This window comes from Aeromonas sp. MdU4, from assembly GCF_041929505.1.
Classification (GTDB): domain Bacteria; phylum Pseudomonadota; class Gammaproteobacteria; order Enterobacterales; family Aeromonadaceae; genus Aeromonas.
In genome coordinates, this window is sequence record NZ_JBHFMW010000014.1 from 1 (window position 1) to 56,876 (window position 56,876).

At 58.8% G+C, this 56,876-nt stretch carries 54 protein-coding genes (1 of these 54 running past the window's edge); 17 read left to right on the forward strand and 37 right to left on the reverse strand.

Annotation, left to right across the window (positions count from 1 at the left end; all coding sequences use genetic code 11):
• Positions 1–251: 251 nt before the first annotated feature.
• The 6 genes from ACE1BR_RS07700 to ACE1BR_RS07725 are packed head-to-tail and all read right to left on the reverse strand — an operon-like array spanning position 252 to position 5,079.
• Complete coding sequence (locus tag ACE1BR_RS07700) at positions 252–1,430, reverse strand: hypothetical protein (RefSeq protein ID WP_374869086.1); 1,179 nt, start codon at positions 1,428–1,430, stop codon at positions 252–254.
• Positions 1,431–1,432: 2 nt separating this feature from the next.
• Entirely contained in the window at positions 1,433–2,095 is a 663-nt protein-coding gene (locus tag ACE1BR_RS07705) for a TonB family protein (protein WP_374869088.1), read from the reverse strand.
• A complete protein-coding gene (locus tag ACE1BR_RS07710; RefSeq protein ID WP_374869090.1) occupies positions 2,092–2,493 on the reverse strand; it encodes an ExbD/TolR family protein in 402 nt (133 codons plus the stop codon). The genes ACE1BR_RS07705 and ACE1BR_RS07710 overlap by 4 nt, the downstream gene beginning before the upstream one ends.
• A complete protein-coding gene (locus ACE1BR_RS07715) occupies positions 2,490–3,020 on the reverse strand; it encodes a MotA/TolQ/ExbB proton channel family protein (protein WP_005339367.1) in 531 nt (176 codons plus the stop codon). The genes ACE1BR_RS07710 and ACE1BR_RS07715 overlap by 4 nt, the downstream gene beginning before the upstream one ends.
• The gene (locus tag ACE1BR_RS07720; protein WP_362810120.1) at positions 3,017–4,321 is read right to left on the reverse strand and encodes a MotA/TolQ/ExbB proton channel family protein; all 1,305 of its coding nucleotides are present in this window, start codon (positions 4,319–4,321) and stop codon (positions 3,017–3,019) included. Before ACE1BR_RS07720 ends, ACE1BR_RS07715 begins: the two co-directional genes overlap by 4 nt.
• A complete protein-coding gene (locus tag ACE1BR_RS07725) occupies positions 4,318–5,079 on the reverse strand; it encodes a DUF3450 domain-containing protein (RefSeq protein ID WP_374869093.1) in 762 nt (253 codons plus the stop codon). Before ACE1BR_RS07725 ends, ACE1BR_RS07720 begins: the two co-directional genes overlap by 4 nt.
• Positions 5,080–5,288: 209 nt before the next feature.
• Here ACE1BR_RS07725 and ACE1BR_RS07730 point away from each other — a divergent pair, with 209 nt between their 5' ends.
• A complete protein-coding gene (locus ACE1BR_RS07730) occupies positions 5,289–6,065 on the forward strand; it encodes a LuxR family transcriptional regulator (RefSeq protein WP_005357256.1) in 777 nt (258 codons plus the stop codon).
• Positions 6,066–6,124: 59 nt separating this feature from the next.
• Here ACE1BR_RS07730 and glmS read toward each other — a convergent pair whose 3' ends face one another.
• Together glmS and ACE1BR_RS07740 are read right to left on the reverse strand one after the other, a co-directional pair.
• Complete coding sequence (gene glmS, locus ACE1BR_RS07735) at positions 6,125–7,957, reverse strand: glutamine--fructose-6-phosphate transaminase (isomerizing) (RefSeq protein ID WP_374869095.1); 1,833 nt, start codon at positions 7,955–7,957, stop codon at positions 6,125–6,127.
• 71 nt (positions 7,958–8,028) lie between these two features.
• The gene (locus tag ACE1BR_RS07740) at positions 8,029–8,802 is read right to left on the reverse strand and encodes a DeoR/GlpR family DNA-binding transcription regulator (protein WP_374869097.1); all 774 of its coding nucleotides are present in this window, start codon (positions 8,800–8,802) and stop codon (positions 8,029–8,031) included.
• 122 nt (positions 8,803–8,924) lie between these two features.
• Between ACE1BR_RS07740 and blrA the strand changes: the two genes are divergently transcribed.
• The 4 genes from blrA to creD all read left to right on the forward strand — a co-directional run bounded on the left by blrA (position 8,925) and on the right by creD (position 13,769).
• Positions 8,925–9,599, forward strand: a complete 675-nt coding sequence (blrA, locus tag ACE1BR_RS07745; RefSeq protein WP_374869099.1) for a beta-lactam response regulator transcription factor BlrA — start codon at positions 8,925–8,927, stop codon at positions 9,597–9,599.
• The gene (gene blrB, locus ACE1BR_RS07750; RefSeq protein ID WP_374869101.1) at positions 9,596–11,017 is read left to right on the forward strand and encodes a beta-lactam sensor histidine kinase BlrB; all 1,422 of its coding nucleotides are present in this window, start codon (positions 9,596–9,598) and stop codon (positions 11,015–11,017) included. Before blrA ends, blrB begins: the two co-directional genes overlap by 4 nt.
• 83 nt (positions 11,018–11,100) lie before the next feature.
• Complete coding sequence (gene blaOXA, locus ACE1BR_RS07755) at positions 11,101–11,895, forward strand: OXA-12 family class D beta-lactamase (RefSeq protein WP_374869103.1); 795 nt, start codon at positions 11,101–11,103, stop codon at positions 11,893–11,895.
• 497 nt (positions 11,896–12,392) lie between these two features.
• Positions 12,393–13,769 carry a cell envelope integrity protein CreD gene (gene creD, locus ACE1BR_RS07760; RefSeq protein WP_374869105.1) on the forward strand — a complete coding sequence of 459 codons (1,377 nt, stop codon included), beginning with the start codon at positions 12,393–12,395 and terminating at the stop codon, positions 13,767–13,769.
• Between the two features lie 50 nt (positions 13,770–13,819).
• Here creD and glmU read toward each other — a convergent pair whose 3' ends face one another.
• The 15 genes from glmU to mioC form a co-directional block, all read right to left on the reverse strand.
• Entirely contained in the window at positions 13,820–15,181 is a 1,362-nt protein-coding gene (gene glmU / locus ACE1BR_RS07765; protein ID WP_374869107.1) for a bifunctional UDP-N-acetylglucosamine diphosphorylase/glucosamine-1-phosphate N-acetyltransferase GlmU, read from the reverse strand.
• Between the two features lie 95 nt (positions 15,182–15,276).
• Complete coding sequence (locus tag ACE1BR_RS07770; protein WP_184157286.1) at positions 15,277–15,705, reverse strand: F0F1 ATP synthase subunit epsilon; 429 nt, start codon at positions 15,703–15,705, stop codon at positions 15,277–15,279.
• An 18-nt stretch (positions 15,706–15,723) separates the two neighbouring features.
• Positions 15,724–17,112 carry a F0F1 ATP synthase subunit beta gene (gene atpD, locus ACE1BR_RS07775; RefSeq protein ID WP_005342353.1) on the reverse strand — a complete coding sequence of 463 codons (1,389 nt, stop codon included), beginning with the start codon at positions 17,110–17,112 and terminating at the stop codon, positions 15,724–15,726.
• 33 nt (positions 17,113–17,145) lie between these two features.
• Positions 17,146–18,012, reverse strand: coding sequence for a F0F1 ATP synthase subunit gamma (gene atpG / locus ACE1BR_RS07780; RefSeq protein WP_042656889.1), 867 nt, complete (start codon positions 18,010–18,012; stop codon positions 17,146–17,148).
• Between the two features lie 43 nt (positions 18,013–18,055).
• Positions 18,056–19,597, reverse strand: coding sequence for a F0F1 ATP synthase subunit alpha (atpA, locus tag ACE1BR_RS07785; protein ID WP_374869109.1), 1,542 nt, complete (start codon positions 19,595–19,597; stop codon positions 18,056–18,058).
• Between the two features lie 15 nt (positions 19,598–19,612).
• On the reverse strand, positions 19,613–20,146 hold the full coding sequence (gene atpH / locus ACE1BR_RS07790) for a F0F1 ATP synthase subunit delta (RefSeq protein ID WP_374869111.1): 534 nt from the start codon (positions 20,144–20,146) through the stop codon (positions 19,613–19,615).
• 13 nt (positions 20,147–20,159) lie between these two features.
• A complete protein-coding gene (gene atpF / locus ACE1BR_RS07795; protein WP_005339336.1) occupies positions 20,160–20,630 on the reverse strand; it encodes a F0F1 ATP synthase subunit B in 471 nt (156 codons plus the stop codon).
• Positions 20,631–20,686: 56 nt separating this feature from the next.
• Positions 20,687–20,929, reverse strand: a complete 243-nt coding sequence (gene atpE / locus ACE1BR_RS07800; RefSeq protein ID WP_005307205.1) for a F0F1 ATP synthase subunit C — start codon at positions 20,927–20,929, stop codon at positions 20,687–20,689.
• A gap of 58 nt (positions 20,930–20,987) precedes the next feature.
• Positions 20,988–21,770, reverse strand: a complete 783-nt coding sequence (atpB, locus tag ACE1BR_RS07805; protein WP_042063276.1) for a F0F1 ATP synthase subunit A — start codon at positions 21,768–21,770, stop codon at positions 20,988–20,990.
• Between the two features lie 8 nt (positions 21,771–21,778).
• Complete coding sequence (locus tag ACE1BR_RS07810) at positions 21,779–22,189, reverse strand: ATP synthase subunit I (protein WP_201909234.1); 411 nt, start codon at positions 22,187–22,189, stop codon at positions 21,779–21,781.
• A gap of 190 nt (positions 22,190–22,379) precedes the next feature.
• Positions 22,380–23,288: a ParB/RepB/Spo0J family partition protein gene (locus tag ACE1BR_RS07815; RefSeq protein ID WP_374869113.1), complete on the reverse strand. Its 909-nt coding sequence runs from the start codon at positions 23,286–23,288 to the stop codon at positions 22,380–22,382.
• Positions 23,285–24,088: a ParA family protein gene (locus ACE1BR_RS07820; protein WP_374869115.1), complete on the reverse strand. Its 804-nt coding sequence runs from the start codon at positions 24,086–24,088 to the stop codon at positions 23,285–23,287. Before ACE1BR_RS07820 ends, ACE1BR_RS07815 begins: the two co-directional genes overlap by 4 nt.
• A 26-nt stretch (positions 24,089–24,114) precedes the next feature.
• On the reverse strand, positions 24,115–24,741 hold the full coding sequence (gene rsmG, locus ACE1BR_RS07825) for a 16S rRNA (guanine(527)-N(7))-methyltransferase RsmG (protein WP_374869117.1): 627 nt from the start codon (positions 24,739–24,741) through the stop codon (positions 24,115–24,117).
• Between the two features lie 8 nt (positions 24,742–24,749).
• Complete coding sequence (gene mnmG, locus ACE1BR_RS07830) at positions 24,750–26,639, reverse strand: tRNA uridine-5-carboxymethylaminomethyl(34) synthesis enzyme MnmG (RefSeq protein ID WP_374869119.1); 1,890 nt, start codon at positions 26,637–26,639, stop codon at positions 24,750–24,752.
• Positions 26,640–27,152: 513 nt separating this feature from the next.
• Complete coding sequence (mioC, locus tag ACE1BR_RS07835) at positions 27,153–27,602, reverse strand: FMN-binding protein MioC (protein ID WP_033138545.1); 450 nt, start codon at positions 27,600–27,602, stop codon at positions 27,153–27,155.
• Between the two features lie 394 nt (positions 27,603–27,996).
• Here mioC and ACE1BR_RS07840 point away from each other — a divergent pair, with 394 nt between their 5' ends.
• The 5 genes from ACE1BR_RS07840 to fhuB all read left to right on the forward strand — a co-directional run bounded on the left by ACE1BR_RS07840 (position 27,997) and on the right by fhuB (position 35,554).
• Positions 27,997–30,093, forward strand: coding sequence for a TonB-dependent siderophore receptor (locus tag ACE1BR_RS07840; protein WP_374869121.1), 2,097 nt, complete (start codon positions 27,997–27,999; stop codon positions 30,091–30,093).
• Between the two features lie 79 nt (positions 30,094–30,172).
• On the forward strand, positions 30,173–31,819 hold the full coding sequence (locus ACE1BR_RS07845) for a multidrug ABC transporter permease/ATP-binding protein (RefSeq protein WP_374869123.1): 1,647 nt from the start codon (positions 30,173–30,175) through the stop codon (positions 31,817–31,819).
• A gap of 46 nt (positions 31,820–31,865) precedes the next feature.
• Complete coding sequence (locus ACE1BR_RS07850; RefSeq protein WP_374869125.1) at positions 31,866–32,630, forward strand: ATP-binding cassette domain-containing protein; 765 nt, start codon at positions 31,866–31,868, stop codon at positions 32,628–32,630.
• 18 nt (positions 32,631–32,648) lie between these two features.
• Positions 32,649–33,575: an ABC transporter substrate-binding protein gene (locus ACE1BR_RS07855; RefSeq protein WP_234663818.1), complete on the forward strand. Its 927-nt coding sequence runs from the start codon at positions 32,649–32,651 to the stop codon at positions 33,573–33,575.
• A complete protein-coding gene (gene fhuB / locus ACE1BR_RS07860) occupies positions 33,572–35,554 on the forward strand; it encodes a Fe(3+)-hydroxamate ABC transporter permease FhuB (RefSeq protein ID WP_374869127.1) in 1,983 nt (660 codons plus the stop codon). Before ACE1BR_RS07855 ends, fhuB begins: the two co-directional genes overlap by 4 nt.
• A gap of 70 nt (positions 35,555–35,624) precedes the next feature.
• Here the strand turns inward: fhuB and mnmE are convergent, their stop codons facing one another.
• From mnmE to ACE1BR_RS07900, 8 genes are all read right to left on the reverse strand, one after another.
• The gene (gene mnmE, locus ACE1BR_RS07865; protein ID WP_374869129.1) at positions 35,625–36,986 is read right to left on the reverse strand and encodes a tRNA uridine-5-carboxymethylaminomethyl(34) synthesis GTPase MnmE; all 1,362 of its coding nucleotides are present in this window, start codon (positions 36,984–36,986) and stop codon (positions 35,625–35,627) included.
• 110 nt (positions 36,987–37,096) lie between these two features.
• Positions 37,097–38,743 carry a membrane protein insertase YidC gene (gene yidC, locus ACE1BR_RS07870; protein WP_374869131.1) on the reverse strand — a complete coding sequence of 549 codons (1,647 nt, stop codon included), beginning with the start codon at positions 38,741–38,743 and terminating at the stop codon, positions 37,097–37,099.
• Between the two features lie 5 nt (positions 38,744–38,748).
• Complete coding sequence (yidD, locus tag ACE1BR_RS07875) at positions 38,749–38,997, reverse strand: membrane protein insertion efficiency factor YidD (RefSeq protein WP_010672280.1); 249 nt, start codon at positions 38,995–38,997, stop codon at positions 38,749–38,751.
• Positions 38,964–39,323: a ribonuclease P protein component gene (gene rnpA, locus ACE1BR_RS07880; RefSeq protein WP_026457269.1), complete on the reverse strand. Its 360-nt coding sequence runs from the start codon at positions 39,321–39,323 to the stop codon at positions 38,964–38,966. Before rnpA ends, yidD begins: the two co-directional genes overlap by 34 nt.
• On the reverse strand, positions 39,323–39,457 hold the full coding sequence (rpmH, locus tag ACE1BR_RS07885; protein WP_005307156.1) for a 50S ribosomal protein L34: 135 nt from the start codon (positions 39,455–39,457) through the stop codon (positions 39,323–39,325). The genes rnpA and rpmH overlap by 1 nt, the downstream gene beginning before the upstream one ends.
• Positions 39,458–39,728: 271 nt before the next feature.
• Complete coding sequence (locus ACE1BR_RS07890) at positions 39,729–40,463, reverse strand: amino acid ABC transporter ATP-binding protein (RefSeq protein WP_374869134.1); 735 nt, start codon at positions 40,461–40,463, stop codon at positions 39,729–39,731.
• Between the two features lie 11 nt (positions 40,464–40,474).
• Entirely contained in the window at positions 40,475–41,143 is a 669-nt protein-coding gene (locus ACE1BR_RS07895) for an amino acid ABC transporter permease (RefSeq protein WP_374869136.1), read from the reverse strand.
• The gene (locus tag ACE1BR_RS07900) at positions 41,144–41,902 is read right to left on the reverse strand and encodes an amino acid ABC transporter substrate-binding protein (protein ID WP_374869138.1); all 759 of its coding nucleotides are present in this window, start codon (positions 41,900–41,902) and stop codon (positions 41,144–41,146) included.
• Between the two features lie 311 nt (positions 41,903–42,213).
• Here ACE1BR_RS07900 and dnaA point away from each other — a divergent pair, with 311 nt between their 5' ends.
• The 4 genes from dnaA to gyrB all read left to right on the forward strand — a co-directional run bounded on the left by dnaA (position 42,214) and on the right by gyrB (position 48,291).
• Complete coding sequence (gene dnaA, locus ACE1BR_RS07905; RefSeq protein ID WP_374869140.1) at positions 42,214–43,590, forward strand: chromosomal replication initiator protein DnaA; 1,377 nt, start codon at positions 42,214–42,216, stop codon at positions 43,588–43,590.
• 83 nt (positions 43,591–43,673) lie between these two features.
• Positions 43,674–44,777, forward strand: coding sequence for a DNA polymerase III subunit beta (gene dnaN / locus ACE1BR_RS07910; RefSeq protein ID WP_374869142.1), 1,104 nt, complete (start codon positions 43,674–43,676; stop codon positions 44,775–44,777).
• 2 nt (positions 44,778–44,779) lie between these two features.
• The gene (recF, locus tag ACE1BR_RS07915) at positions 44,780–45,883 is read left to right on the forward strand and encodes a DNA replication/repair protein RecF (RefSeq protein ID WP_374869144.1); all 1,104 of its coding nucleotides are present in this window, start codon (positions 44,780–44,782) and stop codon (positions 45,881–45,883) included.
• Positions 45,880–48,291: a DNA topoisomerase (ATP-hydrolyzing) subunit B gene (gyrB, locus tag ACE1BR_RS07920; RefSeq protein WP_374869146.1), complete on the forward strand. Its 2,412-nt coding sequence runs from the start codon at positions 45,880–45,882 to the stop codon at positions 48,289–48,291. Before recF ends, gyrB begins: the two co-directional genes overlap by 4 nt.
• A 93-nt stretch (positions 48,292–48,384) precedes the next feature.
• Here gyrB and ACE1BR_RS07925 read toward each other — a convergent pair whose 3' ends face one another.
• The gene (locus ACE1BR_RS07925; RefSeq protein WP_374869148.1) at positions 48,385–49,344 is read right to left on the reverse strand and encodes a helix-turn-helix domain-containing protein; all 960 of its coding nucleotides are present in this window, start codon (positions 49,342–49,344) and stop codon (positions 48,385–48,387) included.
• Between the two features lie 95 nt (positions 49,345–49,439).
• Positions 49,440–50,210 (reverse strand): MBL fold metallo-hydrolase, encoded by a 771-nt coding sequence (locus tag ACE1BR_RS07930; RefSeq protein WP_374869150.1) that lies wholly within the window; start codon positions 50,208–50,210, stop codon positions 49,440–49,442.
• A gap of 268 nt (positions 50,211–50,478) precedes the next feature.
• Here ACE1BR_RS07930 and ACE1BR_RS07935 point away from each other — a divergent pair, with 268 nt between their 5' ends.
• Together ACE1BR_RS07935 and ACE1BR_RS07940 are read left to right on the forward strand one after the other, a co-directional pair.
• Positions 50,479–50,892, forward strand: a complete 414-nt coding sequence (locus tag ACE1BR_RS07935) for an Hsp20 family protein (RefSeq protein WP_005339298.1) — start codon at positions 50,479–50,481, stop codon at positions 50,890–50,892.
• A 92-nt stretch (positions 50,893–50,984) separates the two neighbouring features.
• Positions 50,985–51,425 carry an Hsp20 family protein gene (locus tag ACE1BR_RS07940; protein WP_374869152.1) on the forward strand — a complete coding sequence of 147 codons (441 nt, stop codon included), beginning with the start codon at positions 50,985–50,987 and terminating at the stop codon, positions 51,423–51,425.
• Between the two features lie 72 nt (positions 51,426–51,497).
• On the opposite strand, the gene ACE1BR_RS07945 is transcribed toward ACE1BR_RS07940, so the two are convergent.
• A complete protein-coding gene (locus tag ACE1BR_RS07945; protein WP_374869154.1) occupies positions 51,498–52,748 on the reverse strand; it encodes a valine--pyruvate transaminase in 1,251 nt (416 codons plus the stop codon).
• Between the two features lie 206 nt (positions 52,749–52,954).
• Entirely contained in the window at positions 52,955–53,719 is a 765-nt protein-coding gene (locus ACE1BR_RS07950; RefSeq protein ID WP_374869156.1) for a helix-turn-helix transcriptional regulator, read from the reverse strand.
• Between the two features lie 92 nt (positions 53,720–53,811).
• Here ACE1BR_RS07950 and ACE1BR_RS07955 point away from each other — a divergent pair, with 92 nt between their 5' ends.
• Positions 53,812–54,939: a multidrug effflux MFS transporter gene (locus ACE1BR_RS07955; protein WP_374869158.1), complete on the forward strand. Its 1,128-nt coding sequence runs from the start codon at positions 53,812–53,814 to the stop codon at positions 54,937–54,939.
• A 4-nt stretch (positions 54,940–54,943) separates the two neighbouring features.
• Here the strand turns inward: ACE1BR_RS07955 and ACE1BR_RS07960 are convergent, their stop codons facing one another.
• Both ACE1BR_RS07960 and ACE1BR_RS07965 read right to left on the reverse strand, forming a co-directional pair.
• On the reverse strand, positions 54,944–55,627 hold the full coding sequence (locus ACE1BR_RS07960) for a response regulator (protein ID WP_005355774.1): 684 nt from the start codon (positions 55,625–55,627) through the stop codon (positions 54,944–54,946).
• Positions 55,627–56,876, reverse strand: partial view of a DUF4118 domain-containing protein gene (locus tag ACE1BR_RS07965; protein ID WP_374869160.1) — the 3' portion only. The gene runs 1,339 nt beyond the window's last position; only the last 1,250 of its 2,589 coding nucleotides appear in the window; its start codon lies beyond the right edge, outside the window; its stop codon occupies positions 55,627–55,629. The genes ACE1BR_RS07960 and ACE1BR_RS07965 overlap by 1 nt, the downstream gene beginning before the upstream one ends.

Consider the following 56,876-nt stretch of genomic DNA (forward strand, 5'->3'; position numbering starts at 1 on the left):
AGAGCGTCACGCTTGTCGCGCTGAGGAGGCGCATATTACACTCCTCACTTCGAAAGTCAAGCGATTGTTTTCGCTTTTCTTTCGGCGCCTGCTTCACAATGAAGCTGGCTCATCAGTTCGGCGTGTTCCGCCGTGCTGGTAGGGGCGCATTATAGGGAGCCGCGCCGGGATGACAAGGGCTTTTTGCAAAAATGCGTTCGTTTGCTGAAAAAGCGAACTGAACGCCCCAAAACAGCCCCTTGGCATCTCTTTTACGCCGTTTTTTTGCTCAACTCTTCGCTTTGTGCCCGGATATAGTTGACCCAGCTGGTTGCCTTCTGCTGCCAGTTATCCTGTTGCTGCAGCTCGCGGGCCAGTTCCAGCGCCTGGGTATACTGCTCCTTAGTAAGGTGTGCCTGCACCAGCAACGCTTTGGCGCGATTGCCTTGCTCGCCTTTCACCGACTTGATGGCGGCGAGCTGGGTCATGGCGGCATCTGTCTTGCCCTGTTGCAGCAGCAGTTCGGCGGCACGCATGGCGGCTTTGGGCTGACCGTGCTGGTTGGCCAGCAGTTGCCAGCTATCGACCGCTTGTGACCACTCCCGGGCACCTTCCCACAATTGGGCCAGCAGTTGGCGGTTTTCAGCACTTTGCTTCATCTGTCCCCTGGCCATGGCCGCTTCCAGCAGACGGGCTCCACGATACGGGAGTCCTTGCCAGGCATAGAGGCGGATCAGCTGGTTACGAGCAGCCCCATCATCCATCAGTTTTCTGTCGATGGCGGTCTGCAGCAGCGCCAACGCCTGATCGCCACGTTGGGCCGAAAGGTTTAGCGATACCGCCTGTTGCCACCATTTGCTCTCTGTCGGCTCGTGACGGATCAGCTCGGCCGCCTGATCGGCTGCCACACTATAACGTTGCTGGGCGGTGAGGGCAGAGAGACGAATAATGGCGGCCTGCTTCTGCCAACCCTTCTTCAACAACTGTTCGCTCTGGCTGGCGGCATCACCGTACTGCTTGTTGTGGTAATAGAGGCCGGCCAGACGCAGGCGCAGTGCATCGTCTTGCTTCAGTGCCAGCGCCGCCTTGTAGCTGGCGATGGCGCCAGACCAGTTGGATTGCTGAGCCTGAATATCGCCGCGCAGTCGCAGCAGCTGGAGCTGTTGCTGCTCGGGCCACTCTTTATAGGTGAGAGCCTGCTCCACATAACGGCTCGCCTGGGCTGTCTGTTGCAGATTGGCTGCCAGCGAGGCTTGCAGCTGGGCCAGCCAGGCACGCTCGGCATCGCTATTTGGCTTGAGGCCGGATGCCTTGCTCTGGGCTTGTTGCCACTGGCCGGACTGATAGAGCTTCATCACGGGTTCAAGCTGACGGGAGAAGTGAGGACTGACCTCCATCGCCAAACAGGCGTGGCTGACCAGGGCCAACAGACAGATCCAGATCCGCAACATAGTTATGACTCCAGTTTGAATTTGAGCGTGATGACCTGCACCAGCTTGTCGGTGGCGCCCGGTCTCGGCTGATAGCGCCATTGCTTAATCGCCCCCATAGCCGCCCGCTCGAACTGACGCTTCGGCTTGGCCTCGACCACTTCCACATCCTGCACGCTACCTTCAGCATTCACGCTAAAGCGCAGGGTGACGAATCCTTCGATACCTGACTGCTGGGCACGGTAGGGATAGATCGGCTCGATCCGTTGCAGCGGCATCAGCATGTCACCGGCGCCGATACCCGCCCCCTGCGGCTGGCCGTGGTAGTTGCCACTCAATACCGGTGCTGTACTGGTCGCCACTCCGGGGGCATAGACCTGCACAGCGCTGAGGCTGGAAACCAGATCCAGACTCGGCTCAACAGCTGCCAAGGGGGCCGCTGCGGGCATCGGCAGCGGTGTCGAGGCCAATGCGGCGGGAGGCTCTGGCAGAGGTTCGGGTTCCTGCGGCACCGGACGCTCGCGCACCTGCACCTCGGTCACCTCGTTCTGCATATTGATGACGATGGGCTTCTGTTCGCGCGCCACCTTCTCGCCCCGGGGCGGTTCAACCAGGGTGGCCATGAACAGCAGGATGCCCAGACTGAGGGCGATCCCCAGCCCCAGGCTCATCAGCTTGTATTTCATTTCGGCGCCACCGCCACGGCGATATTGGCGATACCCGCCGCCCTGGCCTCATCCATCACCCGCACCACCTTGCCATGGGGCACTCGCTCGTCGGCCTGGATCACCAGGCTGGCATCGGGCTGCTCCGCCAGCAGACGGGCGATGGTGGCCTGTACCCGCTCCACATCGATCTGCTTGCGGTCGAGGAAGATCTGACCCTGAGCCCCGATCGCCAGCATGATGCTGGAAGATTTCTGCGCCTTGGCCTGACTGGCCTGGGGTCTGTGTACCTCGAGCCCGGCTTCGCGCACGAAGGAGGTGGTGACAATAAAGAAGATCAGCATGATGAACACGATATCCAGCATGGGGGTCATGTCGATCTGCACTTCGTCACGCTGGCGTTTGGATTGCCGTCTCATTGCATTACCTTCTCTTCTCGCAGGCCGTCCCGGGTCTTGGCCAGCGCACGCTTGGCCTGACTCTCGAGCCGACTGAGTAACAACACGCCGGATAGCGCCACCACCATGCCTGCCATGGTGGGGATGGTGGCGCGGGAGATCCCGCCCGCCATGCTCTCCGGGTTAAAGCGGTTGGCCGCGGCCAACGCATCGAATACGCCGATCATGCCGGTCACAGTGCCCAGCAACCCCAGCATGGGGCAGAGCACCACCAGGGTGCGGATGAAGATCAGATGACGGTTCAGTTCCAGCTCCGCCTGCGCCAGCCAGCGGCTGCGGATCGCCCGGGCGTGCCAGCTGTGGCGCTCGCTGCGCGCCTGCCAGCGGCCGAGCAGCTGTTGCTGCAACGGGCCGAAACCCAGATTGAGGTAGAGCAGCCGCTCGATCATCAAAATCCACATCAGCACCAGCAGGGCCAGAATGACCCAGAGCACCGGGCCGCCACGGCCCATGAAGCTCTGCAGCTGTTGCCAGATGTCGAGCATCATGCTGCTCGCTCCATCCCGCCGTTATTGCTCTCGGCGCGCTCGGCCAGAATACCGGCCACCTGCTGCTCCAGCACATTGGATAGCTCGGTGAAGCGCGATTGCAGCAGGCTATGGGCCAGGATCAGCGGAATGGCCGCTACCAGACCCTGTACCGTGGTGACCAGCGCCATGGAGATGCCGCCCGCCATGATCTTGGGATCGCCAGTACCAAACTGGGTGATGGCCTGGAAGGTGCCGATCATCCCGGTCACGGTGCCGAGCAGACCCAACATGGGGGCGATGGCTGCGATCACCTTGACCATGCCGATGCCACGCTCCATGCGAGGGGTCTCCTGCAGGATTGCCTCATCAAGACGCAGCTCGAGGGTCTCCATGCTCAGCTCGGGGTGTTTGTCCGCCACCGTCAGCACCCGGCCGAGGGCATTGTCTGCATGGTACTCGCCACTCTTGAGCTGGCGACGAACCCGACCCAGCTCACGAGAGAGGCTCCACAGCCGTACCGCTGCGATCCCCAAGCCGATGGCAGCCAGCAGCACGATAATGGCGCCAACCTGACCACCTTGTTGTACCTGCTGCCAGAAGGTGGGCGCCTGCGCCAGCATCGCCAGCAGAGCGCCATGAGAAGGATCCAGCGGCAGCGCTTCCCCTTCCTGACCCTGATAAGCGGCAACGGCAGAAAGCACGCTACCGGGCAGACCCAAGACTGGACTCAAGCCCTCGGCGGTCGGTTGCAGGAAGCCGTCGCTCTCCAGCAGGGCAAAGCTGCCAACCCGGGTCAGCGACTGATCGCTGGCAGCCCCCTGGGCATCGAGCACCTTGCCGTTGAACTGGGCAATCCGGCCAGATTCGCGGATCTCCTGCAACAGAGTGGCGGGCAGCAGGGCAAGGGCGGCGCGATCCGGCACCTGTTTATCCTGTGCCATGGCCTTTAGCGGGGCGAGACGCTCCGGGTACTGGCCCTCGACTGCGGATTCGCTCAGCAGCTTGACTGCATCGCTGGCGCCCTGACGGGTGACCGCGAAGATCTCGTTCATGTCGCCGGAGGCTTGCTCCCACCGGGCGTTGAGTTCGACCAGCTGCTTCTCGTTGCTGGCGAACTGGCCGGCCAGCTCCTTGCTCAGGCGCTGGGCCTCGGCCAGTCTGGCGCGGGCAGTGCCGAGCTCCTTGGCAACGGTCGCCAGATCTTGCTGAGCCTGCTGTTCGCGAGCCTGTTCCTGCTGCTGCCACTCATCGGCGACAGCGGCGTTGGCACCGCAGGAGAGGGCAATAAGGAGGGGGAACCACTTCATGGTGACTCTCATGATTGGGCCTCCTGACTACGGCTGACAGAGAGGGGGACGTTGAGCAACTGGGGAACCTTCTTGTCAGCGGCCACATCCATCGCCTCGGCGATGGGGGAGAGCCACTGGCTGTCGAGGGCTTGCCACTGCTTCGCCTCGGCAGACCAGCGCCATGCCTGACTGCGATCGGCAGTCATCGCCAGCAGGGAGACACGGCCCAGCGCCAGCACATCGACCCGACGCGGAGCACCATCCAGCTCCAGCTCGGCGGAATAGCTGTCCATCCGGCTGCCGTACTCGGCTTCAATCTGATAGGCCTGCAGCAGCTGACGGAATTTCTCTGCCTCGCTAACGTCTGCACGAGCCAGGGTCGCTTTCAACTGTTCAACCCGCGCCAAACGATCTTCCTTGCGCAGCGGGATGTCATTTTGCACCAGCTGTTCCAGATCTGCCTGCATCTGCAACATCAGCGGAATCAAACCCTGGCGGGTCTCTTGCACAGCTTCCAGCTGCTGGCTCATTTTGCCCAGCTCATTTTGCTGATCGGCCACCAGAGATTGCATGTAGCGGTTGTAGGCTTCGAGGTCGCGCAGTTGCAGCTGGGCATTTTGTAGCTCCAGTCGCGCGGCAACGGCGGCATCGGCGGCTTTTTCCACCCGCAGTTGGGAAGCTTTCCCGGCAGCTATGCTGTTCTTGAGGGCGGGAGCAACCAGCTCATCCCCGATGGCAGCAAAGTGGACTGACAGTGGCAGCAGGGCCACACCCCATAACTTGTTCATTGAAATACATCTTATTAATGATAACTATTATCATTATCTCAAATGCAACGCAGACTGGCAACGAGAGGATTTCCTTGGCCTTTATGCACAAAAACAGGATAATTTTTAGACACGCACGGAATAAATGGCGCCAATAGCCACCACACAAATATAAATAACGAGAAAAATCTTTTCGATCAGTGTGATAGAGATCGAAAAAGGAGAAAGTCATGCTCAACGATGCGATCTGGGAACATATAGACAAGTTCACCAAGGCAACAAAAACCAGCGACATCCAGCAATTGCTTGAGCGCTTCAGTCATCAAATGGGCTTTGATTACTTCCGACTGCTGATTATTTTCCCCATCAGCATGCAAAAATCCCACGTAGCACTGTTCAACAACTGTCCGACCACCTGGTTCGACGCTTATAGCGAAAATCAGTATCTGACCCAGGATCCGGTAGTCTATCTGGGGCTGAAACAGACCCAGCCGATCTTCTGGAACAAGCTAGACTGCGACTCTCCCTGGCTACCCAGCGCCAGCCGCGACGTGATGAATCTGGCAGCCGATTTCGGGGTACGCAATGGCGTCTCCTTTCCGCTCCATACTCCGCAGGGAGAACACGGCATCCTCTCCTTCATCACCAAGGAGAAGTCCAACTCCGACCTGATGTTTGAAAATGTCCCGCTGCTCTCATTTTGTGCCAGCTACATCTTCAATTCAGCGCTGCAACTGATCAAAAGCCGACCGGACATGATGAAATACCTGACCGAGCTGTCGGACCGGGAGAAGGAGTGCCTGTTCTGGGCCAGCGAGGGCAAGACCTCCTGGGAGATCGCCACCATCCTCGGCATCAGTGAACGGACGGTCAACTTTCACCTGACCCAGGTGACCAACAAGACCGATTCGAAGAACCGCAGTCAGGCCATCGCCAAAGGGATCACCAGCGGCATCATAGTGCCCTCCCTCGACGAGGTGACCATCACCAACCTGCGCCTCTCCTGAGCGGAGGCCAGTAACAAAAAGAGCCGCAATTGCGGCTCTTTTTTATCTCTGACAGCGACTTACTCGACAGTCACCGATTTTGCCAGGTTGCGCGGCTGATCCACGTCGGTGCCCTTGATGAGGGCAACGTGGTAGGAGAGCAGCTGCAGCGGCACGGTATAGACGATGGGGGCGATCACCTCTTCCACATGGTTGAGGTTCATGACCCGCATGGTCTCGTCGCTCTTGAAGCCGGTATCGGCATCGGCGAAGACGTAGAGGATACCGCCACGGGCGCGCACCTCTTCCACGTTGGACTTCAGCTTCTCCAGCAGATCGTTGTTCGGCGCCACCACAATGATGGGCATCTCGGCATCGATCAGCGCCAGCGGGCCGTGCTTCAGTTCACCTGCGGCATAGGCTTCGGCGTGGATGTAGGAGATCTCTTTGAGCTTGAGCGCACCTTCCATGGCGATAGGGTACTGGCTGCCACGACCGAGGAACAGGCTGTGCTGCTTGTCGGCAAACTCTTCGGCCAGGGTTTCGATATCCTTGGCCAGCGCCAGGCTCTCCTTGATGCGCTGAGGCAGGGCGTGGAGCGCCTTGACCAACTCGGCCTCGGCAGCCGCACTCAGATTGCCACGGCAGTGACCGACCGAGGCCACCAGCATCAGCAGGCCAGCCAGTTGGGTGGTGAATGCCTTGGTAGAGGCAACACCGATCTCGGCACCGGCACGGGTCATAAAGGCCAACGCCGACTCACGCACCAGCGAGGAACCCGGTACGTTGCAGATGGCCAGCGAGCTCATGTAACCGGACTCCTTGGCCAGACGCAGAGCGGCCAGAGTATCGGCGGTCTCACCGCTCTGGGAGAGGGTGATCAGCAGGCTGTTGGGACGCACCACGGATTTGCGGTAGCGGAATTCAGAGGCGATCTCTACATCGCAGGAGACGCCAGCGATCTCTTCAAACCAGTAGCGGGCGACCATGCCGGAGTGGTAGGAGGTGCCGCAGGCGACGATCTGCACATGCTCCACCTTTTCGAAGATGGCGCGCGCGCCGTTGCCGAACGATTCGACCACCACATGATCGCTGCCCAGACGCCCTTCCAGCGTGTTGGTGATGGCTTTGGGCTGCTCGTGGATCTCTTTGAGCATGTAGTGACGGTATTCGCCCTTGTCACCGGCATCGTGGGAGATATCGGACTCTTTCTCTTCACGCTCAACCGGGTTGCCGGTTACGTCGAAAATGTGCACGTCGCGGCGAGTCACTTCGGCTACATCGCCCTCTTCCAGGAAGAGGAAGCGACGGGTGACCGGCAGCAGGGCCAGCTGGTCGGAAGCGATGAAATTTTCACCGATACCGCGGCCAATCACCAACGGCGAGCCGGAGCGGGCAACCACCACACGGCTGTCATCACGGCTGTCCATCACCACGGTACCGTAGGCGCCGCGCAGCTGCTTCACCGCCTTTTGCATGGCAGCCAGCAGGGAGCCGGCGGATTTCAGCTCGTGGTGCACCAGATGGGCGATCACCTCGGTGTCGGTATCCGAGTTGAACTCGTAACCCAGACCCTTGAGCGTTTCACGCAGCTCTTCGTGGTTCTCGATGATGCCGTTGTGTACTACCACGATATGGTCGGAGACGTGGGGATGGGCGTTGCGCTCGGAGGGCTCGCCATGGGTGGCCCAACGGGTGTGGGCGATGCCGGTACCGCCGTGGACGGACTGCTCGTCGAGCGCCTTGGCCAGCTCGGCCACCTTGCCCAGACGGCGTACCCGCTGCAGCGGCTGGCTGGCACTGAACACCGCCACACCGGCGGAGTCGTAACCGCGGTACTCGAGGCGGCGTAGCCCCTCTACCAGAATTTCAGCCACATCACGTTGGGCGACTGCCCCGACGATGCCACACATACACTTCTCCTTGAGATGCAAATCGTAAATTCAGTTGGATGGTTCAGACCACTCAGCCAGCAAGCGGGCTGTCAGTTACTGACGGGGGCACAGATAAGTGTCACCCCTTGGGCTTGAATCTGTTCTCTGGCCTCACTGGCCAGCCCCTCGTCGGTCACCAGGGTATGGATGCTTGACCAGGGCAGTTCGAGATTGGGGATCTTGCGGCCGATCTTCTCCGACTCGACCATGACGATAACTTCCCGCGACACCTCGGCCATCACCCGTGACAGTCCCACCAGCTCGTTGAAGGTAGTGGTGCCGCGCTCCGGGTCGATGCCGTCGGCACCGATAAAAAGTTGGTCGAAGTCATAGGATCGCAGCACCTGTTCAGCCACCTGACCCTGAAAGGATTCGGAATGGGGATCCCAGGTACCGCCGGTCATCAGCAGGGTGGGCTCGTTCTCCAGCTCGCGCAGGGCGCCCGCCACGTTGAGGGAATTGGTCATCACGATGAGGCCGCGCTTGTTGCCGAGCAGCGGGATCATGGCGCTGGTAGTGCTGCCGCTGTCGATGATGACGCGGTTGTGGTCACGCAACCGCTCCGCCGCCGCACGGGCAATCGCTAACTTTCGATTCGAAACTTGTTCCGGGTTCGACTCCACTACCATCTCGGAGGGGAGGGGGACGGCACCACCGTAGCGGCGCAGCAGCAGACCACCGGTCTCCAGCACCGCCAGATCTTTACGGATGGTCACTTCAGAGGTAGAAAAGTGCTTGGCGAGGGCATCGACACTCACTTCCCCCTGCTCTTGTACCAGGGTGACTATGGTGTGACGGCGCTGCTGAGTATTACGTTTGGTCATTTTTAAGTTTCGATTCGAAAGAACATCGAAATGTTAACGCCTTTTTCGGAAAAATAAAACAGCAAATAGGATCCGATTTGGTTCGATGCCAGAATGAGGAGCCGATTTGCGACGAGGATGCCATGCAAAAGAGAGTTATCTGGCTGGTGGAAGATGAGGCCAGCATCGCCGATACCCTGATTTACGCCCTGCAGACCGATGGGTTCGAGGTAGAGTGGTTCACTCTGGGCCAGCAGCTGCTAAGCCGGTTAGCCCAGAGCCGGCCCGACTTTCTGATCCTTGACGTGGGACTGCCCGACATCAGTGGCTTCGAACTTTGCAAACAGGTGAGGGAGCTGACCGATATTCCCCTGATGTTCCTCACCGCCCGCAGCGAGGAGATAGATCGGCTGATTGGGCTGGAGATCGGTGCCGACGACTATGTGGCCAAACCCTTCTCGCCACGGGAGGTGTGTGCCCGGGTGCGGGTTATTCTGCGCCGTAGCCAACCCGTTGCCCCCCAACCCAGCGCCCTGCTGGTGCTGGATGAGGAGCGGGCCCGCATCCATTTTCACGGCCAGCCGCTGGCACTCACCCGCTACGAATATCTGCTGCTCAAGACCCTGATGCTGGCGCCGGGCCGGGTCTACTCCCGCCAGCAGCTGATGGATCTGGTGTGGCAGGATGCCGAAGAGAGTCTGGATCGCACCGTCGATACCCATATCAAGACAATTCGCGCCAAGCTGCGCGAACATGATCCCGAGGCCAACCTGATCCTCACCCATCGCGGACTGGGCTACAGCCTGGAGCTGGCATGAGACTAGGACTGCAACTGCTGTGCGGGCTGCTGCTGATCTTCGCGCTGGCCGCCTGGTTCGTGCTGGAGATCTTCGTCGAGGAGATCAAACCCGGGGTGCGCAGCGCCACCGAGGATACTCTGGTGGACATGACCCAGCTGCTGGCGCCACTGGCGCTCGATGATCTGCAAGAGGGCAATATGATGAACGGGCGGCTGGCCAGCGCCTTCGCCCGTCTCAACCAGAAACCCATCAATGCGATGATCGACGGCCACCTCAAACAGCAGGCGGAGTACCGCATCTATGTGACTGATCGGCAAGGGATGGTGATTTACGACTCGGACGGTACCGATCTGGGCAAGGACTATTCGCGCTGGAACGATGTCTACCGCACCCTGCGCGGCCAGTATGGCGCCCGCAGCACCCGCACCGATCCCGATGATGCCACCAGCTCGACCATGTATGTGGCGGCACCGCTGCGGGAAGGAGCCCAAATAATCGGCTCCCTCACCGTCGCCAAACCCAACCGCACCCTGATGCCCGCTATCGAGCGGGGGGAACAAGAGCTGCTGCGGGCCGGCGGCCAGATGCTGCTTATCTCGCTGCTGATCGGCAGCCTGCTGGTGTGGTGGCTAAACCGCTCTATCGGCAAGCTGGTGCACTACGCCGACTCGGTCAGCAAGGGGGAGGCGGCAACCCTGCCAAGGCTGCACACCGTTGAACTGGATCGGCTCGGCCGCTCGCTGGAGACCATGCGCCACCAGCTCGATGGCAAGAGCTACATCGAGGACTACGTCCATAGCCTGACCCACGAGCTGAAAAGCCCGCTGGCCGCCATTCGCGGGGCAGGGGAGATCCTGGCCGAAACGCCGCCGCCCGAGGTGGCCAAACGGTTTATCGGCAACATCAATCTGGAAACTGCCCGCATGCAGCAGCTGATCGAGCGAATGCTGCAACTGGCACGGCTGGAGTCGGGGCAGGGGCTGGATCGCCAGTCGGTGGAACCGGCAAAACTGGGCAAGCGCACCCTCGACGCCCGCCAAATCATTGCCCAGCGCCGTCAGATCGAGTTGGTGGCCGATCTGGCCAGCGCACCGAAACAGAAGTGGGACCCGCTGCTGGTAGAGCAGGCCATCGGCAACCTGTTGGACAACGCCATCGACTTTTCACCGGCAGGTGCCAGCGTCACTCTCAGCGGCACCCAGCAGGAGGAGGGGTACTGTTTCCGGGTCACCGACTGCGGCCCCGGTATTCCGGACTACGCCCTGCCACGCATCTTTGAGCGCTTCTACTCCCTGCCACGGCCGGACAAGGGCAAGAGCAGCGGCCTCGGGCTCAGTTTCGCCCATGAGGTGGCCCACCAGCATGGTGGTCGCCTGACCCTGGCCAATCGGCCGGAAGGTGGCGCATTGGCGGAACTCTGGCTGCCATTCGCCTAGTAACCTCCCCACAACTTCACATTTACCACACAGAGCGGCGCTATCCTGTCGCTCTTTCACTTATCAACCCAAGGAATCGCCCCATGTCTCGCCTGCTTCTCTCCAGCCTGCTGGCTACCGGTCTGCTCTGCGCAGTGCCGGCCTCCGCCGCCAGCGGCTGTTTTCTCTATGCCGATGGCAACGGTCAAACCCTCTCCAGCGAAGGGGACTGCTCCAGCCAGCTGCCACCCGCATCCACCTTCAAGATCCCGCTGGCACTGATGGGCTATGACAGCGGCTTTCTGGTGGATGAAGAGCATCCGGCACTGCCCTTCAAACCGGGTTACGACGACTGGCTGCCCGCCTGGCGCGAAACCACTACCCCGCGCCGCTGGGAAACCTACTCGGTGGTCTGGTTCTCCCAGCAGATTACCGAATGGCTGGGGATGGAGCGTTTCCAGCAGTACGTCGACCGCTTCGACTATGGCAACCGGGATCTCTCCGGCAATCCGGGCAAGCATGACGGTCTGACTCAGGCCTGGCTCAGTTCCAGCCTCGCCATCAGTCCACAGGAGCAGGCCCGCTTCCTCGGCAAGATGGTGAGCGGCAAGCTACCGGTCTCGGCGCAAACCCTGCAGTACACCGCCAATATCCTCAAGGTGAGCGAGATCGACGGCTGGCAGATCCACGGCAAGACCGGCATGGGCTACCCGAAAAAGCTGGATGGCAGCCTCAACCGCGATCAGCAGATCGGCTGGTTCGTCGGCTGGGCCAGCAAACCGGGCAAGCAGCTGATCTTCGTCCATACCGTGGTGCAGAAACCGGGCAAGCAGTTCGCCTCCCTTAAGGCGAAAGAAGAGGTGCTGGCCGCCCTGCCCGAGAAGCTCAAAACCCTGTAATACCCAAACCATTAAACATGTGATCGTGCTTATCCCACACCGTCAGAGGAGGGTTGCCGAGATGTCGACATTCACTCCTCGTCGGGGTGACGGAGTCTTTAATGTGATGGGTATGGTCAGGCTGCGCAGATCGGACCGACGGCCCTGCGAGAGGCTGCCGGTTGGCAGCTCGCTGCCCGTGGTGATTTTTGCAAAAAATGACCTAATAGTTTTTTGGCTGTCGCACCAGTGAAACAATCCAACCTGCGGCTGGCCAGCAGGGCGGCCACCCACGGCCGATACCCCCTTTGCATCGACCGCCCGATCACCCTGTCGCGAGCAGACAAACGAGAAAGGACGTAGGGTGCACGAAGCGAAGCGCATTGCACCGGCAACCTCGGGGATCCAATAACGGTGCAATGGCGGTTTTTTTATCCCCTTCACCGCCACTTCACACAAGCTCATCCCCCCTTCACGCCGGGCTGACAGACTCGCTCCATCCAACAAGGAGACGTGTCATGGTCAAACAGATATTCACCCATAAGATCTTTCTGCTGCTGTTGCTCAGCCTGCTATTGATGGTGCCGGTGCAATCCATCATGGAGCTGAACCGGGAGCGGCAGATTTACCGCAATCAGGCGATCCAGAGCATCATGGCCAGCAGCAGTGGCCCGCAACGGCTGATGGGGCCGGTTATCGTGCAGCCCTATACCCGTTCGGTGACGGTCGAACAGGAGGGCAAGCACTTCGTCCGCCAAGAACAACTCTACCGCTACCTGCTGCCGGAGCAGCTGGATATCAAAGCCAACATGGAGGTCACCCCGCGCAAGCTGGGCATCTATCAGGCGCAGGTCTACCAGACCCGACTCACCCTCTCGGGCCGCCTGCCTACCCGACAGAATCTGCTGGATAATGCGAACCCACTGCTTGATGAAGCGGCTGAGCTGGTGGCGGGCAAACCCTACCTGAGCCTGGTGCTCTCCGATGCTCGCGGTATCAACAGCGTCCCCGAATTGCTACTCGGCACCCAGCGGATTCCGTTTGCCCCCGGCGCCCGCCTCGGTGACACGCTGGCGGGTATCCATGCCCCGCTCGACAACCTTCCCCAGCAGGATGGCACCTTTCATCTGGAGCTCAATCTGCAGGGGATGAACGCCCTCGACATAGTGCCGCTGGGCAAGGAGAGCACCCTGTTGCTGGCTGGAAACTGGCCCCATCCCAACTTTATCGGCGACTTTCTGCCGGGCAGTCGCACCCTGAGCCAACAAGGGTTTGAGGCCAACTGGCAAACCAGCTGGTTTGCCAGCGACATGGAGACCCGCTTCAACCGGGCGATAAACGGCGGGGATGGGGTGCTGCCGACTTTCAGCGTCAGTCTGGTGCAACCGGTGGATCACTATCAGCTCAACGAGCGGGCGGCCAAATATGCCCTGCTGTTTATCGGCCTCACCTTTATCAGCTTCTTCATGTTCGAGCTGCTCAAGGGGCTACGGGTCCACCCGATCCAGTACGCGCTGGTGGGCATGGGGCTGGCCATCTTCTATCTGGTACTGCTGGCGCTGACCGAGCACCTCGGCTTTGGCTGGGCCTATCTGGTCGCCGCACTGGCCAGCGTACTGCTCAACGGCTTCTATCTAAGCCATGTGCTGGGCGGCCCGAAGCAGGGGATCGGCTTCGCGGCACTACTCGGGCTGGTCTATGCCATCCTCTACAGCCTGTTACAGGCCGAAGAGATCGCCTTGCTGCTTGGCGCCCTGCTGTTGTTCACCACCCTGGCGCTGATCATGCTGCTGACCCGCAAGCTGGACTGGTATCAGGTGATGGACTACAGAGCCCCCACCACCTCATGGGCAGCACCCCAGCCAGCGACCGGTGACACCGACCATCAGCCATAACCAAAAAAACAGGCGCCATAAGGCGCCGGTTCTATTTTATTGATCGGGCATCACTTCTTTTTGACCGGACGAGCCCAGTTCTGGATGTGACGCTGGGGCACCCGGGTGATCACCAGCTCGTTTTCGGCCACATCCCTGGTGATGGTGGAACCCGCCCCCAGAGTAGCCCCCTTGCCAATGCGCACCGGCGCCACCAGCTGGGTATCGGAACCGACAAACACATCATCCTCGATGATGGTCTGGAACTTGTTCACGCCGTCGTAGTTGCAGGTGATGGTACCGGCACCGATATTCACCTTGGCACCAACCTCTGCATCTCCCAGATAGGTGAGGTGACCACACTTGGAACCAACCCCCAGACGGGCCTTCTTCATCTCGACGAAGTTGCCGACATGGGCATCCTGCTCCAGCACTGCGCCCGGGCGCAGACGGGCAAACGGGCCGACCGAGCACTGATCCGCCACCTGAGCCCCTTCAACGATGGAGTAGGGCTTCACTTCGGTGTGATCGCCAATGACGCAATCCTTCAGCACGGCACCGGCACCGATACGGACGTGGTTGCCGAGGGTTACCTTGCCTTCGATGATGACGTTGACGTCGATCACCACCTCTTCACCGATCTCGAGGGTTCCGCGCAGATCGAAGCGGGCCGGGTCGATCAGGGTAGCACCGGCGATCATCAGCTTCTCGGCCTGCATCTGCTGGTAGCTGCGCTCAAGGGCAGCCAGCTGGACCCGGTTGTTGGCCCCTTCCACCTCGGCGGCACGCTCCGGATGGACCGCCGCAATCGGGCAACCATCGCCGTGCGCCATGGCGATCACGTCGGTCAGATAGAACTCACCCTGAGCATTTTTGTTATCCAGACGGGAGAGCCAGCTGCGCAGCTGACCGCCGTTGGCTACCAGCACGCCGGTGTTCACTTCGCGGATGGTCAGCTGCTCGGCGTTGGCATCTTTCTGCTCGATGATACCGACCACCTGACCATTTTCCCGGACGATGCGGCCATAGCCGGTCGGGTTATCCAGCACCACGGTCAGCAGTGCCATGCCATCGCTGGCCTTGGCAGCCAGCAGTCGTTGCAGGGTCTCAGGCTGGATCAGCGGGGTATCGCCGTACAGCACCAGCACGTCGTCTTCATCCTGCCAGAACGGGATGGCCTGGGCGACGGCGTGACCGGTTCCCAGCTGCTGCGCCTGCAACACCCAGTTCACGTCGGCGGCCACGATCCGCTCTTTCAGCAGCTCGGCACCGTGACCATAGACCAGATGAAGCTGCTCGGCGCCGACCTGACGGGCGGTATCGATCACATGGGAAACCATGGGTTTGTTGGCTACCGGGTGCAGTACCTTGGGCAGAACGGAACGCATGCGGGTACCTTTACCCGCCGCCAGGATCACGACGTTGAGAGACATGACTTCGACCTTGAACTTGTGTGGAAATACTCGGCGGAGTCTATCGAACGGGTAAAAAAAAAGCGACCCGAAGGTCGCTTTTTACATCACCGTTATTAGCGGTAATTCTTTTTGACGATATCGATGACTCGCAGTTGAGCCATCGCCTTGGCCAGCTCGGTGGCGGCCTGGGCGTAGTCGATATCACCATGGGAGCTGTGGATCCGCTCTTCGGCTGCACGCTTGGCTTCCTGGGCTTTCGCCTCATCCAAGTCGTCAGCACGAATCGCGGTGTCCGCCAGCACGGTCACGGATTCAGGTTGTACTTCCAGCATGCCGCCGGAGATGTACAGCACCTCTTCAGTTCCGTTCTGCTTCATCAAGCGGACCAGGCCCGGCTTGATGGCAGTCAGCAACGGAGCATGACCGTGGCGGAGACCCAACTCACCTTCGGAGCCTGATACCTGAGCAGTTTGCACGCGGCCGGAAAACAGTTTTCCTTCGGCGCTCACCACATCCAGGTGAAAGGAGATCATCTCTGCCATGGGCCCTCCTGTCGAGGCTTACAGTTTCTTGGATTTCTCGACGACTTCGTCGATACCGCCAACCATGTAGAACGCCTGCTCGGGCAGATCGTCATACTCGCCTTTCAGGATGCCCTGGAAACCACGGATGGTCTCTTTCAGCGGCACGTATTTACCCGGAGAACCGGTAAACACTTCTGCTACGAAGAACGGCTGGGACAGGAAACGCTCGATCTTACGGGCACGGGCTACGGTCAGTTTGTCTTCTTCTGACAGTTCATCCATACCCAGGATGGCGATGATGTCCTTCAGCTCTTTGTAGCGCTGCAGTACGGTCTGAACGCCACGAGCGGTCTCGTAGTGCTCTTTGCCAACCACCAGCGGATCCAGCTGACGAGAGGTAGAGTCCAGCGGGTCAACGGCCGGGTAGATACCCAGTGCCGCGATCTGACGGGACAGTACAACGGTCGCATCCAGGTGGGCGAAGGTGGTCGCCGGAGACGGGTCAGTCAAGTCATCCGCAGGCACGTAAACGGCCTGTACGGAGGTGATGGAACCGGTCTTGGTGGAGGTGATACGTTCTTGCAGAACACCCATCTCCTCGGCCAGGGTCGGCTGGTAACCTACTGCGGAAGGCATACGGCCCAGCAGTGCGGATACTTCAGTACCGGCCAGGGTGTAACGGTAGATGTTGTCCACGAAGAACAGCACGTCACGACCTTCGTCACGGAACTTCTCCGCCATGGTCAGGCCGGTCAGCGCAACGCGCAGACGGTTTCCGGGCGGCTCGTTCATCTGACCGTAAACCAGAGATACTTTGTCCAGTACGTTGGACTCCATCATCTCGTGGTAGAAGTCGTTACCCTCACGGGTACGCTCACCTACACCGGCGAATACAGAATAACCACTGTGTTCGATCGCGATGTTACGGATCAGCTCCATCATGTTTACGGTTTTGCCTACACCGGCACCACCGAACAGACCAACTTTACCACCCTTGGCGAACGGGCATACCAGGTCGATAACCTTGATGCCGGTCTCCAGCAGATCGTTGCTGTTGGACTGATCTTCGTAGCTGGGGGCAGCGCGGTGGATAGACCAGCACTCTTCTTCACCGATCGGACCTTTTTCGTCGATTGGCTCGCCCAGTACGTTCATGATCCGACCCAGAGTCGCAGTACCGACCGGAACCTGGATGGATTTACCGCTATTCACTACTTCCAACCCACGACGCAGACCGTCGGAGGAGCCCATGGTGATGCAACGAACGACGCCGCCACCGATCTGTTGCTGAACTTCCAGCACCAGACCCTGGCCTTGACCTTCGCTAACGACCTTCAGTGCATCGTACACCTGGGGCACGGCATCCTGCGGGAACTCGATGTCCACCACAGCGCCGATGATTTGGACGATGAAACCGTTACTCATGTCAAATCCTCTAAACCTTTGATAACCCTTGCCTTACACCGCAGCAGCACCGGATACGATCTCTGTCAGCTCCTGGGTAATACTGGCCTGACGGGCCTTGTTGTATACCAGTTGCAGATCGTTAATCAGGTTACCGGCGTTGTCAGTCGCGGCTTGCATGGCAACCATTCGGGCTGCCTGTTCACTTGCCAAGTTTTCCACTACCCCCTGGTACACCTGGGACTCGACATAGCGAATCAGCAGGGTATCCAGCAGTTGCTTGGGATCCGGCTCATAGAGGTAATCCCAGTGGTGTTTCTTGGCGAGCTTGCTGTCTTCAGTTACGGGCAAAGGCAGCAGTTGATCGACCCGTGGTTGCTGCACCATGGTGTTGACGAACTTGTTGTACACCAGATACAGCTTGTCAATCTCACCGTTGTCGTAAGCCTTCAGCATGACCTTGACTGAACCAATCAGGTCATTGACGCTCGGGTTATCGCCCAGTCCTGCGACATGAGCTTTCACCTTGGCGCCGTGCCGTTCAAAGAAGTTGGAGGCTTTGTTACCGATCAATGCCAGGTCAACCTTGGCACCTTTCGCGCTCCATTGCTTCATATCATTGAGGGCAGCCTTGAACAGGTTGATGTTCAAACCGCCACACAGGCCACGGTCGGTGGAGACGACGATGTAACCCACTCGCTTGACCTCACGTTCGATGAGGTAGGGGTGCTTGTATTCCAAGTTCCCCTGAGCGATATGGCCGATCACCTTGCGCATGGTTTCAGCGTACGGACGGCTGGCAGACATGCGTTCCTGCGCACGGCGCATTTTGCTTGCTGCCACCATTTCCATAGCGCCGGTGATCTTCTGAGTGTTTTTCACACTCCCGATCTTGTTACGTATCTCTTTTGCGCCGGCCATCTCTTACTCTCCATCAGGTGGCAGCTCGCGCTGCCACACACGCTTACCAGGTCTGGGTTGCCTTGAAGTCATCCAGCAACGCAGTCAGCTTGCCAACGATCGCGTCGTTGTAGTCGGCCTTGGCATTGATTTCAGCCATCAGCGAACCATGCTGGGTATTGGCGTAAGAGAGCAGAGCGGCTTCGAAGTCGACGATCTTGTTCAGCTCGACATCGGAGAGATAGCCTTTCTCGGCGGCGAACAGCACCAGAGACTGGTGAGCCACGCTCAGCGGAGAGTACTGCTTCTGCTTCATCAGCTCGGTCACTTTCACACCGTGATCCAGCTGCTTGCGAGTTGCATCGTCCAGATCGGAAGAGAACTGGGCGAATGCCGCCAGTTCGCGATACTGGGCCAGTGCGGTACGGATACCACCGGACAGCTTCTTGACGATCTTGGTCTGAGCAGCACCACCTACACGGGATACAGAGATACCCGGGTCAACCGCCGGACGAATACCGGAGTTGAACAGCTGTGAAGTCAGGAAGATCTGACCATCGGTGATGGAGATCACGTTGGTCGGAACGAACGCAGAAACGTCACCAGCCTGGGTTTCGATGATCGGCAGGGCGGTCAGAGAACCGGTCTGGCCTTTCACGGCACCATTGGTGAACTTCTCTACGTACTCGGCGTTAACGCGAGCAGCACGCTCCAGCAGACGGGAGTGCAGATAGAAAACGTCACCCGGGTAAGCTTCACGTCCTGGCGGACGGCGCAGCAGCAGGGAGATCTGGCGATAAGCTACGGCCTGTTTGGACAGGTCATCATAGATGATCAGCGCGTCTTCACCGCGGTCACGGAAGTACTCACCCATGGAGCAACCGGCATACGGAGCCAGATACTGCAGGGCAGCGGCTTCGGAGGCAGAGGCTACCACCACGATGGTGTTGGCCAGAGCGCCGTGCTCTTCCAGCTTACGTACCACGTTGGCGATGGTGGAGGCCTTCTGGCCAATCGCAACGTAGACACACTTAATGCCGGAATCTTTCTGGTTGATGATGGTGTCGATCGCGATGGCGGTCTTACCAACCTGACGGTCACCGATGATCAGCTCACGCTGGCCACGACCGATAGGGATCATGGCATCGATGGCTTTCAGACCGGTCTGGACCGGCTGGTCAACAGACTTACGCTCGATAACGCCCGGTGCGATCACTTCGATCGGCGAGAAGCCGTCGTTGTCGATCGGACCTTTACCGTCGATCGGCTGACCCAGGGTGTTCAGCACCCGGCCCAACAGACCACGACCTACCGGCACTTCCAGAATACGGCCAGTACCTTTTACTTTCATTCCTTCTGACAGACCGTCATAGGAACCCATGATCACCGCACCGACGGAGTCACGCTCCAGGTTCAATGCCAGAGCGTAGCGGTTGCCCGGCAGCTCGATCATCTCACCCTGCATGGCATCGGCCAGGCCGTGAATACGAATGATACCGTCGCTCACAGAGACGATAGTACCTTCGTTACGCGCTTCGCTTTTTACATCAAACTGCGCAATGCGCTGCTTGATCAGCTCGGCGATTTCAGTGGAATTCAGTTGCATGCTCTAATACCCCAATCAAGATTGCAGCGCGTCAGCCATGCGATCCAGCTTACCGCGGACTGTGCCGTCGATTACCAGATCACCGGCCTTGATGAGCACCCCGGCCATCAAGGACGCATCAATGCTGCAATTCAGCTTCACTTTGCGCGCGAGACGTTGTTCCAGAGAAGCCTGAATATTGGCTTTCTGCTGGTCGGTCAGTTCGATCGCCGAAATCACGTCAGCCTGAACTTCTTTATCCAGTTCAGCCTTGAACGCTACAAATTCAGCAACGACCGCCGGCAGCACACCCAAGCGACCATTCTCGGCCATCACCCGGATCAGGTTCTGGCCATGCTCGTCGAGTTGCTCACCGCAGATACCGACAAATAGATTTGCCAGCTCTTCGGCAGCCACAGAGCCGTTTACCAGGTTGTGCATGGTCTCGTTTTCCACTACTTGCGCAGCGAAACCGAGCATACCCAGCCACTGGTCAACCGCCTTGTGCTCAACGGCAAACTCGAAAGCAGCCTTGGCGTAGGGGCGAGCGATTGTAGTCAGTTCAGACATAGCCCCGTTCCCGTTACAGTTCTGCTACCAGTTTGTCGACGATGTCGCTGTTGGCAGCCTGGTCGATTTGACGCGCCAGGATCTTCTCTGCACCAGCAATGGCAAGAGCAGCAACCTGCTTACGCAGTTCTTCTTTGGCACGATGACGTTCAGCTTCGATCTCGGCACGGCCCTGAGCCAGGATTTTTTCCCGCTCAGATTGGGCACCAGCGGCGGCTTCATCAATGATCTGGGCTTTACGTTTGTTAGCCTGTTCAATGATTTCAGCAGCCTGCAGCTTGGCTTCTTTCAGCTGATCGGTGGCGTTGGCCTTGGCCAAATCCAGATCTTTCTTGGCACGTTCGGCAGAAGAGAGACCGTCAGCAATAGCTTTCTGACGGGCTTCGATGGCAGCAATCAGCGGCGGCCATACGTACTTCATGCAAAACACTACGAAGAAGAAAAAAGCAATTGCTTGGCCGAGGAGGGTGGCATTGATATTCACAGCCGATGTCCTCTTATAGTTAGTTAATGGGTTATGCCTGGATGAGTCGTAACGACTTAGCCAGCAACCGCAAACATCACGTACAGACCCAGACCAACGGCGATCATCGGGATCGCATCCACCAGACCCATTACGATGAAGAACTGGGTACGCAGAACAGGGATCAGATCCGGTTGACGAGCAGCACCTTCCAGGAACTTGCCACCCAGGATACCGATACCGATGGAAGCGCCGATAGCCGCCAGACCCATCATCATTGCAGCAGCGATGTACAGCAGGTCCATGTTCAAGTTTTCCATGAGGATCTCCAGTTATTTAGATGTAATTGTTTGTACAAAAAGGATTATTTGAGTTGCATCAATTATGGTCTTCCTGCGCCATCGACAGATAGACGATGGTCAGAACCATGAAAATGAATGCCTGCAAAGTGATGATCAGGATGTGGAAAATTGCCCAAGGCACGGACAGGATCCACTGTGACCACCAGGGTAACAAACCAGCAATCAGGATAAAGATCAGTTCGCCAGCATACATGTTGCCGAACAGTCGAAGACCCAGAGAAACAGGTTTGGAAATCAGCGTAACAGTTTCCAGGATGAGGTTAACCGGGATGGCCGCCGGGTGGTTGAAAGGCTGAAGCGTCAGCTCCTTCACAAACCCGCCGATACCCTTGACCTTGATGCTGTAGTACAGGATCAAGAAGAACACGCCCAAAGCCATGGACATGGTGATGTTAACGTCAGCAGAGGGAACCACACGCAGATAGGGAATACCCATCAATTGTGCAGCGTGAGGGATAAAGTCAACGGGGATCAGATCCATGAAGTTCATCAGGAAGATCCACACAAACACAGTCAGCCCCAAAGGTGCGATGACCTTGTTGCGACCGTGAAAGATGTCTTTGACGTTACCATTCACAAACTCGACCAGCATCTCCACAAAGCACTGCAGCTTACCCGGCACACCGCTGGTAGCGTTAACGGCTACTTTGCGGAACAACAGGATAAACAGGGCGCCTAGCACGACGGAAAATATCATTGAGTCGATATTGACCGTCCAGAACCCGGACCCGACTTGAAGGTGGGTCAGGTGGTGGGAGATATATCCCTGAGGAGTCAGGACTTCTCCGGTTGCAGACATGAGTTTTCCTAATAGTGGTTGTTAAGCGTGAATGAAACCATCCACTGTACAACGAGGGCGAGGATATAAGTGGCGAAAAACGAGACGGTAACGACCTCGACTCCCGCACCAAACATCAGGGCGAATAGACCTGTTGTAGAAATGAGCTTAATCCCTGCCCCACCATAAAAGTCCCGCAAAACCAGGCCCACACTCTCGGTTGTCACCTTGCGGCGCAGCACCCAGACAGTAAACAAGGCTTGAGGAACCCAGTACATCCCCCCTCCGTAGAGGGCGGAATAACCGGCGCTGGCACCAGTCAGATAAAACCAGACGGCACTCATCGCCAGGATCAGGATGAGCTGACAAACGAGCATAACCAAGGCCAGTGTCAAACCTTCCAAGGCTAATTTCTGCTTCACCAACCTACCCCTGAACATTACAGAACTGTAAAAAATCGGGTTCCGAAGACCCCATGTTAACAGCTCTTAAAGCCGGTCAAATTATACCCTTGAGGGCAGCTATTGCAATATGACAAAAATCCTTAATTTTTGCGGCTTTCAGCGGCAAATCAAGGTTATGGTCATATCAAAAGGAATGGATGTTTTATTACTACAAAAAGCGTAAAAATCACGATTCCGACACGCCAAAATAGCCCAATATACGGTCCAAATCGGACAAATTATCGTAACTTATTACTAACTTCCCGCTATCCCGCTTGCCAGGCTGAAGTTGCACCTGATTACCAATTTTTTCTGCCAGTTGGCGTTCCAGGTAGCCGATCTGCGGATCACGGGCCGGTTCAACCCTGGCTTTTGCCGGTTCCAGCGCTTTTTGCACCAACTTCTCGGTATCACGCACGGTCAGCCCTTTCTGGGCAACCAGCTTGGCCAGTTCGGACTGGGCCTGGCCACTCAGGGCCAGCAGGGCACGGGCATGACCCATGTCGAGGTCACCATGCTCGACGAAACGCTTCACGTCGTCGTTGAGCTGGTTGAGACGCAGCAGATTGGTCACCGTGGTGCGGGACTTGCCCACCGCCTCGGCCACCTGCTGGTGGGTGAGTTCAAATTCGGTCAGCAGCCGCTGCAAGGCGACCGCCTCTTCGATGGCATTGAGATCTTCCCGCTGAATGTTCTCAATCAGCGCGATGGCCACCGCAGCTTCGTCAGGCACATCCTTGACGATGCAAGGCACCACCTCGAGACGGGCCAGCTGGGAAGCACGCCAGCGCCGCTCACCGGCGATGATTTCGAAGGATTGCTCGCCGAGAGGGCGAACCACGATGGGCTGGATCACCCCCTGGGCACGGATGGAGTTGGCAAGCTCTTCCAGTGCGTCCTGGGACATGTCCTTGCGAGGCTGGTACTTGCCGGACTGCAACCACTCCACCGGCAGCTTGCGCAGCTCGCCCTGATTGGCGGGGGCCATGGCCTCTTCAGTACGTTGATCGCTCATCACCTGTTTCTGGCGGGCAGCCGTGCTGGTACTGAGCAGGGCATCCAGCCCCTTGCCCAGTCCACGTTTTTTCGGAGTCATATGCTCTCTCGGTCTGCGATGGTCGCCTGACGCTCCTGCTCCTGACGGCGCAGGATCTCGCCAGCCAGTGCCAGGTAGGCCTTGGCGCCCACCGATGCTTTGTCATAGTGCATGGCCGGGGCACCGAAACTCGGGGCCTCCGCCAGTCTAACGTTGCGGGGAATGATGGTGCGGTAGACTTTGTCGCCGAAGTGCTGTTTTAGCTGATCGGACACATCATTGGCCAGCCGGTTGCGGTGATCGAACATGGTGCGCAGCACCCCTTCGATCTTGAGCTCCGGATTGACCACGGCGGCCAGCTTGCTGATGGTGTCGACCAGGGCGGTGAGTCCCTCCAGCGCGTAATATTCGCACTGCATGGGCACCAGCACGGAGTCGGCGGCGGCCATGGCGTTCACGGTCAGCATGTTGAGAGAGGGCGGGCAGTCGATGAATACATAGTCGTACTTGTCCCGCACCGAGGCCAGCGCGTTGCGCAGGCGGATTTCGCGGGCGAAAAATTCCATCAGACGGATTTCGGCCGCGGTCACGTCGGCATTGGCGGCGATCAGGTGATAGCCCCCGGAAGTTTCAGGGATGATCACTTCGCTGATAGGGGCATCCTCGATCAGCAGCTCATAGGCGGTGCGCTCGACGTCATACTTGTCGACACCGCTGCCCATGGTGGCATTGCCCTGCGGATCCAGATCGATCACCAGCACCTTGCGCCGGGTGGCAGCCATGGAGGCGGCCAGATTCACACAGGTGGTGGTTTTACCCACTCCACCCTTCTGGTTGGCTATGGCGATGACTTTTCCCACACGATCCCCTAAATGAAACTGCGACCCTATTCGGGCTGGATATGTTTGAATTCCAGCAGATGACGTTCGCCTTCCAGCTCCGGCACCCGCAACTCATGACAGGCTACCAGACGGATATTGGCAGGCAACTGGGCCAGCTCCTGCTCGGGATATTGTCCCTTGAGCGCCAGGAAGCAACCCTGTTCTGACGGCAGGTGGTGACACCAGCTCAGCATGTCCTCCAGCGAGGCAAATGCCCGACTCAGTACACCATCAAACCCCACTTCAGGTTGATACTCTTCAACCCGGGATTTGACTGGCGTCACATTGGTCAACCCCAGCTCCAGGATCACCTGACGGATGAAGTTGATCCGCTTGCCCAGACTGTCGAGCAGAACAAACTGCTTGTCCGGATTGATGATCGCCAGCGGCAACCCCGGCAGGCCGGGACCGGTCCCCACGTCGATGAAGCGCTCACCGTGCAAGTGGGGGCTTACCACCAAGCTATCGAGGATATGCTTGACCAGCATGGCGTCCGGATCTCGCACCGAGGTGAGATTGTAAGCCTTGTTCCACTTGTGCAGCAACTCAACCAACTGCACCAGTTGGCTCTTTTGGGTATCGGTGATAACAATTTCGGCCTGCTTGAGCAGGCCGTTCAATCTTTCCAACATGGAATTCCTTAGGCAGTTTTACGCAGCAGGCCGTGTTTTTTCAGGTGAACCAGCAGGATGGAGATGGCCGCCGGGGTGATGCCGGAGATACGGGAAGCCTGACCAATGGTCTGCGGCTTGGCATCATTCAGCTTGGCTTTCACCTCGTTGGAGAGGCCGTTCACCTCGCGATAGTCCAGATCCAGCGGCAACAGGGTGTTCTCGTTGCGCAGCTGCTTTTCCACTTCATCGTGCTGACGCTCGATGTAACCGGCGTACTTGATCTGGATCTCAACCTGTTCGGCCGCGGCTGGATCGGTCACGGAAGGGCCGACCCCTTCGATGGCCATCAACGCATCGTAGGTCACCTCGGGGCGACGCAGCAGCTCTTCCAGGCTCTGTTCGCGGGTCAGCGGGGTGTTGACCAGGGCATTGACCGCTTCCAGTGACGGATGTTGCGGGTGGATCCAGGTTGAACGCATGCGCTGACGCTCCAGCTCGACCTGTTCCATCTTGGCGTTGAATTTGCCCCAGCGCTCGTCATCCACCAGACCCAGCTCACGACCGATGGTGGTCAGGCGGATATCGGCGTTGTCTTCCCGCAGCAGCAGGCGATATTCGGCACGACTGGTGAACATGCGATAGGGCTCGCGGGTCCCGAGGGTGGAGAGATCGTCCATCATCACGCCCATGTAGGCCTGATCCCGACGCGGATTCCAGGGATCCTTGTCCTGCGCACGCAGGGCCGCGTTCAGACCAGCCATCAGGCCTTGTGCCGCAGCCTCTTCGTAACCGGTCGTCCCGTTGATCTGGCCAGCGAAGAACAGGTTTGGAATGCACTTACTCTCCATGTTGGCCTTGAGATCCCGTGGATCGAAGAAATCATATTCGATGGCATAACCCGGGCGGGTGATGTGGGCATTCTCGAAGCCACGCACGGAGCGAACGATCTGCACCTGCACGTCAAACGGCAAGCTGGTGGAGATCCCGTTCGGGTAGAGCTCGTGGGTGGTCAGGCCTTCCGGCTCGACGAAGATCTGGTGTGCCGTCTTGTCGGCGAAACGAGTGATCTTGTCTTCGATCGACGGGCAGTAGCGCGGGCCGATCCCCTCGATCACCCCGGCGTACATGGGGCTGCGATCTAGGTTATTGCGGATCACCTCGTGGGTACGCTCGTTGGTGTGGGTGACGTAGCAGGGCACCTGACGGGGATGCTGGCTGGCATCGCCGATAAACGAGAAGACCGGACGCGGATCGTCGCCGTGCTGGGCCTGCATCACAGAGAAATCGACGCTGCGGGCATCGATGCGTGGCGGGGTGCCAGTCTTGAGACGATCGATGCGCAGCGGCAGTTCACGCAGGCGCTGGGCCAAGGCGATCGAGGGAGGATCCCCGGCGCGACCGCCCTTGTAGTTTTCCATCCCGATATGGATCAACCCGTTCAGGAAGGTACCGACCGTCAGCACCACAGTCTTGCCGCTGATGCGGATCCCGCTCTGGGTGACTACACCGGCAACACGATCCCCGTCCATGATCAGATCGTCACAGGCCTGCTGGAAGATCTTCAGGTTCGGGTAGTTCTCCAGCATCTGGCGAACTACGGCCTTGTAGAGCAGGCGATCCGCCTGGGCACGAGTGGCTCGTACTGCCGGGCCCTTGGAGGAGTTGAGGGTGCGGAACTGGATCCCGCCAAGATCGATGGCACGCGCCATGATCCCGCCGAGTGCGTCAACTTCCCTGACCAGGTGTCCCTTGCCGATCCCGCCGATCGCCGGATTACAGGACATGTGTCCCAGCGTATCGATATTGTGGGTCAACAACAGGGTGTTCATGCCCATACGGGCTGCCGCTGTTGCTGCTTCGGTTCCGGCATGACCGCCACCGACGACGATCACATCAAATTGTTCATGGTATTGCATTGGGATCACCTTGATCTGCACGCCTGAAGATCTTTATTTGCCTGGGCTGGGCTAAAGGGCGGAACATTCTATCTGTTTCGCGTCCTGAGGGGAACGTCTACTTAACGTTCAGTATGAAGGGAGGATCCACTAATTAGATCTTAAGGATCTTTAGATCGATCTTTTACTGGATCTCTTATTAGGATCCGCCCTTTCTGTTGATAAGCACTTTTTGATCATAAAGATCATTAATTTAAGAACGATCCTAGCTTGTGGAAAAGCTTGGATCCTGGCCCGGTGAACGAGGGGATAACCAGGACTTTTATACACAGAGGTTTGTCGGTCTGGATCTAATACATGGATAACTATAGGTTTTGCAGAGCTTTACACCGTAGTTATGCACATTCCCCCTGGGCGTTGTGGGTAACCTTGTAGAACAACTCTCCCGGATCAATCTGTTAATAACATGGTGGATAGTCGATCTGGGGATAAGTGGGGAGATCAAGCTTTTTTTCAGGATCTCCCGCACGCTGATCAGGCGATCATCGTCATCCAGTCGCGGATCCACACTTCGGCGGCATCTTCGGGGATCTCGTGTTGGGTGACATCGATGTCGAGTCGCTCGCCGATCCGGCTGGCGCCGCACTCGGCCAACAGTCGATCCAGCGTCTTGCCGCCCTGACAAAAGGTGTCATAACTGCTATCGCCAAGGGCAATCACGCCATATTTCAATGAATTAAGATCCGGATGCTGCTCGGCAAGATCCTTGGCGAAGGGTTGCAGGTTGTCGGGCACATCACCGGCACCGTGGGTCGAGGTGACCACCAGCAGGATGGATCCTGCATCATCCAGCACCTCTGCCAGCTTGGCCGGGTTGTGGATCCGGGTCTGGTGGCCAGCCTGTTCCAGCAGGTTGGCGACGTGGTCTGCGACATATTCGGCGGCGCCCAGCATGGAGCCGACGACGAGATTGAGTTTGGCCATGGAATGGATCCTGATTTCAGACAAAGAAACGGAAAGCCTGATTCTACCGCCAAAGGGTGTGGATAAATATGGATAAAGCTTGGGGATAATGGATCCAGTCAGATAATGCCGCCGGATCCATCCCGCCGATCTTTTTTCTGCTTCTTTATATTCCTCTTCATTTTCTTCTCTGCGAATGGCTCTCCTGATGACTCCCATCCACAGCAAAATCCTGCCAACGATGCAGTCAGATAACAATGCAGATGCAAATGATTAGCAATTATTGAATCGATTCGATCACGGCTCCTGTAGTAGGATTGCGCAGCTTTATTCGCCCATGGAACAGGGTGATGTCGTTACCAACGACCAAAAATAACAATAAAAAACATAACTCATTGATAAACGAGACTTTAATATGATTGCGCAAAAATATACTACAGGACCCGGCAAGAAGGGCGCCTTAGGCATGCTTTCACTCTCCGGTTTGCTCGTCTCTATGCCGCTGATGGCCGAACAGGCCGCCGTTGAGCTACCCAAAGCCAGCGAAACCATGGTGGTGACCGGTACGGCTATGAAGGTGGAAGTGCCGATGGCCGAGACGCCTCGCGCCGTTTCCGTGGTTAATCGCGAGGAGCTGGATCAGCACGCCGTGTTGCAGCTGGATGAAGCGATTCGCTACCGTTCTGGCGTATTGACCGGCCTCTATGGTTCCGACAACAACACCGACTGGTTCAAGGTGCGTGGCTTCGATGCCGCCTCTTATCTGGATGGCAACCGGCTGTTTGGCACCGGTTATTACGTCTGGACGCCGGAGCCGTTTGGTCTGGAGAGTGTGGAAGTGCTAAAGGGGCCAGCCTCGATCCTTTATGGTGAGGCGCCTCCGGGCGGGGTGATCAATGCCATCAGCAAGCGACCGACCGCCACACCGCAAGGGCAGGTGGATCTGCAGCTTGGCAGCCGGGATCATCGTCAGGTCGGGGTGGATGTCTCTGACGCGCTCTCCGACAGCAGTCGCTACCGGATGGTTGCTCTCTATAAAGAGCGTGATGGGGTACTCACCGGCACCTATAACGATCGGGTCTATCTGGCGCCCAGTATCACCTTTGATCTTTCGGATCGCACCAGCCTGACCCTGCTGGCCAGTATCCTGCACGACGAAGGGGTGCCGACCAACGGCTTCTTCCCGGTCTATGGCACCCTGAATACGTCAGGTGGCCAGATTGATCCCTCCACCAACCTGAGCCAGCCGGATTACGATCGCAACCGCAATACCCAGATCTCCACCGGTTACGAGCTGGCCCACCAGCTCAACCAGACTTGGGAGTTCAAGCAGAACGTCCGCTTCAACTACAACGATCTGCTGCTGCGCCAGACCTATATCTTCCCGACTTATGAAGGCACAACCGCCAGTCGTGGCCTGGTTTACCGTGATGGCAATACCAAGAGTGCCACCATGGATAACCAGATGGTGGGCTACTGGAACACCGACAGCACCGAGCAGACCTTGCTGCTGGGGGTAGATCTGCAGCGTCACGTCAATGAAGGGGTCGAGGCCGACAACTACGGTATGGGCTCAATCAATACCATGAACCCGGATTACAGCGGCTTCCCCGGTTTTGACGAGTCGACCGCCACTCACCAGAAGAGCAGCAAGGGCCAGAGCGGCCTCTATGCCCAACACCAGATCCGCTGGGACGATCGCTGGTTGCTGACAGCCGGTGGCCGTTTTGACTATGTGGAGACCCACAACACCAATACCAGCAAGGACGAGCGCCAGTACGATCACGAGCTCTCCCTCTCGGGCAGCCTGATGTATCTGGCTGACAACGGCCTCTCTCCCTACTTTGCCTATGCCGAGTCGTTCGAGGTGCTGCCGGGGATCGATCCTAACACCCGAAACTCCTACAAGCCGCTCAAGGGCAAGCTCTACGAGACCGGCGTGAAGTATGCGCCTGCCTTCCTCGACGGTTACATCAATCTGGCGTTGTTCGATCTGGCTCAGACCAACTCGCTTGTCTCTACCGGTTCCGGCCAGCAGACCCAGGCGGGTGAAGTGACCTCTCAGGGGATTGAGCTGGAAGGGATCGTGCAGGTGAGCGATGCGCTGCGTCTGACCGCTGCTTATACCTACACCGATGCCAAAACCAACGACACCGGCAGTAGCGATCGCCGTGCCAGCCTGATCCCGCGCCACATCGCCTCCTTCTGGGGCAACTACAAGGTGCAACAGGGCACGGTCTCAGGTCTGGAAGTTGGCTCCGGTGTGCGTTATATCGGTTCCAGCGTGGGCATTGGCGCCGTGAATGCGGACTACACCCCCATCTACGGCTCTGCCGAGGCGCCAGCCCATACCGTCTGGGATGCGATGATCGGGTATGACTTTGCCAAGAACTGGCGCGCCCAGCTCAACGTCAACAATCTGCTGGGTGAAACCTACGTGGCCAGTTGTGACTACTACTGCTACTACGGTGAGCCGCGCAGCGTAGTGGGCAGCATCAACTACCGCTGGTAATCGAAGTCGGGCGGGAACCGGGTTCCCGCCCTTCTTTTCACCTGCAGTTGTTCTGATCTCTCTGGAATACCGGTCCGTTATGGAACTCTTGTCTCTGGTTTATCGCCAATATCGTTGGCCCTTTATCGCCATTACCCTGCTCAGTCTGCTCAGTGTCGTCAGCGGGATTGGTGTAATTTACTTTATAAATCAACAACTTATTGAATCTATAGGTGATCCGCTGCCGATCCTCGGTCAGCTGATCGGCCTGATTGTGTTGCTGCTGGTTATCACTCTTGGATCTCAACTGGCCCTGACTACTCTCGGTCACCATTTTGTCTACCGGTTGCGTGGCCGTCTGCTCAAGCAACTGCTGGATACCGATGTCGCCCGCATCCGCCAGATTGGTCAGGGGCCGCTGCTGGCCTCCCTCTCCAGCGATATCGGCCAGATCACCATCGCCTTCGTGCGCCTGCCTGAGCTGGTGCAGGGGCTGGTGCTCACCCTAGGCTCAGCCCTCTATCTTGGCTGGCTCTCTCCTGCGTTGCTCGGGGTGACCGCGCTCTGGGTCACCGTCACCATGGTGGTGGGCTGGTTGTTGGTGAACCGTGTTTATCGCCATCTCTCCCAAATGCGTCAGGCCGAAGATCGGCTCTATCAGAACTATCAGGCCATCATCGCTGGCAGCAAGGAGCTGGCGCTCAACCGCGAGCGGGCTCACTTCGTTTACCACCAGCTCTATGAGCAGAATGCCCGTGACTACCGCCAGCAGATCATCCGTGCCGACACCTATCACCTGAGCGCGGTGAACTGGTCGAATATCATGATGCTGGGGGCCATCGGTCTGGTCTTCTTTCTGGCCAACGGGCTGGGCTGGGCCAACACCAATGTGGCCGCCACCTTCGCCCTGACCCTGCTGTTCCTGCGCACCCCACTGTTGCAGGGTATTGGCGCCCTGCCGACTCTGCTTGCCGCTCAGGTGGCGTTCGACAAGATTGCTGCCCTCAATCTGGCCGAGCCGGATGCGGACTTCCCGCTGCCGCCCGCCATCCGCCCCTGGCAGCGTATCGAGCTGGAGCAGGTGAGCTTTCACTATCAGGGGGAGGGCGGCTTTGCCGTCGGCCCCATCGATCTGGTCATCGAAAAGAGGGAGCAGATCTTCATTATCGGTGGCAATGGCTCCGGCAAGTCGACGCTGGCCATGCTGCTGACCGGCCTTTACCAGCCGGTATCGGGCCGGATCCTGCTGGATGATGAACCCGTCACCGATCGCAACGGCTATCTGGCGCTCTTCTCCGCCATCTTCACCGACTATCACCTGTTCCAGCATCTGCTGGGGCCAGACCCCAAAGATGAGCTGGTCGCCGAGTGGCTGGAGCGGTTGCAGATGGGCAGCAAGCTCACCATCGAGGATGGCTTTATCGCCGATATCGAGCTCTCTCAGGGGCAGCGCAAGCGGGTTGCCCTGCTGCTGGCGCTGGCCGAGCAGCGCGAGGTGATGCTGTTTGACGAGTGGGCTGCGGATCAGGATCCCCAGTTCCGCCGCATCTTCTATCAGCTGCTGTTGCCACGCCTCAAGGAGATGGGCAAGACGGTGATCGCCATCAGCCACGACGATCACTACTTCCCGCTGGCCGATCGCCTGCTGGAGATGCGTCAGGGCCAGCTCACTGAACTGACCGGCGCGCGCCGTGCCGAAGTTAGCCGCGATGCGATCGCCCATCTGGATTGCGAGGTGCCGGCTTGATGCCGGCACCGATGAGACTGGCTGAAAGCCTGCACAGGAATTGCTTATGTTCGAGATGAAATCAGTCAGCTTCACGGTCAATGACCGCACGCTGCTGCACCCCACCGACCTGCGTTTCGAGCAGGGACAGGTCTATGGCCTCATCGGCCACAATGGTTCGGGCAAATCGACCCTGCTCAAGCTGTTGGCACGCCAGCAACCCCTCAGCGATGGCGAGATCCTGTTCGATGGCAAGCCGCTGCCCGACTGGGGCAACCGGGAGTTTGCCCGTCAGGTGGCCTATCTGCCCCAGCATCTGCCGATCGCCGAGAACCTGCTTGGGCGGGAGCTGGTGGAGATGGGGCGCTACCCCTGGCGCGGTTTGCTGGGCCGGATGGGGGCGGAGGACCACCGTCAGGTCGATCGGGCCATTGCCCTTACTCATACTGAACGCTTTGCCGAGCGGCTGGTGGATACCCTCTCCGGCGGCGAGCGGGGGCGGGTCTGGCTGGCGATGCTGCTGGCGCAGGAGAGCCGCTTCATCCTGCTGGACGAGCCGCTGGCCGCGCTGGACGTGGCCCATCAGGTGGAGGTGCTGACCCTGGTCAGGCAGCTCAGCCGTCAGCTCAACCTCGGGGTCATCATCGTCATTCACGACATCAATATGGCCTCCCGCTTCTGCGATCGGCTGGTGGCGCTCCACTCCGGCCGCCTGCTTACCCACGGCGAACCTGAGGGGATCATGACCAGCGAGACCCTGCACGCCATCTATGGCATCCCGATGGAGGTCATTCGCCACCCGGCTCATGCTCATCCCATCGCCATCGTTTAGATAAGGCTTGTTATCTCGATGCTTTTATTCAAGAAAGTTGGCTGGTTCTGCTGCCTCTTGGCTCCGTTTATGTTGCAGGCCGAGCCAGCGATGCCTGCCGCTGCAAAGCTCCCTCAAACCGATGCTGTGAAGTCGGTACCCCGTATCGCCACCGTCGACTGGACCATCGCCGAAACCCTGCTGGCGCTCGGGGTGACGCCGCTGGCGGTGGGGGATGCAGGCCCCTATCAGGCATGGGTCGGCGAGCCACGGCTGCCCACAGGGGTGGTGGATATCGGCCTGCGTACCCAACCCAACCGTGAGCTGCTGGCGGAGCTAAAACCCGATCATATCCTCATCTCGCCGCTGGCGGCCCCGTTGGCGCCAACCCTTTCCCGCATCGCGCCGGTGAGCACCATCGCCCTCTATGATGGGCAAACCGATCTCTGGCTGCGGCTGCACGAGGTGACCCTGACCCTCGCCCGTATGGTGGGCAAAACCGCCGAGGGTGAACGGCTGCTGGCGGGGCTGGATCGGGATCTGGCCAGCATGCAGGCCAGATTGCCTGCGGATCTGCCACCCCTCTTGGTGGTGCAGTTTATCGATGAGCGCCATGTGCGGGTGTTTGGTCGCCACAGCCTGTTCGATGCGGTGATGACGCGGCTCGGGCTGCGTAATTGCTGGCAGGAGCAGACCAATGACTGGGGTTTCTCGGTGGTCAGCATCGAGCAGTTTATGGCCTTGCCAACCGCGCGGCTGGTGGTGGTCGATCCCATCCCGGTCGGGGTGAGCGAACGACTGCAGGAGCCTGGGCTGTGGCAGCATCTGCCGCTGGTACGGCAGGCGTCCGTGCTGCATCTGCCTGCGGTCTGGAGTTTTGGCGGCGTACTTGCCGCCCGCCGTTTCGCTGGTCTGCTCAGTGATGCGCTGCTGCAAGATGCCGAGCGTATGGAGGCTGGCCGATGAAGCGACTGCTCACATCGCCGCTGCTGCGGCCGGTCTCGATCCTGCTGGGGCTGACCCTCTCGCTCGCGTGTTGGGAGCTGGCTCGCCAGCTGCCCGGCGCGCTCTGGTGGCAGAGCCTCTTTGCCCCCAATCTGGATGACGTCAGCCAAGCGGTGGTGCATTTCAGCTGGCTGCCCCGCTTGGCGGTCACCCTGCTGGCCGGAGCGGCGCTCGGGCTGGCTGGCACCCTGATGCAGCAGGTGCTGCGCAACCCGCTCGCGTCACCGACCACCTTGGGGGTGGCCTCCGGCGCCCAGCTGGCGCTGATGATGGTGACCCTGTTTGCCCCCTCCTGGTTGCTGCTGGGGCGGGAGTGGATCGCCATGGCTGGCGGCAGCCTTGCGATGGCACTGGTGTTTGCCCTGGCTTGGCGTCGCCAGCTCAATCCGGTGGTCATCGTTTTTGCCGGGCTGGTGATCAACCTCTATCTGGCGGCCATCAGCATGGGGCTCTTGCTGTTCTTTCAGGAGGAGCTGAAAGGTTTGCTGGTGTGGGGCAGTGGCTCTTTGGTGCAGAATAGTTGGAGCGGGGTGAGTTACCTGTTGCCCCGCCTGCTGGCAGCCGCTGCGCTGGCTGCGGTACTGGTACGCCCGCTGGCGGTGCTGGAGCTGGATGATGCCAGCGCCCGCAGTCTGGGGGTCTCTCTCCAGCATCTGCGTTTTGCCGGACTGGGGCTGGCGGTGTTTGTCACCGCTTGCGTGGTGAGCGTGGTGGGGCTGATCGGCTTTATCGGGCTGGCGGCGCCCGCCATGGTGCGGCTGCTCGGGATCCGCCAGCTTGGCCAGCGGCTGTTGTGGGCACCGATCCTCGGCGCCCTGCTGCTGGCGGCGACCGATCTGCTGCTGCAGAGCCTGAGTCGCTTCTGGCCAATCTTGATCCCCTCCGGCGCCATGACCGCTCTGCTGGGTGCGCCGCTTCTGCTCTGGCTGATCCCGCGCCTTGGCATCAAGTCGGGTACGCCGAAGGCAAACGCCGGCCTGCTGGTGGCCCGCCATCCGGCACCGACTCGCCTTATTGGCCTGTTGTTGGTCGGGCTGCTGCTGGCCGTGGTCGCCTCCCTGCTGGTTGGGCAGGGAATGACGGGCTGGAGCTGGCCAAGTTGGCTCCGCTGGCAGGCCCAGCTGGAGTGGCGACTGCCGCGCTCTCTGGCTGCGGGGGCGGCTGGCGTGCTGCTGGCGCTGGCGGGCACCCTGTTGCAGCGGGTCAGCAACAATCCTATGGCGAGCCCGGAGCTGCTGGGGGTGAGCGGTGGCACCTTTATGGGGGTGATTGCCACGGCGCTGCTGCTGCCTGCGTTGCCCCTGCCGCTGATGCTGGTTGGTGGCCTGTTCGGTGCTTTTGGTTGCCTGTTGTTGCTGGTGGTGGTCAATCGCAAGCACGGCTTCCAGCCGGAGCGGATCCTGCTCTCAGGTATCGCCATCACGGCACTGTTTGAGCCGCTACAGGCCATCGCGCTGGCCAACGGCGACATGCGGGTGCAGCAACTGCTCTCCTGGATGTCCGGCTCCACTTATTACGTCACCCTGCCGGTGGCCTATGGGCTGGTGGGGCTGGCGCTGTTGATGCTGGCCGCCTGCCTGTTTTTCAGCCGCTGGCTCGATCTGCTGCCCATGGGGGCGGCGGTAGCCACCGCACTCGGCATTCGTCTTAACCGCGCCCAGCTCGCCATCCTGCTGCTGGTGGCCGTGCTCACCGCCAGCGCCACCCTGGTGGTGGGCCCGCTCTCGTTTGTCGGTCTGCTGGCGCCACATATGGCCAAGCTGATGGGGCTGGTGCGGGCACGCTGGCACTTGCTCGGGGCCGCCGCTTCCGGCGCCCTGTTGATGGTATCGGCGGACTGGGTAGGCCAGCAGTTCCTCTTCCCGCAGGAGGTGCCGGTCGGGCTGGTGTCCACCTTGTTAGGGGGCGCTTACTTCATGTGGTGTCTGCGCCGTCTCTAGGTTTGTGGATGAAAAATGCACAAAAAAAGCCCGGGATTAACCCGGGCTTTTTTTTGTTTGCTGATCCGGCTTATTTGCCGATGCAGAAGCTGGAGAAGATGCGGCCCAGCAGATCGTCGGAGCTGAATTCGCCGGTGATCTCGGAGAGAGACTCCTGCGCCAGGCGCAGCTCTTCGGCCACCAGCTCGCCAGCTACGAACACTTCCAGCTGCTCCTTGGCCACCAGCAGGCGTTCGGCGGCGCGCTCCAGCGCATCCAGATGGCGGCGGCGGGCCATAAAGCCCCCTTCGGTGTTGCCCTGGAAGCCCATACACTGTTTAAGGTGCTCGCGCAGGGCGGGCAGCCCCAGCTCGGTCTTGGCGGAGATGCGGTAGACGGCGTGGCCCTGCTCCTGGCTCGGCGCCAGATCCTCGCCGGTCAAATCGGCCTTGTTGCGAATGACGGTGAGGCCGATGTTTTTTGGCAACCGATCAACAAATTCCGGCCAGATCTCCCGCGGGTCGATTGCGTCTGTGGTGGTGCCATCCACCATAAACAGCACCCGATCGGCCTGTTCAATTTCGGCCCAGGCGCGTTCGATACCGATCTGCTCCACCTTGTCCTGGGTGTCGCGCAGACCAGCGGTGTCGATGATGTGCAGCGGCATGCCATCGAGATGGATGTGCTCGCGCAACACGTCGCGGGTGGTGCCGGCAATCTCGGTGACGATGGCCGACTCACGCCCCGCAAGAGCGTTGAGCAGGCTCGATTTGCCGGCGTTGGGACGGCCGGCGATCACCACCTTCATCCCTTCCCGCAGCAGGGCGCCCTGTTTGGCCTCCCCACGCACGTCGTCCAGCTCGGACATGATGCTGTAGAGGTCGCCCGCCACCTTGCCGTCGGAGAGGAAGTCGATCTCCTCGTCCGGGAAGTCGATGGCCGCTTCCACATAGATGCGCAGCCGGATCAGGCTCTCCACCAGTTGCTGGATTTTGCTGGAGAACTGCCCCTGCAGGGAGTGCATGGCGCTGCGGGCGGCCTGTTCGCTGGAGGCTTCGATAAGATCAGCGATGGCTTCGGCCTGGGCCAGATCCAGCTTGTCGTTGATGAAGGCGCGCTCGCTGAACTCGCCGGGGCGGGCAGGGCGGATGCCGTCGATTTGCAGAATGCGGCGGATTAGCATGTCCATGATGACGGGGCCGCCGTGGCCCTGCAGCTCCAGCACATCCTCGCCGGTGAAGCTGTTGGGGGCTTTGAACAGCAGGGCGATGCCCTGATCCAGTACCTGGCCTTGCTCATCCTTGAACGGCAGATATTCGGCGTAGCGCACCCGCGGGAGCTTGCCGAGTACTATCCCGGCGACCTGTTCGGCGGCGGGGCCGGAGACCCGGACTATGCCGACGCCACCACGGCCTGGCGCGGTGGCCTGGGCCACGATCGTATCTGTTGTCATCTTGCTTGGCTCGTTTGTTCGCTGATAGGAAAACGTAGTGGGAGACATTGTAATAAAAAAGGCGGCCCGAAGGCCGCCTCTTTTGTCATCACGGGAAGATTAGCTGCGCATCAGTTGCGAGTGTGCAGGCCTTTCTTCTCCAGCTGACGATAGATGATGGTCTGCTGGGTAATGGAGATGACGTTGCTCACCAACCAGTACAGAGTCAGGCCAGCCGGGAACCAGAGGAACATGAAAGTGAAGATGATCGGCATGAACTGCATCACTTTCTGCTGCATCGGGTCGGTCACGGTGGTCGGGCTCATCTTCTGCAGATACCACATGGAGGCACCCATGAGGATTGGCAGCACGAAGAAGGGGTCCTTCACTGACAGGTCAGTGATCCACAGGGCAAATGGCGCGTGACGCAGTTCGACGGATTCCATCAGTGCCCAGTAAAGAGCGATGAAGATCGGCATCTGAACCAGGATCGGCAGGCAGCCACCCAGCGGGTTGACCTTCTCCTTCTTGTACAGCTCCATCATGCCCTGAGACATCTTCTGGCGATCGTCGCCGAAGCGCTCACGCAGGGCCGCAATCTTGGGTTGCAGCATGCGCATCTTGGCCATGGAGGTGTACTGGGCCTTGGTCAGCGGGAACATGATGCCGCGCACCAGCAGGGTCAGCATGATGATGGCCAGACCCCAGTTCTGGACGAAACCGTGGAACACGGTCAGCAGCCAGTGCAGCGGTTGGGCGATGAACCACAGCCAGCCGTAGTCGACGGTCAGGTCGAGGTGGTTAGCCACCTTGGCCATCTGGTCTTGCAGCTTGGGACCAACCCACAGCTTGCTGGTCACTTCAGCCTGTTGGCCAGCGGCCACGTCTACCAGCGGCGCTTTGTAACCGATGATGGCCTGGCCTTTACCAGGGATCACGCGGCTGTAGAAGCTGTTGGTATCGTCGGCATTCGGTGCCCAGGCAGAGACGAAGTAGTGTTGCAGCATGGCGACCCAACCACCCTTGGTGGTCTTGTTCAGGTCGGCATCTTTCATCTCGTCGAAGGTGTACTTCTTGTAGCGAGTCTCTTCGCTGGAGAAAGCACCACCACGGTAAGCGCTGGCTACCATGGCATGACCTTCCTGATCCTTCGGCGTTGCTACGGTCTGCTTCAGCTGACCATAGAACTGCACCTGAACCGGCTCGGCAGATTTGTTGTCGATCTTGTAATCAACGCCAATGGCATAGTCGCCACGCTTGAGGATGAACTCCTTGGTGAAGACTACGCCCTTGCTGTCGGTCCAGGTCATCGGAACGACGACTTGATCCTGACCATCGGCCAGCTGATAGCTGGTCTGGGCGGCTTCATAGGTAGGACGACCTTCGGCCTGACTGTCCGGACCGTTGCGACCCACCAGACCGCTCTGGGCGATATAGAGGTGCTCTGGCTGGCTGGTCAGCAGCACGAACGGTTGGTCCTTGCCCTCTTCCAGTTTGTGAGACAGCAGTTCGGCAGACACGACGTCACCACCCTGGGTATCCAGGGTCAGCTTGAGCACGTCGGAGGAGACGGTGATCAGCTTGCGTGCGGCAGTCGCGTTGGCTTGCTCGGAAACCTGAGGAATATCACCGGTCTGACCGGCTTCAGGTACGAAATGTTCGGTTTGGGCCACGGTAGTCGGGGCCGGTTTCGGAGCCTTGTCAGACTGCCACTGTTGCCAGAGCAGAAAGCTCACGAACAGCAAACCGATCAGGAGTAGATTGCGTTGTGATTGCATAGTCTTCAGTTTCTTCGCTTTGGTTGCGGAACCGGGTCATAACCACCCTCGGATAAGGGATGGCATTTTAATAGACGTTTGCTAGCTAACCAAACGCCTTTTATGAAACCGTGAAGTCGGATGGCTTCTATCGCAAATTGGGAACAAGTTGGAGTGAAACGGCAGCGCGGCCCGAGCAGAGGGCTAATGATTAGCTGATACAGGCGTATCAGTTTGATTGCTACCCATTGCAACGGCGTGACAGAGTGCGCCATAGCTTTTCCAGTAACTTGAACAGTTCCTCGTTATCCATCTCTTTCACACCGGCCTTGGCGATCACCACGATGTCGATAGCGGGCAGCTGATGTTGTTTGAGGCGGAAACTTTCCCGAACCACCCGTTTGACACGGTTACGCCAAACGGCACGCTTGAGTGCTTTTTTAGGCACAGCGAGACCAAGACGAGGGTGTTCGAGTGAATTGGGGCAGGCGAGAAGCGTAATTTGCGGGGAAGCAGCCCGGACAGGCTCGGCGAAAACGCGTTTGAAGTGTTCGGGAGTTAACAGACGTAACTCCCGAGAGAAGGTGTGCTGGGTAGGCATTAAACTACCAGACGGGCACGACCCTTGGCACGACGAGCGGCCAGAACTTTACGACCGTTGGCAGTTGCCATGCGGGCGCGGAAACCGTGAGAGCGCTTGCGCTTCAGGTTGGACGGTTGAAAAGTACGTTTCATGATTCGATTCCGTATTTCTGTACAGTTTTGATTGTCACACTTAGCCGACGCGCCAGCTATAGCGTGTGACGACTAGCAAAAGAGGCCGAATTCTAAACAGAGTTCGGCTTTTAGTCAATCCGCCGTTCCCTCTCATCCTGCCGTGGTCTTGCAAAAGGCCGCTGCCGAGTGTGAGGATCCAGAGGATCAAGGGCTCCGGATTATACTGGCAACCCGAGGTTAAACAAGGGATCCCTCAATAAAAAAGGCGGCCAGGCCGCCAAAGAGAGAGCTATTTAAGGACTTTCCGCAAGAACTCCCGGGTACGGGGATCCTTGGGATCGACCAATATCTGATCCGGCGGGCCCTGTTCGACGATCCGACCCCCTTCCATGAAGATCACCCGATCGGCAACATCACGAGCAAATTCAATCTCATGGGTCACTACCACCATGGTCTGGTGCTGGCGTGCCAAGGCTTTCATCAACCCCAGCACCTCGTCGACCCACTCGGGATCGAGGGCCGAAGTGGGTTCGTCGAACAAGATGACTTTGGAGTGGGCCGCCATGGCCCGGCCGATGCCGACCCGCTGTTGCTGACCACCGGAGAGGGACGCCGGATAGGCGTCCTGCTTGTCGGCGAGGCCAATCTCTTTGAGGATGCCGAGCGCAGTGGCGCGGGCCTCGGCTTTTGGCTGCTTCCAGACGGTGATCAGCCCTTCGGCGATGTTCTCCTGCGCTGTCTTGTTGGCAAACAGGGCGTAGTTCTGGAACACGAAGGAGGCGCGCTTGCGCAGCTCGATCGCCTGTTGCTCGCTGGCATTTGCCAGATTGAGCTCAAGGTCGTCGATGGCCAGGTTGCCCGCATCCGGGGTCTCCAGCAGGTTGAGGCAGCGCAGCAGGGTCGACTTGCCGGTGCCTGAAGGGCCGATGATGACGACAATTTCCCCCTTTTTTACCTCCAGATCGATGCCGTTGAGCACCTGATTGCCGTGATATGCCTTGGAGAGGCCGGTTAGCTTGATCATTGAGCCCTCCTTTAATAGGCGCGGTTAAGGTGCGCTTCCAGCAGGTGCTGCAAGCGGGTGAAGAAGATAACCACCACCCAGTAGATAAGCGCCACCGCCATGAAGCTCTCGAAGAACTTGAAGGAGGAGGCGGCCTCCATCTGTGCCTTGCCCATGATCTCGGCTACCCCCAGGGTGAATGCTAGCGAGGTGCTTTTGATCATGTCGATGAAGTAGTTCATCAGCGACGGCATCGCGATGCGTGCCGCCTGCGGCAGGATGATCCGCTGCATGGCCTGCAATCGACTCATGCCGATACTGAGCGCCGCCTCCATCTGGCTCTTGTTGATACCGATGATAGAGGCCCGGATCGACTCGGCCATGTAGGCGGCAAAGTGCAGGGTCAGGCCTATGATGGCGGCGGTGAAGGCATCCATCCCGACGAAGAGTGGGAATAGCTGCGGCAGCCCGTAATAGAGCAGGAACAGCTGGACGAGCAGCGGTGTACCCCGAAAAAACGAGATATAGAGCATCGCCAGCCAGTGAATAACGGGGACGCGAAAGACCCGTACTATCGCCAGGGCCAGCGACAGTACGAGTGCCAACACGAATCCCCACAGGGCCATTTCCATCGTGGTGCCCAGATATTTGAGCAGGATGGGAAACAGCCCCAGGGTGTACTCGAGATCGAAATGCATCATTTATTTGTCGGTGATGTCGGATGCGAACCATTTCTCGGAGATTTGACGCAGGGAGCCATCTTTGCGCATGGCACTCAGAGCCTCATCCACCTTTTTGAGCAGTGCCTGCTTCTCCGGCGTCTTCAGGAAGGGCAGGGCGTTTTCGATGGTTTCGAACGGTGCGCCTGCCTGTTGCAGCGGCAGTTTGGACTCTTTGATCAGCTGGGCGGTAGAGACGCGGTCCATCACAAAGGCATCGATGCGGCCCAAAGCGACATCCTGTTCGAAGGCGGAGTCATAGGTGCGGATATCGATCTTGTTGTCCGGATCGTTCTTGCGCAGCAGCTGCTCAAAATTGGAGCCCAGGTTGACCGCGACTTTCTTGCCTTCCAGATCCTTGATGCCGTGGATGGTGGTGTTGCCCTGACGGACCACGATTTGGGCGCCGTCATAGACGTAGGGCTGGGAGAAGTCGTACTTCGCCTTGCGCTCGTCGGTGATGGTGATCTGGTTGGAGATGGTGTCGACACGGCCGGTTTCCAGCATGCCGAACAGGCCGGAGAAGCTGGCGGTCACGAATTCGACCTTGTAACCGGTACGCTCGCCGATCTGGTTCCACATATCCACCTCGAAGCCCTGCAGCTTGTCCTGCTTGACGAAGGTGAACGGGAAATATTTGCCAGACATGCCGACCTTGATGGTCTCTTGGGCGATCGCTTGACCGGACAGGGCGGCGAGCAGGATGGCTGCGCCGGAAATCAGTTTGATAGATTTTTTCATGGTGTTTCTCTCTCTCAATGTCTTGTATTTGTAGTTGTAATAGCTGGTTTGGCGCTGATGTTATTGGAATAAAATTTAAAAAATAAATGTCATTTGGTTATATGAAATAACAGGAGTGAAGCACCGGATCTGCCCGTTGCAGCAGTGGATCAAGCTGTGGGTAACTTTGGGGATGAAAGATGATCCAGGGGCGCTGGATCCTTGAAAGTCAAGGATCTTATTTGCTGGATCCGCGGGGTCACGGCTGGAGATCCGACGGCTAAAAACGTAGAATAGCCGGTCTTTAGTTAATCAATTGACAGGAGTTTAGAGTGACTGCTTCGCTATGGCAGCAGTGCCTTAACCGGCTGCAAGATGAGTTGCCCTCGGCAGAATTCAGCATGTGGATCCGGCCGCTTCAAGCGGAGTTGAGTGACAATACTCTGACCCTGTATGCACCGAATCGCTTCGTTCTGGACTGGGTACGAGACAAGTACCTCATCCGGGTGAATGGCATCATCAACGAACTGTGCGGGGTCGATGGCCCTGCGCTGCGTTTTGATATTGGCAATCGTCCCCACCCTGTCACCGTCGCCGCAAGCAGAGCGCCGGCGCAGGGTGTTGCGCCTGTGAATAACTTGCAGAAGAGCTGGGAACGCAAGCCCGAAACCAAGCCTGAGCCGAACCACAAGAGCAACACCAACGTGAACTATACCTTCGAGAATTTCGTCGAGGGTAAGTCCAACCAGTTGGCGCGTGCGGCTGCCCGTCAGGTAGCGGACAATCCGGGTGGTGCTTACAACCCGCTGTTCCTCTATGGCGGCACCGGTCTGGGTAAAACCCACCTGCTGCACGCCGTTGGCAATGCCATCAAGGAGAGTAAGAAAGATGCCAAAGTCATCTACATGCACTCCGAGCGGTTCGTGCAAGACATGGTGAAAGCGCTGCAAAATAACGCCATTGAAGAGTTCAAGCGTTATTACCGCAGCGTCGATGCCCTGCTCATCGATGACATCCAGTTCTTCGCCAACAAGGAGCGCTCCCAGGAGGAGTTCTTCCATACCTTCAATGCCTTGCTGGAAGGTAATCAGCAGATCATCCTGACCTCGGATCGCTATCCGAAGGAGATCAACGGTGTCGAGGATCGCCTCAAGTCCCGCTTTGGCTGGGGCCTGACCGTGGCGATCGAACCGCCGGAGCTGGAGACCCGCGTCGCCATCCTGATGCGCAAGGCAGACGAGAACCAGATCCATCTGCCGGACGAAGTGGCCTTTTTCATTGCCAAACGTCTGCGATCCAACGTCCGTGAACTGGAAGGCGCCCTCAACCGGGTGATCGCCAACGCCAACTTCACCGGCCGTGCCATCAATATCGATTTCGTGCGCGAAGCGCTGCGCGATCTGTTGGCACTGCAGGAGAAGCTGGTCACCATCGACAATATCCAGAAAACGGTGGCGGAGTACTACAAGATCAAGCTGGCGGATCTGCTCTCCAAGCGTCGATCCCGCTCCGTGGCCCGCCCGCGTCAGCTGGCGATGGCACTGGCCAAGGAGCTGACCAACCACAGTTTGCCGGAGATAGGTGATGCCTTTGGTGGCCGTGACCACACTACCGTTCTTCATGCCTGCCGCAAGATCGAGCAGCTGAAGGAGGAGAGTCACGACATCAAGGAGGACTATTCCAACCTGATCCGTACCCTTTCTTCCTGATAACGGAATGGAGTGGACAGATGCAGCGCGAATATTCCAACCTGCTCCGAATCTTTTCCTCCTAATCACAACGGAGAGCACAGATGCAGCTCGAAATTAGCCGTGAGGCCCTGTTACGTCCTCTGCAACTGGTGTCTGGCGCCCTCGGCGGCCGACCGACCCTGCCGATCCTCGGCAACGTGCTGCTTGATGTCAGCAACGGTCTGCTGTCACTGACCGGCACCGATCTCGAAGTAGAGATGATCGGTCAGGTCTATCTGAGCGGGGCCAGTGAAGATGGCCGCACTACCGTACCGGCGCGCAAGCTGCTGGATATCTGTCGTGGTCTGCCGGAAGGCGCCGAGATCCGTCTCAATACCGAAGGTGAGCGCCTGATCATCCGATCCGGTCGCTCCCGCTTCAACCTCTCGACCCTGCCAGCGACCGAGTATCCGAACATCGAGGATTGGGAATCCGTGCTCGAGTTCGATATCAGCCAGCTGGAGCTGAAAAAGCTGATCGACGCGACCCAGTTCTCCATGGCCAGCCAGGATGTGCGCTACTACCTGAACGGCATGCTGTTCGAGAGCGAAGGTCACGGCCTGCGTACCGTGGCGACCGACGGCCACCGTCTGGCTACCTGCCGTCGCGAGGTGGTAGGGGAATCGCTACCCGATCATCAGGTCATCCTGCCGCGCAAAGGGGTGCTGGAGCTGGTGCGTCTGCTGGAAGCCGAAGACAAGCCGGTCCGGCTGCAGATCGGTCGCAGCAACCTGCGCGCTGCGCTGGACGGTTTTATCTTTACTTCCAAGCTGGTCGATGGCCGCTTCCCGGACTGGCGCCGTGTCATTCCGCGCAACAGCGACAAGGCCCTGATCGCCGGTCGTGAGGATCTGCGTCAGGCGTTTGCCCGGGCCGCTATCCTCTCCAATGAGAAATTCCGTGGAGTGCGTCTCAATCTGCAGGAAAACCTGCTGCGCATCACCGCCAACAACCCGGAACAGGAAGAAGCGGAAGAGTTGCTTGACGTACAATATGCTGCTGGCGAGATGGAGATCGGATTCAACGTCTCTTATGTGCTGGACGTGCTGAATACGTTAAAATGTGACCAAATCCGGGTTAGCCTGAGCGATTCCGTCAGCAGCGCCATTATTGAGGATTTTGAAAATCAGGATGCTCAGTACGTGGTAATGCCGATGCGGATCTAGTCGTGTCTCTGGTCAAACTCCAGCTCAGCGACTTTCGCAATATCCAGCAAGCCAGTCTCGCGCTGTCACCCGGCCTCAATATCCTGGTCGGGTGCAACGGCAGCGGCAAGACCAGCGTGCTGGAAGCCATTCACTACCTTGGTCTGGGGCGCTCCTTTCGCACTCATCTGACCGGGCGGGTTATCCGCCAGGGAGAGAGGGCCTTTACCCTGTTTGCCCAGTGTGAACTGGAGGGGCGTCAAGTGCCGATCGGTCTTGCCAAAGACAAGAGTGGCGAGACCCAGCTCAAGATTGCCGGAGCGCAAGCGCAGCGGCTGGCCGATCTGGCCGAACTGCTGCCGGTGCAGCTCATCCATCCGGATGGCTTCAATCTGCTGACCGGGGGGCCGCAGGCTCGCCGTGCCTGGCTCGATTGGGGTGTGTTTCATCAAGAAACCACCTTTTTTGCCCTGTGGGGGCGAGTGCGGCGGCTGTTGAAACAGCGTAATGCGCTGTTGCGTCAGAGCACCCAATATCGCCAATTGGCGTTCTGGGATCAGGAGTTGGTGCGGCTGGGTGGTGAACTGGCCGAGTTTCGCGCCAGTTATTGTCAGGCCATTACGCCCCTGATCAAGGAGATGACGGCGGATTTTCTGCCGGAATTCGATATCAGTCTCGGCTTTTACCGGGGCTGGGAGAAAGATACTCCCCTCGGCGATTTGCTGGAGGCGGGGTTTGAGCGGGATCGGGCGCTGGGCTATACCGGTGTCGGTCCACAGAAAGCCGATGTGCGCCTCAAGGCGAACGGGGTACCCGCTCAGGATATTTTGTCCCGGGGTCAGCTGAAGTTGCTGGTCTGCGCCATGCGACTGGCCCAAGGGCTCTATTTGAATCAACATAGCAGCCGTGGCTGTATTTTTTTAATTGACGATTTTGCCTCTGAACTGGATGTCGACAAGCGCCGCTTGCTGGCCGCAAGGCTGAAGCAGTGTGCGTCCCAGGTGTTTATCACCGCCATCGATACCGGTCAGCTCGCAGACATGATGGATGCGAATGACTGCAAGTTGTTCCACGTGGAACAGGGTAAAATCTCCGAAACGTTAGAGAAGGCAGAGAGTAAGCTATGAGTGAAAATACTTACGACTCCTCGAATATCAAGGTGCTGAAGGGCCTGGATGCGGTCCGCAAGCGCCCGGGGATGTATATCGGCGATACGGATGATGGCTCGGGTCTGCACCATATGGTGTTCGAGGTCGTCGATAACTCCATTGACGAGGCGCTCGCTGGCTACTGCTCCGATATTCAGGTCAAGATCCATTCCGACGGCTCTGTCTCTGTGCGTGACAATGGCCGGGGTATCCCGGTAGACATGCACGAGGAGGAGGGCCGCTCCGCCGCAGAGGTCATCATGACCGTGCTGCACGCTGGCGGTAAGTTTGATGACAACTCCTACAAGGTATCCGGCGGCCTGCACGGCGTGGGTGTCTCGGTAGTTAACGCCCTCTCTGACAAGCTGTTGCTGACCATTCGTCGCAACGGCCACGTCTACGAGCAGACCTATCATCTGGGTGAGCCGCAAGCGCCGCTCAAGCAGATTGGTGACAGCACTGGCACCGGTACCGAAGTTCGCTTCTGGCCGAGCCCGACCATCTTTACCGATACCCTGTATCACTACGAGATCCTGGCCAAGCGCCTGCGTGAGCTCTCCTTCCTCAACTCCGGTGTTTCCATTCGTCTGCTGGACGAGCGTGATGGCCGCGAGGCGCATTTCTGCTATGAGGGTGGTATCAAGGCATTCGTTGAATACCTGAACCAGAACAAGACCCCGATCCACCCGAAGGTGTTCCATTTCACCACCGAGCAGGATGGCATCGGTGTTGAAGTGGCGATGCAGTGGAACGATGCCTATCAGGAAGGGGTTTACTGCTTCACCAACAACATCCCGCAGCGGGATGGTGGTACTCACCTGGTTGGCTTCCGTACCGCGCTGACCCGTACTCTGAACTCCTACATGGACAAAGAGGACTACAGCAAGAAGGCCAAGTCTGCCGCCAGTGGCGACGACGTCCGTGAAGGTTTGATTGCCGTTATCTCCGTCAAGGTGCCGGATCCCAAGTTCTCCTCCCAGACCAAAGACAAGCTGGTCTCTTCCGAAGTGAAGACCGCCGTTGAACAGGCGATGGGTGAGAAGCTGGCCGACTTCCTGCTGGAAAACCCGGGCGATGCCAAGATCGTGGTCAACAAGATCATCGATGCAGCCCGGGCCCGTGAAGCAGCTCGCAAGGCTCGCGAACTGACTCGCCGCAAAGGCGCGCTGGATATTGCCGGTCTGCCCGGCAAGCTGGCTGACTGTCAGGAAAAAGACCCGGCTCTCTCCGAACTCTACATAGTGGAAGGGGACTCTGCTGGCGGTTCCGCCAAGCAGGGTCGCAACCGTAAAAACCAGGCCATTCTGCCGCTCAAGGGCAAGATCCTGAACGTAGAGAAGGCCCGTTTCGACAAGATGATCTCCTCGCAAGAGGTGGGCACTCTGATCACCGCGCTGGGCTGCGGTATCGGTCGTGACGAGTACAACCCGGACAAGCTGCGTTACCACAACATCATCATCATGACCGATGCGGACGTCGATGGTGCCCACATTCGTACCCTGCTGCTGACCTTCTTCTATCGTCAGATGCCTGAAATCATCGAACGTGGCTACGTCTACATTGCCCAGCCGCCGCTCTACAAAGTGAAGAAGGGCAAGCAGGAGCAGTATCTGAAAGACGAAGATGCGCTGCTGCAGTACCAGACCGCCATGGCGCTGGATGGTGCAACCCTGCACGTCAACGAATCTGCCCCGGCCATCGGTGGCGAGGCGCTGGAGCGTCTGGTCAACCAGCATCGCTCGGTGACTCACCTGATCACCCGCATGTCTCGCCGCGCGCCGGAAGCCGTGCTGACCCAGCTGATCTATCAGCCTGAGCTGAACGAAGCTCTGCTGACTAGCGAGAGCGATCTGCTGGCCTGGTGTCAGGGTATGGAAGCCGTGCTCAACGAGAGCAACCACGGTATCCAGTACCAGATCCAGGTTCGCCGTGACGAAGAGCGCAGCCTGTACGTGCCGCACGCCGTGGTACGTCAGCACGGTGTCGACCGCGAATATCCGCTCAGCTACGACTTCCTGCAATCCGGTGAATACCGTCAGCTGGTTTCGCTGGGCAAGGAGATCGCCAACCTGATCGAAGAGGGTGGTTTCATCAAGCGTGGCGAGAAGGTCAAACCGGTTGCCAACTTCGTGGAAGCCGTCGAGTGGCTGATGGGCGAAGGCAAGCGCGGTATCTACATCCAGCGCTATAAAGGACTGGGTGAGATGAACCCGGACCAGCTGTGGGAAACCACCATGGATCCGGAAGCCCGTCGCATGCTGCGCGTCACCATCGACGACGCCGTCGGTGCCGACCAGCTCTTCTCCACCCTGATGGGTGATGCCGTTGAGCCGCGTCGTGACTTTATCGAGACCAACGCCCTGCGCGTAGCCAACCTCGACGTCTAATCGACGTAGTCAGACAGCAAAAAGCCGCTCCTTGTGAGCGGCTTTTTTCGTTTTCAGGGGGGCACGTTCCACGTGAAACATCGAATCAGGGTATCAGACATTATGGCCACGAAAAGAGCGTCGCCACTCGCTGGGGGAGATGGCAAAGCGGGCACGAAAGTGATTGCGCAGGGAGGTGGCACTCTTGAAGCCGACCAGCTCGGCAATGCGATCGATGGAGTGGCCGCTTTCCTCCAGCAGTTCCTGACTATGCCTGAGCCGTTCCGCCAGCAGCCATTCACCCACCGAGAGACCGGTAGCCTGATGAAAACGGCGGGTAAAGGTGCGTCGGCTCATCAGGGTGTGGGCCGCCAGAGAATCCAGGGTATGGGGCTCTGCCAGATGAGCGCGCAGGTGATCGAGCAACTGGTTCATCCGAACATCGCGGGTGGAGGTGGGCACCGGCTGCTCGATAAACTGGGCCTGACCCCCTTCCCGGTGAGGCGGGATCACCAGCCGCCGTGCCACCTTGTTGGCGATGGCCGAGCCGTGGTACTGGCGCACCAGATAGAGGCAGCAGTCCAGTCCGGCGGCGGTGCCTGCCGAGGTGACCAACCCATCGTCATCGACATAGAGGGCGTTGGTATCGAGCTGTACGCAGGGAAAGCGGCGGCAGAAATCCTGTTCGTACTCCCAGTGGGTCGATGCCTTGCGACCATTGAGCAGTCCGGCATAGGCGAGCACATAGGTGCCGAGACAGAGCCCGACCAGCCGTGCACCTCTGGCTCTGGCGGCAATCAGGGCATCGAGCAGCGCCGTCGGTGGCCGTGCTGCCGGGTCGTGCCAGAAGGGGATGACGATGATCTCCGCCTCGGTCAGTACCTCCAGCCCATGGGGAGCCTGAATGGTGAAGCCTTGCGCCGAGTGTGAGTGGCGGTTGCCATCGCCGCAGCAGATCTTGAGCTCGAAAAGCGGCTGGCCCGGCAGAATATCGCCGAAGATGAGGCAGGGGACGGCGCAGTGAAAAGGGCTGAAGTGATCGAAGGTCACCACGGCAACGATCGGGGTGGGCATGGTGTTGACTCCTCTCTGCGCGCAGGACTCTCATCATAAGCGTTCGGCAGTGAAAGCCGAAGGGCCATGCGATATGTGCGGCATGGCCCAGTCAGTTACAGTGAGAGAACCTCGCCATCCGCCGGTATCCGCACCCGATCCATCATGCCTCGCTCGGTCAGATAGGTATGAAGTTCCTGACGTGACAGCACTGCGTGGTTGACCGCCTCCATATGGCTGGCGATCAGCGTGGCCTGCGGTGCGGCCTGATATACGGCTGCGACATCCACCTTGCCCATGATGATGGAACCGAGCCCGGGCACCTGTGCATCGCCACAGTTGAGGATGATGACCTCGGGCTGATGCTGTTGCAGGGCTTGCTCGACCGAGGGATGCCAGATGGTATCACCGGCCAGATAGAGACGCTGTTCATCGGGGTGGTAGAAGACCACGCCGCACACCTCTCCCATACGCTCGCCCAGTACCGCCATCAGTTGATCGCTGCCGTGCTGGCCACCGGTCTGCTGCAGGCGAATACCGGCAAACTCCGGCTGGTCGCTCAGCAGGCACACATCCTCAAAGCCACTGGCACGAATGGCATCGGCATCCTTCTGATGTTGTACCAAGATCGGCAGATGTTTGGGGATCAGGGCTCTGGCGGCGTCATCCCAGTGGTCGGGATGATTGTGGGTGACGATCACGGCGTCCACATCGACCAGCTCATCGATCGGCAGCGGCAGCTCGACCAGAGGATTGCGCAGCTGGCTGTTGGCGGTGCCCGCAAAGCCGGGGAAGGCACCCTTGGCCGAGAGCATGGGGTCGATCAGAAAGCGGGTGCCGGCATAGTCGAGCAGCAGGGTGGCGTTGCGAACCAGGGTAATCTTCATGGGAGACTCCATATTGGCAGGTGGATATGCAACCAATTATGGGGTGCGGAGCGAGTTGCCATCAGTGGCCCACGGGTCGATTATCATCACTATCGGGCCAACAGGGTGATAAGTGTGGCCATTTAAAAAATTTGAAAAAATCCCCTTGAAAGGAAAAAGTGAGCCCCTATATAGGTAACAAGGCCGGAACGCTCGACAGAGGTTTCGACCAGGCGCCCGTCCATAAGGAGGGTAAACAATCCGTTATCGCTCACAAGAGGGTAATACTATGCGTTCTATCGACTTTTCTCCGCTCTATCGTTCTGCCATCGGTTTCGATCGTCTGGCCAATCTCATCGAATCTGCGGCCAGCAATGGCAATGCCGGTTATCCCCCCTACAACATCGAGCAGCTGGGTGACAACGACTACCGCATCAGCATGGCGGTGGCGGGCTTTACCCAGGAAGAGCTGGAGCTGAGCTTCCAGGAAAATCTGCTGACGGTGAAGGGCAACAAGCAGGCCGACACCGGACGCAACTATCTCTATCAGGGGATCGCCGAACGTGGTTTCGAGCGCCGCTTCCAGCTGGCCGACTATGTGCGGGTAAAAGGGGCCGACCTGAAAAACGGCTTGCTGCACATTGAGCTGGTGCGTGAAGTGCCCGAGGCGATGAAGCCGCGCAAGATCGAGATCAACGGCTGATAGCCTGAATTCACTGCGATTTTAAAATTTCCCGGGTGCCGATAACGGGCCTGTGGAGAGTTGAACCTGTTGCTTATTAGAAGGATAGGATTATGCGTAACCTCGATTTTTCTCATCTCTATTCCAACGCCGTCGGCTTCGAGCGGATGGCCCGTGAGCTGGAAGGTTTGTTCGAGCAGAAGACCGCCGCTTACCCCCCGTACAACATTGAAAAGCGCGATCAGGATGGCTATCGCATCACGGTCGCCGTGGCTGGCTTCGAGCGCGAAGAGCTGGAGCTGGAGACCGAAAACGGCACCCTCAAGGTGAAGGGGCGCAAAAGGGCTGCGGCCGGTGAGCGTCAGTTCCTCCACCAGGGGATTGCCGAGCGTGACTTCGAGCTCGACTTCAAGCTGAGCCAGCACGTGGAAGTGCAGGGTGCCAAGCTGGAGCATGGTCTGCTGACCATCGATCTGGCCCGCGAATTGCCAGAGGCGCTCAAGCCCCGCGCTATCCCCATCGGTAAACCCGACCAGCTGGCGCTGCCCGGTTAAGCAAACCGGACCGCGATAAACGACAAAGGCCTGCATCTGCAGGCCTTTCTGTTTTTACATCGCCGAACTGGATTAGCTGGCGTAGAGGCGGTTGATTTCGTCCGCCAGAATGGCGATACCGCGGCGCACCAGCTCCTCGCTCTGGGAGTAGTTGAGGCGGATGCACTCCTGACTGTGACGCCATTCCGGGTCATCGATGCCGGGGAAGAAGTAGTGACCCGGCACGATCAGCAGGTTCTTCGCCTTCAGTCGCTCATAAAGTTCCTGACAGTGGATCGGCAAGTCTTCGAACCAGAGCCAGAGGAAGAGGGCCCCTTCCGGCTTGTGAATATGGAAGCGCGGGTCGGGGATAGCTTCGCGCAGCAGCTGTACCGCCAGCTCTGCCTTCTGCTGATAGAAGGGTTTCACCACCTGTTCGCTGAGGGCGATGATCTCGCCGCTCTCGATCATCGGGATGGTGATGGCGGGGCCCAGACTGCCTGGTGCCAGATTGATGATGCCGCTCAGGTTGGTGATGGCCTGAATGATCTTCTCGTCGGCGATGACGATACCGCAGCGAGTGCCCGGCAATCCCAGCTTGGAGAGGCTCATGCAGAGGATGGTGTTGGCGTTCCAGAACGGCTTGGCTTCGCTGAAAATGATGCCCGGGAAGGGGACGCCGTAGGCGTTGTCGATCAGCAGCGGAATACCCTTGTCGCGGGCGATCTGATCGAGGTGTTCGATCTCTTCGTCGGTCAGCACGTTGCCGGTGGGATTGGTCGGGCGGGAGACGCAGATCACCCCGATATCATCACCCACCTGCAGGCTCTCGAAATCCACGTGGTATTTGAACTGGCCATCGGGCAGCTTCTCGATGGTGGGCTTGTAGGCCACGAAGTAGTCGTCGGCCAGCGCCGAGTCGGCATAGCCGATGTATTCGGGGGCGAGCGGGAACAGCACCTTCTTCTTGCGGCCATCGGCAAATTCGCCGGCCAGCAGGTTGAACAGATAGAAGAAGGCATTCTGGCTGCCGTTGGTCAGGGCGATATTGCGGGCCGAGATATGCCAGCCGAGCTCCTTGCTGAGCAGGGCTGCCAGCGCCTTGGTGAACCTGTCTTTGCCTTGCGGGCCATCGTAGTTGGCCATCGCCTTCACCAGTTCGCCGTTGTCGAGCAGGGTTTTGGCCTCGGCCTGAAAGCGCTCCAGCATGGCGGGAATGGGAGCCGGATTGCCGCCACCCAGCATGATGGCGTCCGGATTGGTCAGCCCCTGATTGAGGTCATCCATGAGTTGAGTAATGCCGGCGTGGCGAGTGAACTTCTCGCCGAACAAGGAAAATTCCATTCAGTGACAGATCCAGATTTGAGTTACGGGGATGTAGCACCATAGCTCAGTTTAAAAGCGGGTGTCGATCAAAAAGATGGGACGTTCCACGTGGAACGCGGCGTAAAAATTAAGCGCAGAAGCACAGCGGTTTCGAAAGAAACATTAACCGGACAAGCGCACAGGGGAAATTGATTTATTTGAACCAAATCAGCTGGTTGTAGCGTCTATTCAGCTACTCCCTGGTGGGGAGTGATATAGCGTGCAGGAGTCTGCCCAGTGTGTTGCTTGAAAAAACTGATAAAGGCGCTGTCGCTGGAGAACTCCAATGCCGAGGATATTCGACTGATGGATTGCCCCTCGGCCAACAACTCCATCCCCCGCAGCAGTCGCCACTGCTGGCGCCACGCCTGATAGCTCATACCGGTCTCCCGCATAAAGATGCGGCCAATGGTCTTGTCACTGGCACCCACCCGTTCAGCCAGCAGGTTGAGCCGATCGGGCAGGGCATCCCCCTGTTTCAACTGCTGTAGCCAGCCGCCCAGTCTGGGATCGGTTGGCAGCGGCAACTGCCACGACTCCCGCGGCGCCAGCCCCAACTCCTCCATAAACAGTGCCACCGTTCGCTGCTGCTCCGGTTGTGGTTTGTCCCACGGCCAGAGCGCCATCCGTTCGATCAGTTCGTGCAGCAGAGGATTGACCGCCAGCACTTCCAGCGTGGCGGGCAACTCGGGGTGCGGCTGGAAGTATAGAGAGCGGTAGGCAACGACGCCGCGCATCAATACCCGGTGAGAGGTGCCCGCAGGCAGCCAGGCGGCGCGGGTGGGTGGCAGCAGGCAGACCCGACCTTCCAGCTCCATGGTCATGCAGCCGGATTGGGCGAACAGCAGCTGATGGCGTTGGTGCTGATGCAGGCCAGAGTCGTGCCAGCCGAGCGCGGAGGCGATGCCGATCACGCTGCCCGTCAGCTGGTCGGGAAGAATAAAGGCCATATGTCCGATTTTTGATGTTTATAGTCCTGCTTATTGTAATAGGACAATCGGCATCTATCTAGAATAGTAACCTGTTATGAAGGAGGTTTGTCATGAACAACAAGTTGCCACCGCTCTGGCTGGTGGTGGGATTGATGATGTTTCCCCAGATTGTGGAAACTATCTACAGCCCGGTACTGACCCACATCGCCACCCAGTTTCAGGTGAGCGAGGGGCAGGCATCCCAGACCCTGTCGGTCTATTTTCTGGCGTTTGCGGTAGGCGTGGTCTGCTGGGGACGGCTTTGCGATCTGATCGGACGGCGTCCCGCGATGCTGGCCGGTCTGCTAACTTACGGTGCGGGCAGTCTGCTGGCATTGATGGCACATCAGTTTGAAACCCTGCTGGTAGCACGGATTATTTCTGCCTTCGGTGCTGCAGTCGGATCGGTGGTGACCCAGACCATGCTGCGCGACAGCTATCAGGGTAGCGATCTGGCGCGGGTCTTCTCGGTGATGGGGGTGGCTCTATCCATCAGCCCTGTACTGGGACTGATCAGCGGCGGCCAGTTGGCAGATGGTTTTGGCTATATTGGCGTATTCAGCGGTTTGTTGGTGCTGGCGGTAGGTTTGCTGCTGGTGGCTTGCTGGCATCTGCCGGAAACCCGTCCTGTCAGCACCCAGCGGGTAGCGCTCTGGCCGCTGGCGTGCCGGATGATAAAAGATGGCGGGCTCTGGCGCAGCGCTGTGCTGGTCGCCCTGTTCAACACCATGCTGTTTGGCTACTACAGTCTGGCACCGTTTCTGTTTGCCGGACTGGGGTTGAGCACCGCCGAGTTTGGTTACTCGGGGATCTTGCTGGCACTGGCGACTCTGTGTGGCAGCCTGCTTAACAAGCATCTGCTGGGGAGAGGATGGCTGCCGTCATCTCTGGTCAGACTGGCTTGCGTGCTGGCGCTGGTCGCCGGGCTGCTGGTCTGGACGTGTCAGGCTAGCCTCTGGTTCCTGTTGCCCATGATGGGCATTGTGGTGGCCTATGGTGTGGCGATCCCTAACGTGCTGAGTCAGGCGTTGCTGGCTTATCGCGAAGTGGCAGGCAGTGCTGGTGCCCTGTTCGGACTTGGCTACTACCTGTTGCTCAGTCTGGGATTGGCGGTGGCGGCCGGATTGCAGGATCTCGGCCTGTTGCTGAGTGGCTGTGGCTTGCTGGCGCTGCTTTGCAGCTGGCGTCGTTCCACGTGAAACGTCAGTTGCCGATAAAGCGGTAGCCGATACCGGATTCGGTCTCGATAAGCGTTGGTTGCTGGGGGTTATCCCCCAGCTTTTTGCGCAAGCTGGCGATGACGATGCGCAGGTAGTGGGTGTCCTCCTTGTGGCTCGGCCCCCAGATGTCGTTGAGCAACTGGGTCTGCATCACCAGCTTGCCGGGGTGGCACACCAGCGCCTGCAGCAGGGCGAACTCCTTGCGGGAGAGGGGGATCTCCTCCTCTTTCATGGTCACCTTGTGGCTGCTGATATCGAGCGTCAGGCCGCATTGAGGGAAGTGGCGCCGCTCGCCGCTGCTGACGCCAGCCCGCTGGCGCAAGAGCACGCGAATGCGGGCCATCATCTCGCCAATGCCAAATGGTTTGCTCATATAGTCGTTGGCTCCGGCATCCAGTAGCCGCACCTTCTCTTGCTCCGAATCGCGGGCCGACAGCACCAGTACCGGATTGGGGTGGTGCTCGCGGATGGCCTGCAATACCTGAATGCCATCACCATCCGGCAGACCGAGATCGAGAATTACCAGATCGGGGTTGAGGTGGCGATACTGCTCCAACCCTTCATTAACCCCCACCGCCTCACTCACCTGATGCCCCTCGGCAATCAGGCTGATCCGCAGAAAGCGACGGATAGCCGCTTCATCATCTATGACCAGAATGTGCGCCATCAAACCTCCGGTGAATTGAGGGCAAGCGGCAGGGAGATGCGCATGCAGGTTCCGTTGCCATTGGGGCCGGAGAAGGCCCAAATCTTGCCGCCGTGGGCCTCTATCATAGCGCGGGAAATGGCGAGGCCAAGCCCGGTGCCACGGCTGCCGCAATCGCCTACCGGCTGGGTATAGAAGAGGTTGAATATCTTCTCCCGATCCGACTCGGCAATACCGACCCCGATATCGATGATATCGATGATGAGGTCTGGTTCGGCCATCATCACCTTGAACTCGATGGGGGTGCCTGCCGGTGAGTAGCGGGAGGCGTTGTCGAGAATATTGACCAGCACCTGCTCGATGAGGGCGCCATGGACATAGAGCTGGGGCACATGCTGGTCGATGTGTACCAGCAGCTTGTGCTGGCGCCAGGAGGAGTCGAGCCGCTTGCGGGCGCTCTCCACCAGATCGGTCAGGTCGACCCAGTCCCGCTTCAACTGGAAGTCGGGAGAGCCGATGCGAGTCATATCCAGCAGATTCTGCACATAGCTGTGCAGACGGCGCGCCTCGTCCTGTACCGAGTGGAGCAGTTCGTTGCGATCATCTGGCGGGATCCGGTCACCATATTCCAGCAGGGTGCTGCCAGCCCCCATGATGGTGGCCAGTGGCGTTTTCAAATCGTGGGAGACCGAGGAGAGCAGGGCCGCCCGCATTCGGTCGGTCTCCGCCTGCAACTGGCTGTCGGCCAGCCGCTCGTTGAGATCGATCCGCGCCAGCGCGGCGCGAATGTCGGTGAGCAGCGCCTGCAACTGATGCTCGGCGGAGGAGGAGAGCGGATTGGCCAGCGTTATGCCGATCACCAGATCATCGCTGAGGTGGTGATACTGCGCCTCGGCGGCATTGAGGGTCGCGGTGTGGGCTCCGGCGCTCTGCTTCTGGGCCAGACACCAGTCGATGGCCGCCTTGTCGGTCTGTCCGGGTCTGTGTTTCTCGTTGCCGAGGCGGTCGTGAAAATCCTTATCGATCACCACGGTCGGCTGGCCCAGCGCCAGCGAGATCGCTTGCGCCCCTTGTCTCAGCACCTCCTCCGGACTGCTGGCGGTCGCCAGCCCCTGACTGAGGGAGAGCAGGGCATTGCCCAGCTGTTGGGTCTCGCGCAGACCGATCAGCTGCTGGCGCTGGCGGGAGGCGAGTCGTCCTGCGGTCATGCCGACAATAAGCAGCACGAACAGGGTGAGCAGGTCGCTGTGGTTGGCGACGCTCAGGGAGA

Coding starts and splice junctions, on each gene's coding strand:
- ACE1BR_RS07700 (WP_374869086.1), bottom strand. CDS start 1,430: ATGTTGCGGATCTGGATCTGTCTGTTGGCCCTGGTCAGCCACGCCTGT.
- ACE1BR_RS07705 (WP_374869088.1), bottom strand. CDS start 2,095: ATGAAATACAAGCTGATGAGCCTGGGGCTGGGGATCGCCCTCAGTCTG.
- ACE1BR_RS07710 (WP_374869090.1), bottom strand. CDS start 2,493: ATGAGACGGCAATCCAAACGCCAGCGTGACGAAGTGCAGATCGACATG.
- ACE1BR_RS07715 (WP_005339367.1), bottom strand. CDS start 3,020: ATGATGCTCGACATCTGGCAACAGCTGCAGAGCTTCATGGGCCGTGGC.
- ACE1BR_RS07720 (WP_362810120.1), bottom strand. CDS start 4,321: ATGAGAGTCACCATGAAGTGGTTCCCCCTCCTTATTGCCCTCTCCTGC.
- ACE1BR_RS07725 (WP_374869093.1), bottom strand. CDS start 5,079: ATGAACAAGTTATGGGGTGTGGCCCTGCTGCCACTGTCAGTCCACTTT.
- ACE1BR_RS07730 (WP_005357256.1), top strand. CDS start 5,289: ATGCTCAACGATGCGATCTGGGAACATATAGACAAGTTCACCAAGGCA.
- glmS (WP_374869095.1), bottom strand. CDS start 7,957: ATGTGTGGCATCGTCGGGGCAGTCGCCCAACGTGATGTGGCTGAAATT.
- ACE1BR_RS07740 (WP_374869097.1), bottom strand. CDS start 8,802: ATGACCAAACGTAATACTCAGCAGCGCCGTCACACCATAGTCACCCTG.
- blrA (WP_374869099.1), top strand. CDS start 8,925: ATGCAAAAGAGAGTTATCTGGCTGGTGGAAGATGAGGCCAGCATCGCC.
- blrB (WP_374869101.1), top strand. CDS start 9,596: ATGAGACTAGGACTGCAACTGCTGTGCGGGCTGCTGCTGATCTTCGCG.
- blaOXA (WP_374869103.1), top strand. CDS start 11,101: ATGTCTCGCCTGCTTCTCTCCAGCCTGCTGGCTACCGGTCTGCTCTGC.
- creD (WP_374869105.1), top strand. CDS start 12,393: ATGGTCAAACAGATATTCACCCATAAGATCTTTCTGCTGCTGTTGCTC.
- glmU (WP_374869107.1), bottom strand. CDS start 15,181: ATGTCTCTCAACGTCGTGATCCTGGCGGCGGGTAAAGGTACCCGCATG.
- ACE1BR_RS07770 (WP_184157286.1), bottom strand. CDS start 15,705: ATGGCAGAGATGATCTCCTTTCACCTGGATGTGGTGAGCGCCGAAGGA.
- atpD (WP_005342353.1), bottom strand. CDS start 17,112: ATGAGTAACGGTTTCATCGTCCAAATCATCGGCGCTGTGGTGGACATC.
- atpG (WP_042656889.1), bottom strand. CDS start 18,012: ATGGCCGGCGCAAAAGAGATACGTAACAAGATCGGGAGTGTGAAAAAC.
- atpA (WP_374869109.1), bottom strand. CDS start 19,597: ATGCAACTGAATTCCACTGAAATCGCCGAGCTGATCAAGCAGCGCATT.
- atpH (WP_374869111.1), bottom strand. CDS start 20,146: ATGTCTGAACTGACTACAATCGCTCGCCCCTACGCCAAGGCTGCTTTC.
- atpE (WP_005307205.1), bottom strand. CDS start 20,929: ATGGAAAACTTGAACATGGACCTGCTGTACATCGCTGCTGCAATGATG.
- atpB (WP_042063276.1), bottom strand. CDS start 21,770: ATGTCTGCAACCGGAGAAGTCCTGACTCCTCAGGGATATATCTCCCAC.
- ACE1BR_RS07810 (WP_201909234.1), bottom strand. CDS start 22,189: ATGTTCAGGGGTAGGTTGGTGAAGCAGAAATTAGCCTTGGAAGGTTTG.
- ACE1BR_RS07815 (WP_374869113.1), bottom strand. CDS start 23,288: ATGACTCCGAAAAAACGTGGACTGGGCAAGGGGCTGGATGCCCTGCTC.
- rsmG (WP_374869117.1), bottom strand. CDS start 24,741: ATGTTGGAAAGATTGAACGGCCTGCTCAAGCAGGCCGAAATTGTTATC.
- mnmG (WP_374869119.1), bottom strand. CDS start 26,639: ATGCAATACCATGAACAATTTGATGTGATCGTCGTCGGTGGCGGTCAT.
- mioC (WP_033138545.1), bottom strand. CDS start 27,602: ATGGCCAAACTCAATCTCGTCGTCGGCTCCATGCTGGGCGCCGCCGAA.
- ACE1BR_RS07840 (WP_374869121.1), top strand. CDS start 27,997: ATGATTGCGCAAAAATATACTACAGGACCCGGCAAGAAGGGCGCCTTA.
- ACE1BR_RS07845 (WP_374869123.1), top strand. CDS start 30,173: ATGGAACTCTTGTCTCTGGTTTATCGCCAATATCGTTGGCCCTTTATC.
- ACE1BR_RS07850 (WP_374869125.1), top strand. CDS start 31,866: ATGTTCGAGATGAAATCAGTCAGCTTCACGGTCAATGACCGCACGCTG.
- ACE1BR_RS07855 (WP_234663818.1), top strand. CDS start 32,649: ATGCTTTTATTCAAGAAAGTTGGCTGGTTCTGCTGCCTCTTGGCTCCG.
- fhuB (WP_374869127.1), top strand. CDS start 33,572: ATGAAGCGACTGCTCACATCGCCGCTGCTGCGGCCGGTCTCGATCCTG.
- mnmE (WP_374869129.1), bottom strand. CDS start 36,986: ATGACAACAGATACGATCGTGGCCCAGGCCACCGCGCCAGGCCGTGGT.
- yidC (WP_374869131.1), bottom strand. CDS start 38,743: ATGCAATCACAACGCAATCTACTCCTGATCGGTTTGCTGTTCGTGAGC.
- yidD (WP_010672280.1), bottom strand. CDS start 38,997: ATGGCGCACTCTGTCACGCCGTTGCAATGGGTAGCAATCAAACTGATA.
- rnpA (WP_026457269.1), bottom strand. CDS start 39,323: ATGCCTACCCAGCACACCTTCTCTCGGGAGTTACGTCTGTTAACTCCC.
- rpmH (WP_005307156.1), bottom strand. CDS start 39,457: ATGAAACGTACTTTTCAACCGTCCAACCTGAAGCGCAAGCGCTCTCAC.
- ACE1BR_RS07890 (WP_374869134.1), bottom strand. CDS start 40,463: ATGATCAAGCTAACCGGCCTCTCCAAGGCATATCACGGCAATCAGGTG.
- ACE1BR_RS07895 (WP_374869136.1), bottom strand. CDS start 41,143: ATGATGCATTTCGATCTCGAGTACACCCTGGGGCTGTTTCCCATCCTG.
- ACE1BR_RS07900 (WP_374869138.1), bottom strand. CDS start 41,902: ATGAAAAAATCTATCAAACTGATTTCCGGCGCAGCCATCCTGCTCGCC.
- dnaN (WP_374869142.1), top strand. CDS start 43,674: ATGCAGCTCGAAATTAGCCGTGAGGCCCTGTTACGTCCTCTGCAACTG.
- gyrB (WP_374869146.1), top strand. CDS start 45,880: ATGAGTGAAAATACTTACGACTCCTCGAATATCAAGGTGCTGAAGGGC.
- ACE1BR_RS07925 (WP_374869148.1), bottom strand. CDS start 49,344: ATGCCCACCCCGATCGTTGCCGTGGTGACCTTCGATCACTTCAGCCCT.
- ACE1BR_RS07930 (WP_374869150.1), bottom strand. CDS start 50,210: ATGAAGATTACCCTGGTTCGCAACGCCACCCTGCTGCTCGACTATGCC.
- ACE1BR_RS07935 (WP_005339298.1), top strand. CDS start 50,479: ATGCGTTCTATCGACTTTTCTCCGCTCTATCGTTCTGCCATCGGTTTC.
- ACE1BR_RS07940 (WP_374869152.1), top strand. CDS start 50,985: ATGCGTAACCTCGATTTTTCTCATCTCTATTCCAACGCCGTCGGCTTC.
- ACE1BR_RS07945 (WP_374869154.1), bottom strand. CDS start 52,748: ATGGAATTTTCCTTGTTCGGCGAGAAGTTCACTCGCCACGCCGGCATT.
- ACE1BR_RS07950 (WP_374869156.1), bottom strand. CDS start 53,719: ATGGCCTTTATTCTTCCCGACCAGCTGACGGGCAGCGTGATCGGCATC.
- ACE1BR_RS07955 (WP_374869158.1), top strand. CDS start 53,812: ATGAACAACAAGTTGCCACCGCTCTGGCTGGTGGTGGGATTGATGATG.
- ACE1BR_RS07960 (WP_005355774.1), bottom strand. CDS start 55,627: ATGGCGCACATTCTGGTCATAGATGATGAAGCGGCTATCCGTCGCTTT.